Annotated in this window: 52 protein-coding genes and 1 pseudogene (1 of these 53 only partly in view); 5 read left to right on the top strand and 48 right to left on the bottom strand. The window is 36.6% G+C overall.

Annotated elements, in window-relative coordinates; translation table 11 throughout:
* Positions 1-92: 92 nt before the first annotated feature.
* The 4 genes from UtA1_RS08595 to UtA1_RS08580 all read right to left on the bottom strand — a co-directional run bounded on the left by UtA1_RS08595 (position 93) and on the right by UtA1_RS08580 (position 4,278).
* A complete protein-coding gene (locus tag UtA1_RS08595) occupies positions 93-797 on the bottom strand; it encodes a CpsD/CapB family tyrosine-protein kinase (protein ID WP_096550710.1) in 705 nt (234 codons plus the stop codon).
* On the bottom strand, positions 790-1,536 hold the full coding sequence (locus tag UtA1_RS08590) for a YveK family protein (RefSeq protein ID WP_096550709.1): 747 nt from the start codon (positions 1,534-1,536) through the stop codon (positions 790-792). Before UtA1_RS08590 ends, UtA1_RS08595 begins: the two co-directional genes overlap by 8 nt.
* Before the next feature lie 114 nt (positions 1,537-1,650).
* On the bottom strand, positions 1,651-2,340 hold the full coding sequence (locus UtA1_RS08585) for a hypothetical protein (RefSeq protein ID WP_096550708.1): 690 nt from the start codon (positions 2,338-2,340) through the stop codon (positions 1,651-1,653).
* A 132-nt stretch (positions 2,341-2,472) separates the two neighbouring features.
* Positions 2,473-4,278: an S-layer homology domain-containing protein gene (locus tag UtA1_RS08580; RefSeq protein WP_096550707.1), complete on the bottom strand. Its 1,806-nt coding sequence runs from the start codon at positions 4,276-4,278 to the stop codon at positions 2,473-2,475.
* A gap of 227 nt (positions 4,279-4,505) precedes the next feature.
* Between UtA1_RS08580 and UtA1_RS08575 the strand changes: the two are divergent.
* Positions 4,506-5,626, top strand: a pseudogene (locus UtA1_RS08575) (IS4 family transposase).
* A gap of 486 nt (positions 5,627-6,112) precedes the next feature.
* Here the strand turns inward: UtA1_RS08575 and rny are convergent.
* The 12 genes from rny to pdxR all read right to left on the bottom strand — a co-directional run bounded on the left by rny (position 6,113) and on the right by pdxR (position 19,853).
* Positions 6,113-7,666 (bottom strand): ribonuclease Y, encoded by a 1,554-nt coding sequence (gene rny, locus UtA1_RS08570; protein WP_016836829.1) that lies wholly within the window; start codon positions 7,664-7,666, stop codon positions 6,113-6,115.
* A 395-nt stretch (positions 7,667-8,061) separates the two neighbouring features.
* Positions 8,062-9,177: an IS4 family transposase gene (locus tag UtA1_RS08565; protein WP_096549683.1), complete on the bottom strand. Its 1,116-nt coding sequence runs from the start codon at positions 9,175-9,177 to the stop codon at positions 8,062-8,064.
* A gap of 426 nt (positions 9,178-9,603) precedes the next feature.
* A complete protein-coding gene (recA, locus tag UtA1_RS08560) occupies positions 9,604-10,665 on the bottom strand; it encodes a recombinase RecA (protein WP_016836828.1) in 1,062 nt (353 codons plus the stop codon).
* 137 nt (positions 10,666-10,802) lie between these two features.
* The gene (locus UtA1_RS08555) at positions 10,803-12,056 is read right to left on the bottom strand and encodes a competence/damage-inducible protein A (RefSeq protein WP_096550706.1); all 1,254 of its coding nucleotides are present in this window, start codon (positions 12,054-12,056) and stop codon (positions 10,803-10,805) included.
* Between the two features lie 13 nt (positions 12,057-12,069).
* Positions 12,070-12,648 carry a CDP-diacylglycerol--glycerol-3-phosphate 3-phosphatidyltransferase gene (pgsA, locus tag UtA1_RS08550; protein ID WP_016836826.1) on the bottom strand — a complete coding sequence of 193 codons (579 nt, stop codon included), beginning with the start codon at positions 12,646-12,648 and terminating at the stop codon, positions 12,070-12,072.
* Positions 12,649-12,699: 51 nt separating this feature from the next.
* A complete protein-coding gene (locus UtA1_RS08545) occupies positions 12,700-13,596 on the bottom strand; it encodes a helix-turn-helix domain-containing protein (protein ID WP_232019823.1) in 897 nt (298 codons plus the stop codon).
* A gap of 18 nt (positions 13,597-13,614) precedes the next feature.
* Positions 13,615-14,394 carry a DUF3388 domain-containing protein gene (locus UtA1_RS08540; protein WP_096550704.1) on the bottom strand — a complete coding sequence of 260 codons (780 nt, stop codon included), beginning with the start codon at positions 14,392-14,394 and terminating at the stop codon, positions 13,615-13,617.
* A 282-nt stretch (positions 14,395-14,676) separates the two neighbouring features.
* Positions 14,677-14,934 (bottom strand): DUF3243 domain-containing protein, encoded by a 258-nt coding sequence (locus UtA1_RS08535; protein ID WP_096550703.1) that lies wholly within the window; start codon positions 14,932-14,934, stop codon positions 14,677-14,679.
* Positions 14,935-14,978: 44 nt separating this feature from the next.
* Complete coding sequence (gene ymfI, locus UtA1_RS08530; RefSeq protein ID WP_096550702.1) at positions 14,979-15,707, bottom strand: elongation factor P 5-aminopentanone reductase; 729 nt, start codon at positions 15,705-15,707, stop codon at positions 14,979-14,981.
* Positions 15,704-16,996 (bottom strand): EF-P 5-aminopentanol modification-associated protein YfmH, encoded by a 1,293-nt coding sequence (yfmH, locus tag UtA1_RS08525; protein WP_096550701.1) that lies wholly within the window; start codon positions 16,994-16,996, stop codon positions 15,704-15,706. Before yfmH ends, ymfI begins: the two co-directional genes overlap by 4 nt.
* On the bottom strand, positions 16,996-18,258 hold the full coding sequence (gene yfmF / locus UtA1_RS08520; RefSeq protein WP_096550700.1) for an EF-P 5-aminopentanol modification-associated protein YfmF: 1,263 nt from the start codon (positions 18,256-18,258) through the stop codon (positions 16,996-16,998). Before yfmF ends, yfmH begins: the two co-directional genes overlap by 1 nt.
* 230 nt (positions 18,259-18,488) lie before the next feature.
* Entirely contained in the window at positions 18,489-19,853 is a 1,365-nt protein-coding gene (gene pdxR / locus UtA1_RS08515; RefSeq protein ID WP_016836819.1) for a MocR-like pyridoxine biosynthesis transcription factor PdxR, read from the bottom strand.
* 91 nt (positions 19,854-19,944) lie between these two features.
* On the opposite strand from pdxR, the gene UtA1_RS08510 reads away from it, so the two are divergent.
* Complete coding sequence (locus UtA1_RS08510; protein WP_096550699.1) at positions 19,945-20,523, top strand: GNAT family N-acetyltransferase; 579 nt, start codon at positions 19,945-19,947, stop codon at positions 20,521-20,523.
* Between the two features lie 105 nt (positions 20,524-20,628).
* On the opposite strand, the gene UtA1_RS08505 is transcribed toward UtA1_RS08510, so the two are convergent.
* From UtA1_RS08505 to UtA1_RS08475, 7 genes are all read right to left on the bottom strand, one after another.
* Complete coding sequence (locus UtA1_RS08505) at positions 20,629-22,926, bottom strand: FtsK/SpoIIIE family DNA translocase (RefSeq protein ID WP_096550698.1); 2,298 nt, start codon at positions 22,924-22,926, stop codon at positions 20,629-20,631.
* Between the two features lie 98 nt (positions 22,927-23,024).
* Entirely contained in the window at positions 23,025-24,692 is a 1,668-nt protein-coding gene (locus UtA1_RS08500; protein WP_096550697.1) for a ribonuclease J, read from the bottom strand.
* A gap of 167 nt (positions 24,693-24,859) precedes the next feature.
* Positions 24,860-25,741, bottom strand: a complete 882-nt coding sequence (dapA, locus tag UtA1_RS08495) for a 4-hydroxy-tetrahydrodipicolinate synthase (protein ID WP_096550696.1) — start codon at positions 25,739-25,741, stop codon at positions 24,860-24,862.
* A 12-nt stretch (positions 25,742-25,753) separates the two neighbouring features.
* Positions 25,754-26,791, bottom strand: a complete 1,038-nt coding sequence (locus UtA1_RS08490) for an aspartate-semialdehyde dehydrogenase (RefSeq protein WP_096550695.1) — start codon at positions 26,789-26,791, stop codon at positions 25,754-25,756.
* Positions 26,792-26,883: 92 nt separating this feature from the next.
* Entirely contained in the window at positions 26,884-27,480 is a 597-nt protein-coding gene (locus tag UtA1_RS08485; protein ID WP_096550694.1) for a dipicolinate synthase subunit B, read from the bottom strand.
* Positions 27,474-28,259 carry a dipicolinate synthase subunit A gene (locus UtA1_RS08480; protein WP_096550693.1) on the bottom strand — a complete coding sequence of 262 codons (786 nt, stop codon included), beginning with the start codon at positions 28,257-28,259 and terminating at the stop codon, positions 27,474-27,476. The genes UtA1_RS08485 and UtA1_RS08480 overlap by 7 nt, the downstream gene beginning before the upstream one ends.
* 3 nt (positions 28,260-28,262) lie before the next feature.
* On the bottom strand, positions 28,263-28,526 hold the full coding sequence (locus UtA1_RS08475; RefSeq protein ID WP_232019822.1) for a YlmC/YmxH family sporulation protein: 264 nt from the start codon (positions 28,524-28,526) through the stop codon (positions 28,263-28,265).
* 144 nt (positions 28,527-28,670) lie between these two features.
* Here UtA1_RS08475 and UtA1_RS08470 point away from each other — a divergent pair, with 144 nt between their 5' ends.
* Genes UtA1_RS08470 through UtA1_RS08460 form a run of 3 tightly spaced genes read left to right on the top strand, consistent with a single transcriptional unit; the run spans position 28,671 to position 30,516 of the window.
* Positions 28,671-29,051, top strand: coding sequence for a GntR family transcriptional regulator (locus UtA1_RS08470; protein WP_096550692.1), 381 nt, complete (start codon positions 28,671-28,673; stop codon positions 29,049-29,051).
* Positions 29,048-29,896 (top strand): ABC transporter ATP-binding protein, encoded by an 849-nt coding sequence (locus UtA1_RS08465; RefSeq protein ID WP_096550691.1) that lies wholly within the window; start codon positions 29,048-29,050, stop codon positions 29,894-29,896. Before UtA1_RS08470 ends, UtA1_RS08465 begins: the two co-directional genes overlap by 4 nt.
* Complete coding sequence (locus UtA1_RS08460) at positions 29,893-30,516, top strand: ABC-2 transporter permease (RefSeq protein WP_096550690.1); 624 nt, start codon at positions 29,893-29,895, stop codon at positions 30,514-30,516. The genes UtA1_RS08465 and UtA1_RS08460 overlap by 4 nt, the downstream gene beginning before the upstream one ends.
* Positions 30,517-30,561: 45 nt before the next feature.
* Here UtA1_RS08460 and UtA1_RS08455 read toward each other — a convergent pair whose 3' ends face one another.
* The 25 genes from UtA1_RS08455 to UtA1_RS08335 form a co-directional block, all read right to left on the bottom strand.
* Positions 30,562-31,800 carry a M16 family metallopeptidase gene (locus tag UtA1_RS08455; protein WP_096550689.1) on the bottom strand — a complete coding sequence of 413 codons (1,239 nt, stop codon included), beginning with the start codon at positions 31,798-31,800 and terminating at the stop codon, positions 30,562-30,564.
* Between the two features lie 170 nt (positions 31,801-31,970).
* Positions 31,971-34,091 carry a polyribonucleotide nucleotidyltransferase gene (gene pnp / locus UtA1_RS08450; protein ID WP_096550688.1) on the bottom strand — a complete coding sequence of 707 codons (2,121 nt, stop codon included), beginning with the start codon at positions 34,089-34,091 and terminating at the stop codon, positions 31,971-31,973.
* A 181-nt stretch (positions 34,092-34,272) separates the two neighbouring features.
* Positions 34,273-34,542: a 30S ribosomal protein S15 gene (rpsO, locus tag UtA1_RS08445; RefSeq protein WP_016836805.1), complete on the bottom strand. Its 270-nt coding sequence runs from the start codon at positions 34,540-34,542 to the stop codon at positions 34,273-34,275.
* A gap of 128 nt (positions 34,543-34,670) precedes the next feature.
* Entirely contained in the window at positions 34,671-35,618 is a 948-nt protein-coding gene (locus tag UtA1_RS08440) for a bifunctional riboflavin kinase/FAD synthetase (RefSeq protein WP_016836804.1), read from the bottom strand.
* 12 nt (positions 35,619-35,630) lie between these two features.
* The gene (truB, locus tag UtA1_RS08435) at positions 35,631-36,539 is read right to left on the bottom strand and encodes a tRNA pseudouridine(55) synthase TruB (RefSeq protein WP_096550687.1); all 909 of its coding nucleotides are present in this window, start codon (positions 36,537-36,539) and stop codon (positions 35,631-35,633) included.
* Positions 36,540-36,619: 80 nt separating this feature from the next.
* Positions 36,620-36,973, bottom strand: coding sequence for a 30S ribosome-binding factor RbfA (gene rbfA / locus UtA1_RS08430; RefSeq protein ID WP_096550686.1), 354 nt, complete (start codon positions 36,971-36,973; stop codon positions 36,620-36,622).
* A gap of 113 nt (positions 36,974-37,086) precedes the next feature.
* A complete protein-coding gene (locus tag UtA1_RS08425) occupies positions 37,087-37,365 on the bottom strand; it encodes a DUF503 domain-containing protein (protein ID WP_096550685.1) in 279 nt (92 codons plus the stop codon).
* Positions 37,362-39,563, bottom strand: a complete 2,202-nt coding sequence (gene infB, locus UtA1_RS08420) for a translation initiation factor IF-2 (RefSeq protein WP_096550684.1) — start codon at positions 39,561-39,563, stop codon at positions 37,362-37,364. Before infB ends, UtA1_RS08425 begins: the two co-directional genes overlap by 4 nt.
* Positions 39,564-39,577: 14 nt before the next feature.
* Positions 39,578-39,886 (bottom strand): YlxQ family RNA-binding protein, encoded by a 309-nt coding sequence (locus UtA1_RS08415; protein ID WP_016836799.1) that lies wholly within the window; start codon positions 39,884-39,886, stop codon positions 39,578-39,580.
* On the bottom strand, positions 39,876-40,166 hold the full coding sequence (gene rnpM, locus UtA1_RS08410; protein WP_016836798.1) for an RNase P modulator RnpM: 291 nt from the start codon (positions 40,164-40,166) through the stop codon (positions 39,876-39,878). Before rnpM ends, UtA1_RS08415 begins: the two co-directional genes overlap by 11 nt.
* Positions 40,167-40,219: 53 nt before the next feature.
* On the bottom strand, positions 40,220-41,425 hold the full coding sequence (nusA, locus tag UtA1_RS08405; RefSeq protein WP_096550683.1) for a transcription termination factor NusA: 1,206 nt from the start codon (positions 41,423-41,425) through the stop codon (positions 40,220-40,222).
* Positions 41,426-41,444: 19 nt separating this feature from the next.
* Complete coding sequence (gene rimP / locus UtA1_RS08400) at positions 41,445-41,924, bottom strand: ribosome maturation factor RimP (RefSeq protein ID WP_096550682.1); 480 nt, start codon at positions 41,922-41,924, stop codon at positions 41,445-41,447.
* Between the two features lie 290 nt (positions 41,925-42,214).
* Positions 42,215-46,531 (bottom strand): PolC-type DNA polymerase III, encoded by a 4,317-nt coding sequence (locus UtA1_RS08395; protein ID WP_096550681.1) that lies wholly within the window; start codon positions 46,529-46,531, stop codon positions 42,215-42,217.
* A gap of 170 nt (positions 46,532-46,701) precedes the next feature.
* Positions 46,702-48,402, bottom strand: coding sequence for a proline--tRNA ligase (locus UtA1_RS08390; protein WP_096552464.1), 1,701 nt, complete (start codon positions 48,400-48,402; stop codon positions 46,702-46,704).
* 257 nt (positions 48,403-48,659) lie between these two features.
* Positions 48,660-49,925, bottom strand: coding sequence for an RIP metalloprotease RseP (rseP, locus tag UtA1_RS08385; RefSeq protein ID WP_016836793.1), 1,266 nt, complete (start codon positions 49,923-49,925; stop codon positions 48,660-48,662).
* A 30-nt stretch (positions 49,926-49,955) separates the two neighbouring features.
* Positions 49,956-51,101, bottom strand: a complete 1,146-nt coding sequence (locus UtA1_RS08380) for a 1-deoxy-D-xylulose-5-phosphate reductoisomerase (RefSeq protein WP_096550680.1) — start codon at positions 51,099-51,101, stop codon at positions 49,956-49,958.
* A gap of 18 nt (positions 51,102-51,119) precedes the next feature.
* Positions 51,120-51,914: a phosphatidate cytidylyltransferase gene (locus tag UtA1_RS08375; protein WP_096550679.1), complete on the bottom strand. Its 795-nt coding sequence runs from the start codon at positions 51,912-51,914 to the stop codon at positions 51,120-51,122.
* Positions 51,911-52,696 (bottom strand): isoprenyl transferase, encoded by a 786-nt coding sequence (locus UtA1_RS08370; RefSeq protein WP_096550678.1) that lies wholly within the window; start codon positions 52,694-52,696, stop codon positions 51,911-51,913. Before UtA1_RS08370 ends, UtA1_RS08375 begins: the two co-directional genes overlap by 4 nt.
* A gap of 246 nt (positions 52,697-52,942) precedes the next feature.
* Positions 52,943-53,500, bottom strand: a complete 558-nt coding sequence (frr, locus tag UtA1_RS08365) for a ribosome recycling factor (RefSeq protein WP_096550677.1) — start codon at positions 53,498-53,500, stop codon at positions 52,943-52,945.
* A complete protein-coding gene (gene pyrH, locus UtA1_RS08360) occupies positions 53,500-54,225 on the bottom strand; it encodes a UMP kinase (protein ID WP_096550676.1) in 726 nt (241 codons plus the stop codon). Before pyrH ends, frr begins: the two co-directional genes overlap by 1 nt.
* 95 nt (positions 54,226-54,320) lie before the next feature.
* Positions 54,321-55,205, bottom strand: a complete 885-nt coding sequence (tsf, locus tag UtA1_RS08355; RefSeq protein WP_096550675.1) for a translation elongation factor Ts — start codon at positions 55,203-55,205, stop codon at positions 54,321-54,323.
* 127 nt (positions 55,206-55,332) lie between these two features.
* A complete protein-coding gene (gene rpsB / locus UtA1_RS08350; protein ID WP_016836786.1) occupies positions 55,333-56,052 on the bottom strand; it encodes a 30S ribosomal protein S2 in 720 nt (239 codons plus the stop codon).
* Between the two features lie 162 nt (positions 56,053-56,214).
* Positions 56,215-56,820 (bottom strand): hypothetical protein, encoded by a 606-nt coding sequence (locus tag UtA1_RS08345; protein WP_096550674.1) that lies wholly within the window; start codon positions 56,818-56,820, stop codon positions 56,215-56,217.
* An 8-nt stretch (positions 56,821-56,828) separates the two neighbouring features.
* Entirely contained in the window at positions 56,829-57,143 is a 315-nt protein-coding gene (locus tag UtA1_RS08340; RefSeq protein WP_096550673.1) for an RNA polymerase subunit sigma, read from the bottom strand.
* A 14-nt stretch (positions 57,144-57,157) separates the two neighbouring features.
* Positions 57,158-57,671, bottom strand: the 3' portion of a protein-coding gene (locus UtA1_RS08335; RefSeq protein ID WP_096550672.1) for a FliA/WhiG family RNA polymerase sigma factor. Its footprint extends 251 nt past the window's final position; the window shows 514 of its 765 coding nt (coding positions 252-765); the start codon falls outside the window, past its right edge; its stop codon occupies positions 57,158-57,160.

Raw genomic sequence — 57,671 nt, 5'->3', positions numbered from 1 at the left:
CAATATGGCGATCTTTGATTTGTTATGCTGGTCGATTGTACATATCCCTATTTTAAAAGGTTAATAAAAAAGAGTAAAGGCGATTTTAGCCGTTACTCTGCTGTACCATAATAATAATAGTAATAATGACCTTTTTCTATAACTGCGTTATTGACTACTACCCCAATGATATTAGCTTTTGACAAATCCAACAATTCTTTTGCTTTTACGATGCTCGCTTTTTGTGTATCTCCGGAACTGACAACGAGTATTGTCGCATCGCATTTGTTCGATAGAATTTGTGCATCGGTCACCGATAATACCGGTGGTGCATCAATAATAATTAAGTCATATTCTTCTTGCAAAATATCTATTATTAATTCCATTTGTTTAGAAGCAAGCAATTCCGCAGGATTGGGAGGTATCGGACCACTTGGAATAACATAAAGATTTTCAACGTCAGTTTCCTGAATGGCTTCATTAAGTTGACATTGTTTTGTCAATATACTTGATAAACCAAATGCATTTTTAAGGACAAAAGTATAGTGGACGGTCGGTTTACGCATATCACCATCTATCAGCAATACTTTTTTGCCCTCCTGTGAAAAAACTGCCGCGATATTTGCTGAAACTGTTGATTTTCCCTCTCCCGCACCTGCAGATGTAATTACGATCGTTTTCAAGTCTTTATCCGGCATGGAAAATTTTATATTTGTCCGAATGGTACGAAACTGCTCAGAAATAAATGATTTCGGATCAGTTTCAACAATTAATTTCCTTGCCATTGATTTATTTTTTTTCTTTTTCTTTTTAAACATTTACTTTTTCTCTCCTAACTGTTTGTTTAGATTTCACAGTTGTAGGAACTTCACGGTTAGAATCCGGAATTTTACTTATAAAACCTATAATCGGTAAATTCAACAGTTCTTCAACATCTTTTTCTGTTTTAATCGTTGTATCCAAATATTCAAGTAAGAAGGCCAGTCCAACGCCTATCATCAAACCAATTACCAAAGCAATCGCCATATTCAACATTTTATTCGGCTTAACAGGAGAAGGATTCTCAGGCAACTCTGCCGGCGATAATATATTTACGTTATCAACGTTCATTAATTGTTTAATTTCCTCTTCAAACACTTTAGCAACAGTGTTTGCAATATCAACAGCAAGATATGCTTGTTCATCCTGTACGCTAATATTGACAACTTGGGAATTATTTGCATTGGATACAGTAATTTGATTTGAAAGTACCACAGGTGTTGTATTTAAGTCCAGGATCTCAATCACTTTATTTAAAATTACAGGGCTTTTAATAATGACATTATATGTATTGATTAGTTGTAAATTTGCTTGAATGTCTTGGCTTTGAATTTGGTTTTGATGTTCATTTGGTTTTTGGTTGACTAATATTTGTGTCGATGCCTGATAAATTGGTGTTAATATATAGAAACTGATAATTGCAGCCGTTAATGTTGCAACAATAGCGATACTGAGTATTAACACTATTCTTTTTCTTAATACTTTGAATATATCATATAAACTAATCGTCTCTTCCACAGTTGTTCAACCCCCCTTGTTATTATAACGAAAATATTTCCATATGAGTGTGTTTTCTAATATTTTTAACTATTTATTTAAGATACTTATTCACGTTATTGTAGAATTATCTGGTTATAAGAACTCTTTTGCCTTTTTTAACAAACTATTGCGCCGTTCTTCTTTAGCCGCTTCGTATTCATCCCGAATGCTTTGTGCATGGGCTTTGTCAAAGCCATTTGCTTCTAGTTCATTTTCAATTATGGTGATTAGACTATTAAAAGCAGCGTCCGTATTAACTTCCAATGCTTTTGCAGCACTCACATATTTGTTGTAAAAATATCCAACGTCAATTTTTTCACCGTTTGCTTTCTTTGTTGAATATTCATTGATTGCTCGGCCAATGAGTGCATTGATATTATTGTTAGCTTGCGCTTCCAATTCTCTCAACGTTGGCATATATTTTGCTTTGATTGATGAAACGGTAGGTTTATCATTTTGAACAGTACCTTCTCTTGGGCTATTAGAGTCATTTATAGAAGGGGTTGATCCATTCGCTCCTGTGCTCGTATTTTCATCAACACCATTTGCATCGCTTTGTTCGTATGGCGAATTTTTGACTTCTTCAATGATATTCCCGTCTTTATCTACTACCACTTGTGTTCCATCCGGCAATTTTAAAATATATGTTTCTCCAATAATCTCTTCAATTTCCGGATCAGCTACGTCATATTCTTTAAACTTAAATATGTATAATCCATAGCCTCCGATACTAACGACTAACAGCACAATGACAAGTAAAAGGTACTTCCATATCCTTTTCATAAAAAACTCCTTTTCCCATCAACATTCCGCAAATAAATAGAAATTTTCATCGAATCAAATTCCCCAGAACACCCTTGTTCTGGGGAATTTGATACATAATAGTCTATCATGAAAATTAAGAGATTTATATAATTATTGTTCTAATTTTAAATCTACTTTATAGATTAGTTCAGAACCATCATCAAATGTAATTTTGATTTCAGACTTAGATTTTTTTCCTTCTTCAAAATATCTTCCAACTGTGTAATACTTTGCTTCATCATGAGTTAAATCTGTTAAATCAATTAATAGATTTGCAACATATGAAGTATTTAAAACTGAACTTAATTCATCAATATAATTATCTTTTGTAATTGCATTTTTATTTATTTTTTTCTCATCAATATAAATGTCTTTAATGTTATCGGCTTTAGACTGTAATTCAGAAAGAGCTTTTATTGCACTAATTACATCCTCTTTTAGTAAAGAACGATTTTCTATACTATTTTTAATGTCCGCAAGTTTTGTATCTCCATTTTTAAAGACAAACTCATATGGTTTACCTTCTGAAATTACTTTACCCTTTGAATCTTTTACTTTTGGTTCTCCTAATGTGAATTCACCATATTCTTCATAATATTTATTCGCAACTTTTTCTAGTTCTTTAATAAGAGTTGTAGCAGCAGCTTTTGAATCTTCTGCAAGATTAGTAGGTGTTGGAGTAGGTTTACTACTTCCGCCTCCTCCACCGCCGGTAGATTTGGATACAGTTTTACCTGTTGTATCTACAATTTCTTTGATTGAATTTTTCACTTCATTGTAGTTTGCAATGACATCACTAGGTTTTTTGCCTTCAGGAACTACCAATTTTTCAATTGTTGCAGTAGGGTCTAAAGTGATTTTTGTTCCTTCAGCTACTTTCAATTCTTTTACTTCAACAGATTTTAACGTTACTTGAAGATTTTTTTCAATAACTAATTGATCTGCTTTTAATCCAGAAATTTCAACATTATTTGCATTGATTGTTACGGATGGAATTGGGTATCCATCTGCATCAAATGAAGTATTTGAAGATACTAATGTTAAACCATTAATACCTACGATGTATGCTGTTTTTTCAGCTGCAAAATTGTTTAAAGAAGCAACTTTTGCAGTTTGTACGTATTCAACAACGATTTCAACTTTTGCATCTTTTAAAGCTGCTGCATTTTTTGCATTAAATACTTTTTTCAGCTCTTCACTAATCTCAAATGTACCATTTGCAGTAACGACTTTGCCGTCTTTAATTTCAGCAACTGTACTTTCGATGTTTACTTTTTCCTCACCAGGTGTTGCAGATTTAGCTTCCTCTGCACGAACTACAAATGAAGCTAACTGGCCGCGAGTTACCGGAGATAAAGGAGCAAACGTTGTTGGAGTTGTACCAGTTGTTACTTTATTTTCATAAAGCGCTGCAATATATTCTTTATATTCAGAATTGACAGTATCTGTGAATGGAGCAGCACCATTTTCTGCTTTTAATTCAAAAGCTCTTGCAATAATTTTCGCCATTTGTCCACGTGTTAACGTTCCATCCGGCTTAAATGTGCCGTCCGGGAAACCATTAATGATTCCTGCATTTGCTAAAGCGGCGATTTCCTTATAATATGGATAATTTGTTGGAATATCTTTAAAGCCTGGGTTTGTTACATTTTGCGTATCTAACCCTAGAGCTTTAGCAATAATTTTTGCTGCATGTGCACGGCTAATTGAATTATTTGGCTTGAAAGTACCATCCGGATAACCTGAAATTACACCGCGTTCCACCAATTTCATTACATTCGTATAATGAGGGCTGTCCGGAGTTAAATCTGAAAACGATTTTGCTGCTTCTGCATCAGCTGGAGCTATAGCGACTACTGCAGCTGTAGCGACTGTTGCAGCTAGAGCCATATGATAGATTTTGCTATTTTTATACATCCACTTTTTCCTCCTACTTACATATTTATGAAATCATATTGTAATTATATCATTATAATAGGATATTTAGTAGTCTTTTTTTATTATTTTTATCACTAGTGTCGCATTAAAAATATCAATAGACATAATAAATCTGAATTTTCTGTAACTATATTTTTCCATAAAAAAGACCTTTATAATGGTTTGGTGGTAGTAAACCATCCAAATCCAATACAAAGGACAAAACCATGGATAAGTTTACACGAAAAACATCATTTGAACAATGGTTTTCACCGATTAATCGTCCATTATTTGACGACCTAGTGAAAACACATCAATTAAATCACTATACCAAGAAGCTTTATATGGCTTCATTTATGAAACTGCTTTTGTATGCCCAACTCCATGAAACCGAGAGTTTACGGGCGTTGAGTGACGCTGTCTTTTTAGAAGAATTACAACGAGCAACGGGATTGGAATCGATCAGTTTTTCACAGTTAGGGAGACGAATCAATACCATCCCAACTGAGTTCTTTCAAACGATTTTTCTCGATTTAGTGGCACAAATTCATCGGAAAACCAATTTCCAAACAAGAAGAAAAGTGACAACGCCTTTGAAAATCATTGATTCGAGTACATTACCGCTTAATTTGACCAATCATAAGTGGGCAGAGTTTCGAAAAACAAAATCAGGAGTAAAGCTTCACTTACGACTTGTTTTTATGGAAAAAGGACTCTCCTATCCAGATAAAGCCGTACTCACGCCAACGAACATGATCGTGGTCAACTAGAAGTATTCGTGGATGACAAAGAATGCATGTACGTGTTTGATCGTGGTTACTTGGATTATGGGCGCTTTGATCAAATGACGGAAGATGGCTATTTCTTTGTGACCCGTTTGCGTAAAAACGCTGTTGTCCGAGTGTTAGAATCCTTTTCGTTACCAGAAGATTCACCCGTATTCTCTGATGAAATGGTTGTCATTGGAACACCACAAAATCGTTCTGAAAACGTGTTTCGCTTACTCAAATTGCATGATACAAAAGGAAATGAGCTTCATTTACTGACAAATCGGTTTGACATTGACGCAGATGAAATTGCAGAAATCTACCAATCACGTTGGGCAATCGAACTTTTTTTCAAATGGATGAAACAACATCTGAACATTAAAAAGTTTTTTGGTCACAGTGAACAAGCTGTACATCATCAAGTGTACGTAGCCATGATAGTGTACTGTCTGAATGTTTTAGCTCAGCTGAACACGAATAGCGAACGCAGTTACTTACAAATTAGTCGCTATTTGAAGGCTTCTTTGTGGAAATCCGCTCACATTTGGTTACGAAAAATCGAAGGAAACGGCGTCCCATAAAGGTTTGCCAGTCGTTGTTGCACAAGTCATAGGTTATAGTAAAAAAATGGATGTCTACTACCCTCGCTTAGGTGTTTTCGTTTTTTCTCTAAAGTCCAGAAAAAATAAAACTGAAAATTTAGACATTATTTATGCGACGGTAGTGAATTTTATTATCAAAATTCTAGTTTAATAGATTTATGCAAATAATTGAGGCTGGGACATAACTAATAAAGCGAACTAGCTACAAAAAGATTTTTTGTAAAAAATTGATTGGAGTGACGGGGCGAGTGCTCCTGTCGCGCACGCTTAGTCGCAAAGCAAAGCTTTCCTGCGACGGGCCCTCTCGAGACCCCGCAGGAGCGAAGGATTGAGCTTCGAGGAGGCTCGAGCCGGTCCCGCGGAAAGCGTCCTCGGAACGGAAATCAATTTTCTTCAATTATCAAAAAACACCATTTTCTCCCGTGAGAAAATGGTGTTTTTTATCTTTTGTCCCAGCCTCTTTGTTTATTTCGCATATTCAACTGCACGAGTTTCACGGATGACTGTCACTTTGATGTGACCAGGATAATTGAGTTCTTCCTCAATTTGTTTTCGAATATCCCGCGCAAGTCGATGTGCTTGTAAGTCATCAATTTTTTCAGGTTGCACAATGATTCGGATTTCACGGCCTGCTTGGATTGCGTAGGATTTTTCTACCCCTTCATAGGATTCTGAAATTTCCTCCAATTTTTCCAATCGGCGGATGTAGTTTTCGAGTGTTTCACTACGAGCACCAGGACGGGCAGCTGAAAGAGCATCTGCTGCAGCTACAATCACTGCAATAACGCTTGTAGGTTCCACATCGCCATGGTGAGAAGCTATACTGTTGATGACAACAGGGTGTTCCTTATACTTCGTAGCAAGTTCAACACCGATTTCCACGTGGCTTCCTTCTACTTCATGGTCAATTGCTTTACCAATATCATGAAGTAATCCTGCCCGTTTCGCGAGCGCTACGTCTTCACCTAATTCAGCAGCCATGAGTCCTGCCAAATGGGCAACCTCAATGGAATGTTTCAATACATTTTGGCCATAGCTTGTCCGATATTTCATGCGGCCTAAAATTTTAATTAAGTCTGGATGTAAATTATGAACGCCGACTTCAAACGTAGTATGTTCTCCCGTTTCACGAATATGTTCGTCCATTTCTCGGCGTGATTTTTCAACCATTTCTTCAATTCGAGCTGGATGAATTCGTCCATCTTGCACGAGTTTCTCTAATGCAAGACGAGCAGTTTCACGACGGATTGGGTCAAAACCAGATAAAATAACCGCTTCTGGAGTATCATCAATAATTAAATCGATACCAGTAAGCGTTTCAAGGGTACGAATATTACGTCCTTCACGACCGATAATTCGGCCTTTCATTTCGTCATTCGGCAAGTTTACAACCGACACTGTTGTTTCTGCCACATGGTCAGCAGCATATCGTTGCAGAGCCAACGATAAAATTTCTTTTGCTTTTTTGTCAGACTCTTCTTTAGCACGCGTTTCAGCTTCTTTAATCATCATAGCGATATCCGTTGAAAGTTCTTGTTCAACTTGTTTTAAAATGATATCTCTCGCTTCTTCTTTCGTTAAAGAAGCAATGCGTTCTAATTCTGACTGTTGTTGTTCTACTAGCTCTTCCACTTTACTTTCCATCTGTTCAATATGCTGTTGTCTTTCGGCTAGAGCCTCTTCTTTTCTCTCTAGACTTGCTTCTCTCTTATTTAGAGCATCATCCTTACGATCGAGATTTTCTTCTTTTTGCAATAACCGGTTTTCTTGTCTCTGAAGCTCAGCGCGTCGTTCGCGGATTTCTTTCTCAGCCTCAGTTCGAAGTTTGTGAGTTTCATCTTTCGCTTCCAATAGTGCTTCTTTCTTTAGCGCTTCCGCTTCTCGCTTAGCTTCATCTATGATGAGCAAGCTCTGTTGTTTCGCACCATTCACTTTCGATTCATTCACTTTTTTCATATAGAAATAGATAACAGCGGCACCGACGATGAGTCCAAGCAAAGCGGAGATCATGTATTCCATACGAACACCTCCTCTTGCTATAATCACATGCATTTTCAGTCGGCTCATATATTGACAATTTTTCTCAACATACTGCCTATTTCATTTTATCATTAAAAAAAATTATACAGTCTAATTGTATAGTTCACAATTGGCTCTGTCAAGGATTGCCACCACTAATGACGGCTGATTTTGATTCTCAATACTTCGTTATTTGATGATAATTTTAAGGAAATTTTTCTGTTTTTTTGATATAAATTCGTGGAAAATCATTAGCATTGCATAAATATAGTTAGAATTTTCTGTTAATTAATTTTTGTGAATTTGTGCCAAAAAGACAAAACCTAAAGAAAGGTGGCACTGCCCATTTGGTAAATATATACAGTTAAACCAGAGCGACAACGACAAAAGGGAGATTATGGACTGGCTCGCCCATCAAATTTTCGCAACCAAACATAAGCTGGTTTCCACAGAGCTCTCTTTAACCAACGAGTAATTCGAAGTAGAGATTTCTTACTTTTCATCTCCAATTGAATGAGAACATGTAAGCAATACGTGATAAGGGCTAAGAAAATTTGATTTTGAATAGCTGTTTCACTCATTCCATAAAAGTGCTTAATTTCTACGTGTTGCTTGAGCCATTTGAAAAAGAGTTCAATAGCCCAGCGAGATCGGTAAATATCACTTATCTCTTCTGGTTTTAAATCAAATCGGTTGGTGATGAAACGAAGTAAGTTCCCTTTTGTGTCCATAACTTCTAGTAGACGAAAGACATTTTCAGTACGATTTTGTGTGGTACCAATGTAGACCATTTTATCGGATAGAACGTGACAATCATCAGGAAGTGAAAATGTATAGACTTCACGAATGACTGCGTTTTTCTTCAGTCTTGAAACGAAGAAATAGCCATCATCTGTCATCCGATCAAAACGTTCATAGTCCACATAACCGCGGTCAAACACATACATGGCTTCTTTATCATCCACTAGGACTTCGAGTTGATTTCGGTCATGTTCTTTTGCTGTCGTAATCACTGCTTTTTCAGGATAGACGGTGTCTTTATCCATGAAAACGAGCCGTAAGTGTAGCTTTACACCAGCTTTTGTTTTACGGAATTTTGCCCATTTATAATTGGTCAAATTCAACGGGAGTGTACTTGAATCAATGATTTTCAGTGGCATATTCTTTCCGGTTTTATAATGGTACCGTTGAATTTTCCAAACAAGATCCAAGAACAAATTTGCAAGAATTAGTGGGTTGATCTGATTGTTTTTTCGGGATAGCTGAGAGGCACTTATCGATTCAAATCCGAGTGCTTTTTGAAGATCTTCGTCTACAAGTGCATCACTCATTTCCTCTAAGCTCTTAAATTCGAGCAGCTGGGCTACCAATAAAAGTTTAATATAGGCTTCTGTTGTCAGCTTTTTTGTGTAATAGTCCTGTTTCAATTCTTTGACTTGTTCGCTAAGTTTTTGAATATTTATGGGTGAAACCCATTTACCAAATGATGAAATTAGTGTATTCTTGTCCATAACGTTTATCCTTTACGATTGGATTTGGACAGGAACCACCTGTACTTCCATTGTAAAGGATTTTTTTGTTTCGAAATCAATAAAAAATTGAACATTCTTAGTATTTTGAATCATCAGATTTAATTAGTGCAATGCTAGTGGTGGAAAATATATTAATTATAGGAAATATTAAGTTTCTATTTTCAAAAAATATTTCCTTCACTTATTTTCCCAATTTTCATTTGATTTTATTCATCTATAAATGAAATTTTGTATTTTCAAAGATGCAAATATAACCAAAACTCCACCAAGAATAATTACTGCTCTTTCTAGAGAAAGAAAAAGAGCAAAAGAGAATCAAAAAATTCTCATTCGCTCTTTTAATGAAGTCTTTGGGCAAACCTTCTATTTACTTTTTTATAATGCTATTTAGAACATCACCGTTTATTATTCTTCATCAAATAACGGTAATTCTTCTGCGAGCTCTTCGTCATCGTCATGAGCTGCAATCATGTAGGAATTCGATGTCATGCCAAAGGATTCACGAATTTTTTGTGCAATTTCATCGCGAATTTCTGGATTTGCTTTCAAGAATTGTTTCACGTTTTCTCGACCTTGTCCAATTCTCTCATCGTTGTATGAATACCAGGAACCGCTCTTCTGAATAATGTCTAGCTCTGCACCAATATCGACAATTTCGCCTTCTTTCGAAATTCCTTCACCGAACATAATATCCACTTCTGCAGTGCGGAATGGTGGAGCTACTTTATTTTTCACTACTTTAATTTTTGTTTTACTTCCTACCATTTCGCTACCTTGTTTAATTGTTTCCGCACGGCGAACTTCTAAACGGATGGAAGAATAGAATTTTAAAGCACGGCCACCAGGTGTCGTTTCTGGATTGCCAAACATGACGCCGATTTTATCACGAACTTGGTTAATGAAAATGCAGATTGTATTTGATTTATTGATGACCCCAGATAATTTTCGTAAAGCTTGAGACATTAGGCGAGCTTGTAACCCCATGTGTGAGTCGCCCATTTCTCCTTCAATCTCCGCTTTTGGCACTAATGCCGCTACAGAGTCGATGACAATAATATCAATTGCACCGCTTCGCACTAATGCCTCAGCAATTTCCAACGCTTGCTCTCCAGTATCAGGTTGGGAAAGAATTAATTCATCGATATTAACGCCTAATTTTTGAGCGTAAATTGGGTCTAATGCGTGTTCTGCATCAATAAATGCCGCTTGTCCACCTTGTGCCTGAACTTCCGCAATTGCATGTAATGCCACTGTAGTTTTACCGGATGACTCTGGACCATAAATTTCAATAATACGTCCTCTCGGATATCCCCCTACACCAAGGGCTGCATCAAGAGCTAGTGAACCACTTGGCACAGTCGAAATTTGCAAATCCGTTTTTTCACCGAGTTTCATAATGGAGCCTTTACCGAATTGCTTTTCAATTTGTTTTAACGCCATATCTAAGGCGGCTTTACGATCACTCAAAATGTTTCCTCCTTAAAAAGCGAATCTGTATTGTTCTGTTTCTACTATACTTCTTTTTTGAGAAATAATCAATAAAAAACCGAACGTATTTTCGCAAAAATAAAATTTGAGCCATTTTTTTGGCTCAAATTTTATTTTTAGACCTTTTGATATCTTTTTTCCTCAAGCAATCGGATTAAATAACTCAACGTATATTTGACGGTACGTAAACGGTTGGTATTTCGAAGTCCAGACAATTGAAGTTTCCTCGTCACTACATCCTCGCCAATCGCGATGCCAATCCAAATTGTTCCTGCCGGCTCTCCGTCATGTGGTTCTGGGCCAGCAGCTCCTGTCAAACCAATGCCAATGTCCGTACCAAACTTTTCACGAACATTTCTTGCCATACTCGCAGCACACTCGCTACTCACGATACCATATTGATTGAGCAATTCTTTTGGAATTCCCAGCTGTTGGATTTTTGCCTCTTCTGTATAAGTCACCATTCCACCAACAAGCGTGCCGCTAACGCCAGGGATTTCCGCTAGTTCTGATTGAAATAATCCCGCTGTTAAACTTTCAGCAGCTGAAATCGTTAACTTATTTTGAAGGAGCATTTCAACCGCTTTTGATGCGAGCGTATCATCGTCAACACCATAGTTATATTTGCCAACAATCGATAAAATTTCCCTTTTCTTTTCATTTATTAATTCCCAAGCTTCTGCTTTCGAATCCGCTTTCGCTGTAATGCGCAACGTCACTTCACCATCAGAAGCCAGCGGGGCAATCGTTGGATTTGATTGGGCATCTAAAATATGTTGAATCTTCGTTTCCAATTCTGCTTCTCCTATGCCATAAAAGCGAAGAACGTGAGATAGAATAATTCCTCCTTTGCTGATAAGAGAAGCTAACTTTGGTTTGGCTTCAAATTGAAACATCGGCTCTAATTCTTTTGGCGGACCTGGCAATAATATGTATGTCCGTCCTCCCTTTTGAAGCAGCATGCCTGGAGCTAGACCGTGATGATTGACTAATACCTCACTACCCTGTAGAACTAGAGCTTGTTTTCGATTATTTTCTGTAAGCGGTCTACCTTGGTTAGTGAAAAATTTTTCAATTGCTTCTAGTGCTTTTTCATCGAAAACGAGAGGCACATTTAAATGCTCTGCAATCGTTTCTTTTGTTAAATCGTCCTTCGTTGGTCCTAATCCGCCGGAAAAAATAATTAAATCTGCACGGGATTCAGCAATTTCAATCGCTTTTTTGAGCCTACCTCCGTTGTCGCCAATCACCGAATGATAATATACGTTAATACCAAGCTCTGATAATTGGCTGGAAATAAATTTTGCATTCGTATTGGCAATTTGACCTAAAAGCAACTCAGAGCCAACTGCAATAATTTCGGCATTCATCTTTTCCCCTCACTTATTTGGAATTAACAAAAACTTGTCGGTTTAAATAAAAATAATCCCAACCAGACCAAATTGTAAAGAATAATGCAACGTAAAGCATCAACTTATCAAATGGTATGCCGAACATAATAAAAATAGTATTGTGCAATAACAGTGCAGTAATGGCAACAATTTGCGTCCATGTTTTTATTTTTCCTAAGTTGCTGGCAGCAACAATTTTTCCTTCACCGGCCAAAATGGAACGCAAACCAGTAACAGCAAATTCACGGCTTAATATGATGATAATGACCCACGCAGGAGCAAGCCCTAATTCCACTAACAGTAAAAATGCAGAAGTGACTAATAATTTATCAGCAAGGGGATCTAAAAATTTTCCTAAGTTTGTTACAAGATTATATTTGCGGGCAAAATACCCATCGATCCAGTCAGTACACGATGCAACAATAAATATCAATGCACCTACAAAATGATGGACAGGCATTTCAGCGCCGAACAATTCCATTGTTCCCCAATTAAAATCATACATCATCACAATGACAAAAATAGGAATTAGTAAAATGCGGGAAACAGTAATTTTATTCGGTAAATTCATTATCTACTACAACCTTTCATGCGAAAGAAAATAGTCATCTATAATAGATGACTACTGTTCCTCGCTAAATTTAATAATAATATTTTGAGCGCTCAAGTGTTGAACGTATTGAATTTCTTCATCGTTCACAAACACTTTTGCATTTTCAGAGAAACCAAGTCTTATGCGGGCATATCCGTTCGCAGATGAATCGTGTTCTACTACTTCTCCTTGTTTATAGACACGATCATCCACTTGTTCATTACCATTTGCATCGCGAATGCTTACCCAAGTATCACCAGAAACTTCAACCCGGATTTGCATTTTGTCTGTTCCTGATAATTCGTAAACAGTCGAAACCCCATCCGGTTGCACTTGTCCCTCTGAAATGACTTGCGTTTGTTGTTCATCATCTTCTTGCTCATCTACAATTGGTTGATCATTAGGCTCTTCCTCATTTCCAGCCTTATTTTCGTCCTTTGCTGGAGGATTATCAACATTTGTTTGCTCATATTCAATTGGCTCAGTATTATTTTCTGTTACTTGTTCTTCTGGAGCTGATGGCCTTTGAGAGAAAAAGAACCAAAGGACAGCAATGATGATGATAATAAATAAGGCAACAACATATTTAGGCAAAGATTCCATTAATTTATTTGTGGATGTTGTTTTTAATTTTTTACGAGTTGGACTTTGGGAGAATGATTGTGCTACTTCCTCCGTTTGATGACTAGGAATTTCGTTTTTAAATTCCTCAAAAATTTCATCCGGATCGAGTCCAACTGCTTCAGCATATTGCTTGATAAATGCTCGTACGTAAAAGGTACCCGGCATAATAGAATAATTTCCTTCTTCAATGCCGACTAAATACCTTTTTTGTATTTTCGTAATCTCTTGTAAATCATCTAAACTATATCCTTTAGACAATCTCGCTTCTTTTAGGCGAGTACCGAGCTCTGTCAACCATAACACCTACTTTATTTAATATTATTAAAATGAGAAAAAGTCCCCATTGGCAAAAGTGTCATTCTTCCCAATGGCATCATAAACGATTTCTTCATCTGGATGATGGCGCAATTCGATAATATAATCAAAATCTTCAATGTTATATTCGGAGTGTTTTACAAAAATATCTGGATGTTCTATTACTTTTACACTAGGCATTTTCATTACTTCACGCACAAGTTGCAAATGCCTTTCATCTGTCGTCATTCTAGAAACGACTCCGTCGAGAATAAAAATATTATTTGTATTAAATTCATCTCCCATTAATTGTTTTCGAATCGTTTGTTTAATCATAGTAGAGGATAAAAATATCCATTTTTTATTAGCACAGACACTCGCTGCAACAATTGATTCTGTCTTGCCTACTCGAGGCATTCCACGAATTCCGATTAACTTATGTCCCTCGGTTTTAAATAATTCAGCCATGAAGTCAACTAAAATTCCTAGTTCATCTCGAACAAAACGAAAAGTATTTTTTTCATCTGCGTCTCTTTCAATATATTGACCATGTCGAACAGCTAAACGATCTCGAACTTTTGGCTCACGCAATTTTGTGACGCGGATATCATCAATTGTGTTGACAATCGATTGAAAACGTCTAATGGATTCCTCATTTTCGGATTTTAACAACAAACCTCGACGGCCTTCGTCTACACCATTAATCGTTACAATGTTCACTTTAAGCATACCAAGTAGAGAGGCAATATCACCTAACAATCCTGGACGATTTACTTGAATTTCATATTCAAAATACCATTCACCCATTTACAACCGTCCCCTTATTTTTAACGAAAATAATGACCTACAAGTTTCATCATATCTGATTTTATATGTATTGAAAAGTTAGAATGCGACAAAATTATGCTAAATTGGACAAAATTATTCATCTTTTTACGACTCATTCATATTTGATGAATTGGAATGAAGAAAAAGGAGGAAATTTCCCCCTTTTTCCTTTTAAATACACATACGGAAAGGAAACTAAATACTATTCAAGATGATATGAATAGTTTAGTTAAAAAGTAACAACCAAAAAAGTTTCCATCATTAGTTAATGTTGTTGTTTTGGACTAATTTCATAACACAGCTTGCTAGTGCATGTTTTTCTTTTTCACTAGCTACTGACCATAAATCGGCGAGCACTCTCTCTTGTTCATTTTTTGGGTCAACATTTTTCGCTAAATATTCGCCGATTTGGACCGCTGTTTTTTCGATTGTGTTATCAGACAAGCCCATATTTTTTGCATTTTCTACTTGTTGTCCAAGAAATGATTTCCATCGTTCCCAGTTTTGTAATATTTCCATATTATCTCCTCCTTTTCATCATTAGTATGGACAAGCAACGTTCATTATATGTACCAACCACCATTTAAACGTATAATTTGGCCTGTGACATAATCTGCCTGTCCACTAATGTAAAAGGAGACCATATTCGCAACTTCCTCAGGTTCCCCCATGCGATGAAGTGGAATCTCATTATAAATTTCCTGTTTTTCTTCTTCCGACAAATGGTCATTCATTTCCGTATTGATGATACCAGGTGCAATCGCATTTACTAAAATCCCTTGATAGGCTGCTTCTTTTGCATATGCTTTCACGAAAGCATGTTGGGCACCTTTTACTGTAGCATACACAGTTTCATAAGCAGCTCCAGCTTCTCCCCAAATAGAACTGATAAACATAATATAACTAATATCATGTTGACGCAATTTTTTTGATAAAAGTGCAACAAGCCGAATGGGGTTTTGTACATGCTCTTTCCATAGTTGATCAATAACGCTTGATGGGGTATCTTCAAGTAGACCATAATATGCGGTACCACCGGCAAAAATGACCGCTTGAATAGAATAAATTTGATTGACCAATTGTTCTGCCCCACCATCAACGGAGAAATCCGCTTGTACCGGGATGAATTCCAAGTGAGGATAAGCAGTATTCAAATCATCTACTAAATGCTCCACTTTTTCACGATTTTTAAAATAATGCAAATAAAGCGACCAGCCATCTTTAGCTAGACGCTTTACAATCGCACTACCGATTGCACCGGAAGCTCCAATCACAAGTGCAAATTTTTTCATTGCGGGCTCCTTGTCGGTAAAATTTTGAATGTCGTTTGTTGAGATTCGCCTTGAATGGATTGAAAAGCTTCTTTCACATCTTCCAATGTGATTTTTTCAATTACAGGAACTGCATCAAACAAATTCATATCATTAAATTTATATCTTGTAAATTGGTTTGCAATATATTCTAATGAATTTAACGCTCTTAAGAAGAAGCCGATTTTTTTTCGTTTTATACGTTCAATCGCCTCTTCATTGAAAATTTTGTTTGCATGATTAACGGTATGCAATATTTTTTCGACGAGTGCATCAGGATCCGGTGAATCTGAGCCGACTAAAGCGAATCCAAATCCCTTCTCTAAAGTAAAATCGTAAGCAAAGGACTCATCAATTAATCCGTTTTCGTAAACATCTGTATAAAATTCGGATGCGCGGCCAAATAAACATTCTAAACCAATTTGTACAGCGAGTTCATGTTTGAGCATTTCTTCCCCACTCAAATTTGTCTCCTTCGCTTTCAGTCCGACATACACTTTCGGCTGTTGAACATCCATTTTGATTTCTCGCTCTTTTACTGCAACATCAAGTGGTTCTTCTTCAAAATAGCGATCAATTTCAGGTGCTTCTTTAAAGGACTTTTTATTTTGGTTTTCTTCAATAAAATTCATCATTTCTTTTGGATCCACATTTCCAACAATAAATAACAACATGTTGGAAGGATGATAAAACGTATTATAGCAAGTATATAAATGTTCAGCTGTAATTTGATCAATGGATTCAATCGTTCCAGCGATATCAATTTTTACAGGATGATTGTGATACATATTTTCAATTGTCCCAAAATACAGTCGCCAATCCGGCTGGTCATCATACATTGTGATTTCTTGCCCGATAATTCCTTTTTCTTTTTCTACCGTTTTTTCAGTAAAATACGGTTGTTGCACGAAGTCTAACAATGTTTCCGTATTTTCGAAAATATTATCCGTTGCAGAAAATAAATAAGCTGTTCTTGTAAAAGAAGTAAATGCGTTTGCAGACGCTCCTCTTTCACTGAACTTTTGGAATACATCGCCTTCTTCTTTTTCAAACATTTTATGTTCAAGGAAATGGGCGATGCCATCTGGAACTGTGATACGCTCCGATTCTCCGATTGGCGTAAAGGTACGATCAATGGATCCATATTTTGTAGTAAAAGTTACGAAAGTTTTAGAGAATCCCTTTTTTGGCAATATATATACATCAAGTCCATTGGATAATTTTTTATAATATAACGTTTCATCTAATTGTTGAAATTCAATCGTTTCCATTATTTCGCCTCCTTTCCGCATAAGAAATATGTTGCTTCATGTTGAATTAGAGATGCCATTTGTTTTAAATCAACTTTTGTCACTTTATTCCAACGTTCCTTCCACAATTCTACAGAAAATTCTTCATCTAAATCTTTATATTGATCAAATATGTCAATTTGACCACGAGCTAAATCCAACGCTTCTCTCAATTGATTTGTCAACATCGCCCGCGTTTGATTCAATTCTAAATCGGAAATATTTCCTTTTTTCATGTCTTCTAACTGTTCAAAAATAATATCAATTGCCTTTTTCTCGTTGCTTGGTTCAATTCCTGAAACAACGAAAAGTAGACCGTAATGAGGCGAATAGGAACTGGAAGCGTAATATGCTAAACTTTCACGCTCACGGACATTCATAAATAGTTTCGAGTGGGCATATCCGCCAAATACGCCGTTGAAAATTTGCATTTTAGGAAAATCTGGATCGCCAAATTTCACCGGTGTGCTAAAGCCAATATGCAGCTTACCTTGCTTCATATCTTGAAACTCTTTTACATAATCTTTCTCAGGCTTTGATTCCTCATTGTAATTTAGTTGTTGAGGAGTTCGATCTTTAAACTGGAAAGCTTTTTTCATTTTTTCTTGAATTTCTTCCGTGTCGATATCTCCTGCTACGTATATGTCAATTTTGTCGTTATGAATCATGGAATAATAAGCCTCTGTCAGCGACTCCGGAGTTACTTCCTTTACCGCTTCAATTGAGCCGCTTGCTGGAATAGATGCAGGATGATTCGGACGTAAAATTTGTGTTAACCGTTGTTGAGCATAGCGAGTTTTATCGTCAAAAATTGATTCAATTCGTTGGATAACAATTTGTTTCTCCCGTTCGACGATTGATGGAACAAATTGTCCGTTTTCCATATTTGGATGGAAAATAACTGTTTGTAATAAGCCAATCACATCATTTAAAACAGGATGATTCGATAAATATTGATCATTTACCGTTTCTACGTTCAACACTACAGTATGTTCCACACCGCGTTTCGATACGTCGAAATAAAGCATCGTACCATATAAATCATCTAAATAACTGCGAAACTCTGCTGATTTTTTAAACCGCTCATTGCTATGTTGTAATACGTTTGAAAGAACAGCTCGCTCCGCTGCCACTTTTGTCGTTAAAGGTGTCCTAAACTTAAAAGAGAAATTCACCGTCTTAAATTGTGTCGTTTTTCTTATATGTAGCGAAACGCCCTCCGCTAATTTCGTCGTTTGAAACAAAAAAATTCCTCCTGACTTCCCATATATTGTGTATATGCCTCATAAACATAATTTTCTCAAGAGGCTCGTTTATTATTCAGAAATATACCCAATTAACTGCTATTACTACTATACATGCAAAGGAACAGTTTATGTACAACATTTTCATTTTAATAGAAAATTTTCCTTTTAGCATTACATATGGCTTAATGAAGAATTTTTTGAAGATTGTAGTATAGTAGATTCTTCCATTACCGCGATTGTAACCAACCATCAGCTAATGTTTGTATGACAGGATGAATCTTTTCTAAAGGGATGGCACCAAATCCTATCATGACTAGGTTTTGAGGTGTAGTTGTTTGATAATATTTTGAGACCGGATCAATATCAATTCCTTTTTCAAGAGCAATTTGTACAGCACGTTTCTCAGATAACCATGGAGGTAATTGTATGACGATATGCAGTCCTGCTGTATCGCCGAAAATTTTATATTCATCCGTTAAATAAACTTGTAATGCTTCTATTAATGTTTTCCATTTTTTTCTATACAGTGTGCGCATTTTTTCAATATGTTTTACAAAATAACCAGATTCCATAAATTCAGCCACAACAAGTTGATCAATTCTCGACACAGTTGATTTTTGATGCTGATAAAAGTTTTGGAAATCAACAGCAAGGGAAATTGGCAGCACCATATAGCTCATGCGAATCGATGGTAAAAGGGTTTTTGAAAAAGTACCGAAATAAATGACGCGCTGTAGCTGATCCATATTAGCTAGTGGAGGAATGGGCAACCCTTTATAACGAAATTCTGCATCGTAATCATCCTCAATAATATAGGCATTTGTTGCCTGTGCCCATTGAAGTAATTGAGCTTTTCGCTCAATTGGCATAACGGCCCCTAACGGAAACTGATGAGCAGGAGTCACATAGTATAATTTTACTCTGTTCGTTGGGATGGTGGCACCGTAATGATCAGTTCTTACATATTCAATGTTATATTTCATTTGTTGAAAAATAATATTTGCTCTATAAAATCCAGGCTCTTCAATTGCAACTGGAATGTTGCCAAAAAAGATGCATAATGCTTGTAACTGTTGCTGTGTACCACTAAAAACAAAGATTTGTTCAGGTTCACATTCAATTCCTTTAGCGATGTGTAAATAATTTGCAATATTTTTACGCAACGTTCTTTCACCTTGCCAAGGACTAGCGTGTGCAGGGAATTTTTGTAATTGAGTTTTATATAGTTTTTGCCATACCTTGTATGGAAAAGCCTCTGCATCTACTTGCCCATTTTTTAAATTATAGATTGAGTTCTCCTCAATCAATTCAATCGAAGGTTTATCTTTTACAACTATGTGACACCAATCACCATTATATTCTGAAATAAAATAGCCTGAGCGTTCTACACTATAAATGTATCCTTCACTTAGCAATTGTTCATACGCGTTTTGTACAGTTTGAATGCTAATGTTCAATTGCTCTGCAAGCTTTCTTTTTGAAGGTAATTTTTCATTAGCCCTAAGTTGTTTCGTAATGATTTTTTCTTTTAGCTGTTCATATATCGCAATATATTTTGGCGTCGTCTCGGGAAACTGAAATTGTAACTCCATTTCAACCTCCTGGTATGATAAAAAATTCAGAATTTGGTTATTTCAAAAGTATCAAATGAAGCTTTTAATAGCAATAAAGGAGGTTGTTCAAATGAAAAATATAATACTAGAAAACGATATTGTCTTACTTCGTCCAGTTGAATTAACCGATATTGAATCTATTGCGGAAGCTGGAAGAGATGAGCGTATTTGGGAACATATGCAAGTATCTTTAACGACGAAAAAAGCAGTTGAACAATATGTTAAAAACGCAATTGCTGAACGCAATTTAAAAGTTTCCTATATGTTTGTCATCATCGATAAAAAAACAAACAAAATTGTGGGTTGCACTTCCTTTTTAGATATATCGCTGGAGCATAAAAGATTAGAAATTGGTAACACATGGATCAATCCTTCTGTATGGCGTACGCCGATTAATACAAATTGCAAGTTTTTGTTACTTACGTATTGCTTTGAACAATTAAAGTTAAATCGGGTTCAACTAAAGACAGGTCATCAAAATATACGATCCCAAAAAGCAATTGAACGAATTGGAGCAGTAAAAGAAGGAGTTTTTCGAAATCATATGATTCGAAGAGATGGAAGCATTCGACATACGGTCATGTATAGTATTACAAAGGAAGAATGGTTAAACGTAAAAGAACAATTTCTTCAGCATTTGTTGTCGTAATGTATCCTACTAGTTTTCACAATGAAGAATAAGATAAAAAACGCTCTCGATTAGGTCAACGATTGAATCCGTCATCCTAATAGAGAGCATTGAATGAATCGCTTATTATTCCTGTATACTCGAGATTAATACTTGTCTTGGACGACTGCCATCAGGTGGGCCGACTACACCGCGAGCTTCCATTTGGTCAACAATTCTTGCTGCGCGGGAATAACCAATTCGAAAACGACGTTGCAGCATAGAAATGGATGCAGATTGCATTTCCACCACTAATTTCACCGCTTCATCATAAAGCTCGTCTGTTTCTTCTTCAAAAGATTGATCATCTGGTTCATCAGTTGGAATCATCGTTTCATCATATTGGGCTTTTTGTTGAGCAATGACATAATCTACTACCGCTTGTACTTCCTCATCAGAAACAAATGCCCCTTGAACACGTATTGGTTTGGAAGTACCTGCTGGCATAAACAACATATCCCCTCGACCTAAGAGGCGCTCTGCTCCGCCTGTATCAAGAATAGTTCTTGAATCGACAGTACTTGATACAGCGAAGGCAATTCGAGATGGGATATTTGCTTTGATGACTCCAGTAATGACATCAACAGAAGGCCGTTGAGTTGCGATAATTAAGTGAATTCCTGCTGCACGAGCCATTTGTGCAAGTCTCGTAATGGCATCTTCCACATCGTGGGAAGCTACCATCATTAAATCTGCTAACTCGTCAATAATGACAACGATATAAGGTAATTTTGATAATTGCTCTTCATGCTCTTTGTTGTAGCGCTCTACGTAGCTGTTGTACCCTTTTATATTTCTCGTTCCAGTATGAGAGAATAAATCGTAACGTCTTTCCATTTCACTCACAACCTTTTGCAAGGCTTGTGAGGCTTTTTTCGGGTTCGTAACAACAGGCGCTAACAAATGTGGAATTCCATTATAAACATTGAGCTCAACCATTTTCGGGTCAATTAACATCATTTTCACTTCATGTGGTTTTGCTCGCATTAAAATCGAGATGATGATGCCGTTAATACATACACTTTTCCCACTTCCGGTTGAACCTGCAACAAGCAAGTGAGGCATTTTATTTAATTCAGCTAAGATTGCTTGTCCAGCAATATCTCGACCAAATCCAATCAACAGTTTAGCATCCGGTTTGTTATTTTCTTTTGACTCTAAAACTTCTCTCAGCGTTACAACTGCCACTTCACTATTTGGCACTTCGATACCGATGGCTGATTTTCCTGGAATCGGCGCTTCCATTCGAATATCTTTTGCTGCAAGTGCAAGAGCTAAGTCATCTTGTAAATTGACAATTCGACTAACTTTTACTCCAACGTCTGGCATCACTTCATATTTTGTTACGGCTGGACCTAAATGAACTTGCACTACTTTTGCCTTTACGCCAAAACTTAAAAGCGTTTGCTCAAGTTTTTTTGCGTTCGCTTGAATGATAGAATATTCGCCGCTTTGATCATGCTCTGGAGGGACATTTAATAAAGTCATAGGCGGCAACCGGTAATCTTGATTTTCCACGTTGTTTTCAACGGATTGTTGAATTGTATCTTCAATTGTATCCTGTTTATCGTCTTCTTGTACTTCTTGCGCTAGTTTCTGCTCTTTTTGAATATTTTGAGTAAAATCAGAAATGATTGGTTCATCATCTTCATCATCTTCCACTAACAATAATGGAACCGATTCTTCACTTGTTGCCGCCATCTCTTTTAATGCTGTTTGCTCTTCAGATTTCGTTCGTTTTCGCTTATTCTCGTCTTTATTTAATGAACGGCGTTTACGTTTTTTCTTTTTCGGCAATTTTAATTTGAAGTTTGGAATTTTTTCAGCAATCATCGGTACAAAAGCTTTTCCTGTGACTAAAACAATTCCAATGAAAAATAATAGAATTGCTACTACTTTCGCTCCAGTTGCACCAAATAAAATGTGAAACATACTAAACAAAAACGCACCAATCATTCCACCGCCAAGCACATTGCTTCTATTTTGAATGCCCTCATCACTAATCATTATTCGCCAAGTTTCTTTCAATACTGATTGAGATTCCAACGCATCCCGCTTATATAATTCATCAAACAAAACACTATGACTAAAAATGGATAAACTGAAAATCATCATCATCGCACCGAGTAAAACGCGATCGGTAAATGGGATTTTTTCTCGCTTAACCATCAATAATATTGCGAATAAAAAGAGGAATGTTGGGACTGCGAAGTAAAGATTACCGAAAAAAAACATCGAAATACTTTGCACCATTCGGCCTACAAAACCATATTCAAAAAAGATGATGATGGCAAAGCCAATTAAAATTAATCCGATGATTTCAAAATAAAGGGGAGAAATGCCAGCCTTTGCTTTCGTTTTTGCTTTCGTTTTCTTCCTCGCCATATTGTTCACCTACTCTACAAGAAACAATCATCAGTATGAGAAACAGGATTTCCTTAACCGCTGTACGGTGAAGAAAATCCTGTCTTATCTAGTCTAGCTTAATATTCCATAATAATCGGGATTATCATTGGTCGTCGTTTTGTTTTTTGGAATAAATAAGCATTTAACGTTTCTCGGATTTCTTGTTTAATATTTGTCCATTCGAACGTGTCTTTGCTTACATATTTTTCTATACATTCACGGGCAATTTCCGTCGCTTCTGAAATTAGTTCTTCAGATTCACGAACGTAAACAAATCCGCGAGAAATAATTTCTGGTCCTGAAGCAATTCGATTTTGGGCACGGTTTAAGGTTACGACAACGATGAATATACCGTCTTGGGAGAGCAGTTTTCTGTCGCGCAAAACGATATTTCCAACGTCACCGATACCGCTTCCGTCAATAAGGACATTTCCTGCTTGTACGCGGCCGCTTATGCGCATTTTACCATTTCGATATTCCACAACATCGCCTTTATCCGCAATAAAAATGCGCGATTTATCAATTCCAACTTGCTGTGCTAATTTGGAATGTGCAATTAACATTCGGTATTCGCCTTGGATCGGGATAAAATATTTTGGTTTCATTAAGTTTAACATTAGTTTTAAATCTTCTTGGCTACCGTGCCCAGATACATGGACTTTTTTATCGGCTGCCAATACCGTTGCACCAGCTTTCGCAAGATTGTTCATGGCATTTGACATCTGCACTTCCATTCCTGGTGACGGCGTGAAAGTAATTAATACAGTATCTGTTTCTTTTATTCGAATATCGCGATGTTGTTTTCGTACAATTTTATCAAGGGCATCTAAAGGTTCTCCTTGATTGCTTGTCACAATAATAATCAATTCATCATCTTCATATTGATTAATTTCTGAAACAGGAATTAATGTGTTTTCGTCTATGGATAAATATCCAAGTTTTACTCCAATATCGATGACTTTTTCGAGGCTTTTCCCAACGATAGCTACTTTACGATTTGATTTTTGTGCCTGGTTAAATACTTGTTGAATGCGGATAAAATTTGAAGCATATACTGCAACAATGATACGGGCAGGTGCAGAATGGAAGAATTTCGCTAACCTTTCCTCAATTACCGTTTCACTCGTCGTATACCCTGGTCGCTCTGCTTCTGTTGATTCTGAAAGTAAAATAAATACTCCTTCTACACCTAATTGAGCCATTTTGGCAAGATCTGGTTTAAATTTTCCTTTTGCAGATTGGTCAAATTTAAATTCTCCTGTGTGCACAATTGCCCCTTCAGAAGTATGGAAAACAATTCCTAAAGAGTCAGGAATGCTATGTGTTGTATGGAAGAAGGTTACATAAGTCGATTGAAAGTTCATGCGACTTTTGTTTGTTACTTCGAAGAATTTCACTTGATGTGGAGCAGGTAATTCTTTCAAATGTTCCTTAGCAAGAGCAATTGTTAATTTCGATCCGTACACAGGTGCATTAATTTTTTGCAATACATAGGCAATAGAACCAATTGCATCTTCATGACCATGAGTAAGAAATATTCCTTTAATCCGATCTTTGTTTTCTTCCAAATAAGTAAAGTCAGGGATGACGATGTCAATACCAAGCATTTCATCTTCTGGAAACATTAAACCGCTATCGACAATAAAGACTTCGTCATCGATTTCAATAACGTACATGGATTTCCCGATTTCTCCCACGCCTCCAAGTGGGATGATTCGGATTACTTCATTTTTTGTTTTTATCACAATCTTTCCTCCTAATATTATCCCGAACGCACAACCACTTATTTATCATTATACGGTGAGAGGGGAGGAAGTACAAATAAAAAATGGTATTTCGATATTGTAAATTTTAAAAATAAAAAAAGCCTATCACCCAAACAACTCAAAAAGAATTGTTTGGAGAGCAGGCTTCAAATATTTTGCTTCACTTGTTCCCAAACATGATCAAATTCTTGTTTTGCTTCATCGGTCATCTCGACTAAAGGCAATCGAACTTTTTCAATATGGAAACCAACTTTACTCATTGCGTATTTTATCGGAACCGGATTTGGGTTTTTAAAGAGTTGCTTAAACAAAGGTAATAGCGTTTGATGCATTTTCGCTGCAAATGCGTGTCTTCCTTCTTCAAAAGCTTGAATCATCGCTTGCATTTTGTTTCCTACGATATGCGAAGCAACGGAAATGACACCTCGTCCTCCAATTGCCAACAGCGGTAGTGTTAACGCATCGTCTCCGCTATAAACGAGAAATTTATCATGAGTATTTGCTAGTATTTCAGATATTTGATCTAAATTACCGCTCGCTTCTTTTACGACTTGGATATTAGGTATTTTACTTAATGCAATTGTTGTGGCTGCTTCAATATTCGAACTCGTGCGCCCTGGCACATTGTACACAACAATTGGTAATGTTGTTTCTTCTGCTACTGCCTCAAAATGTGCATAAAGTCCTTTTTGATTAGGTTTATTGTAGTAGGGAGCCACCAACATAACCCCGTCAACTCCGAGGCTCTCTATTTTTTTAGTTAGCTCAATTGTTTGTTTCGTATTATTGGAGCCTGTTCCTGCAATGACAGGCACCCGTTTGTTCACCTTTTCAACCGTAAACCGAATCAACTGAAGTTTTTCTTCAGTTGATAGAGTAGGTGATTCTCCAGTTGTTCCACAAACGACAATCGAATCGGTTCCATTCGCAAGAAGATATTCAATGAGTCTCTCCACCGCCTCAAAGTCAATATCACCATTTTCTTGAAACGGTGTAACCATGGCAGTAGCGATTCTACCTAAATCCAAATCTAACCCTCCTTATAGTAAGTTATCCTCTAGCATTGCTTCAGCGATTTGGATTGAGTTTAAGGCAGCTCCTTTCAACAGGTTATCTGCGACAACCCATAGGTGGAAACCGTTTGGATGATATAAATCTTTTCGAATTCTTCCTACATACACTGGGTCTTCCCCTTCAGTATAAAGAGGCATTGGATAAACTTGATTATTTAAATCGTCTTGCAACACAACGCCAGGTGCGTCTTTTAAAATATTATAGATATCTTGTACACTTGCCTCTTTTTCAACTTCGATATACACAGATTCAGAGTGACCGTTCACAACCGGTACACGTACACATGTGGCTGCCACATGTAAATCTGGTAAATGCATAATCTTTTTTGTTTCGTTAATCATTTTCATTTCTTCTTTAGTAAATCCATTTTCTGTGAACACATCGATTTGAGGGAGAACATTATATGCAATTGGATAATGTTTAGTTTCAGATTTTACTGGTAATACCTTCGCTTCTACATCTTTTCTGTCATCCCAATGCTTGCTCTGTTCGCGAAGCTCTTCGATGGCAGACATCCCTGAACCAGAAACTGCTTGATAAGTGGAAACGATAATTCTCTTTAAACCTAATTTTTGTCGAATAGGTTGCAATGCTACAACCATTTGAATTGTTGAACAGTTTGGATTAGCGATGATTCCGTTATGTTTCTTTAAGTCTTCGCGATTGACTTCGGGCACCACTAAAGGCACATCCGGATCCATACGGAAATGACTTGTATTATCAATTACAACCGCTCCACGTTTTACCGCCTCAGGAGCAAGTTTTGCGGAAACAGACCCTCCTGCAGAAAATAGCGCCACATCTACCCCTTCGAAAGCTTCAGGAGTAGCTTCCTCAATTTTGTACATTTTTCCTCCAAATTCTATTTCTTTTCCTGCAGATTTGGCAGAGGCTAAAAACTTTATTTCTTTAATTGGAAAATTTCTTTTTAGTAATTGTTCTTTCATTTTTGTACCGACTGCACCTGTTGCACCTACAATCGCTACTGTTAATAGCTTCGACATTCTATAAATCTCCTCCTAATACATTTAAACCATATAATCCTTATATAATGATGAAAATTTTATCATAATTTTACTGAATTGTGTGATAAAAATTAATTTTCTTTATGGTACTGAATAAATAACGGTTGAAGCTGCTTTTTGTAGTAAATTGCATGCACAACCGTATCTACCATTTTTGTGAAATCTGCAATTAATGAAGTTGGTTTATTAAATGGATCATCTTGGCCGAAAGGAATAAAGTAAATGTTTTTTGAGTTTAATAGTTTCATAATGTTGACACCATTTAAACCTAGCGCATCATTTGTAGAAATTCCTAATACTACAGGATTTCCGTTTCTTAAAGTTGCTTTTGCAGCCATTAGCACTGGGCTGTCAGTCGCCGCATTGGCAAATTTGCTGATGGAGTTGCCTGTCATCGGTGCAATGACCATGCAATCAAGCGGATTTTTAGGCCCGAAAGGTTCAGCTTCGACGATTGTAGAAACAACTTTATTTCCAGATAATTCCTCTATTTTTTTCACCCATTCCTCTCCTGTTCCGAAGCGAGTAACAGCTGTTAATACCGAATGGGTTGCAATCGGAATGACTGTCGCACCTGCATCGCGAAGATTTTTTATTTTTGGTACGACATCCTCATATGTGCAATGGGATGCGGTAATGCCAAGCCCAATTCTTTTACCTTTCAGCAAGATTTTCTCCTCCTTAATTGGCCAACAATCGAATTATACAAAATTTTCGCCGCATCATGCGGGAAATATTTCCCAGGTAATGCTGGTAATAATTCATAATGATCACGTCGTTCTACATCATCTTTTAAGCAACCTGGGTAGGAAGCTAAATCATAAATCGGCATGTTAATTTTTTCTTTCACACTTGCATCTAGCCATCTAGCAGGAATTGTATTAATAAAATAATCCGCTTCTATTTCTCCCACATCAGCTAAATATACAGATTCGAAACGGAAAGCTTTCGCTTCATTCAATTGAACATCCGACCTTACAGCAATAACCACATCAGCCCCAATACTTCTCAATAAATGTCCAAGCGTTTTTGCTACACGACCAAATCCAGTAATAATAAATCTTTTTCCAGAAATCGCATGTTTCGTATTATAGAAAGTTGCTACAAAAGCTTCTGCCGTAAGAAGAGCATTTTGCCAAATAAACTCTTCATCCTCTAAATAATAGTAAATTTGATTTTCCTTTAAGATTTCTTTCCATTCTTCATTTGTCTTCCCACTAAAAATAGTCGCATTCGTTATACCTAAAACAGCAGGTACTTCCACTTTTAGTGGCTGGATTGGTAATACGACATAGTCCGGTTGTATAGATAACGAAAGATGGTTTAGTTCATGATCCCAATTTGTTTTGCTTTTGTAGTAAATAGTCCTCTCTGGATTTGATAACTTTTTTGCAAGAATTTTCAATCGCTCATCCGTTCCAATTACAAGCCATTTTTCGTTCGTCATCGGTCATAATGCCTTCTTGTACTCGTTGTTTTTCGAAATAAAATACGGTCTTCCCCTATGAGATGTATTTCTTCCCAAGGAATAAATATTGCCGTCGTTGATTTTTTTTTTCTGGAACGGTAAACGGGAAGGTTCTATTAATTCAAACCCTAAAATTTTTCCTGTTTTAGGATCAAAGATGCATTCCGTCTCAGATAGATAGCCGTAACGAACTCCATTTTCCATTTCGATTAATTCCTTTTCAGCAAGCTCTGATAATAGCATCATTTCCCTCCTCCATGAGCTTATTAGTACTATATGCATGAAAAATCCGTTAGGTGCCCATCAAGTTTAAAAGTTTTATTGTTGACAATCCGTTACAACTGTATATACTGTATATATACAGTTGTAAATCAGAATGGTGGTGACTCCGTGGATATTAAACTTAGTAATGCAAGCGATAAACCAATTTATGAACAAATTACAGAACAAATTAAACAAGCAATTATTACAGGAAAATTAACACCTGGTGATCCATTGCCTTCCATTCGCAATCTAGCGAGAGAATTAAAAATTAGCGTTATGACGACAAAGAGGGCGTATTCCGATTTAGAACGGGATGGATTTATCGTTACTTTTGCTGGGAAGGGAAGTTTTGTTGCGGAACGAAATCAGGAGTTTTTGCGAGAAGAATTGCTTCGGCAAGTGGAAGACCACTTAAATAAAGCCGTTCAAATCGCGAAGCTTGCAGGAATTCATGGAAAAGAATTATTGGATTTACTTTCATTGTTAGTAGAGGAGGAATTGGAATGACGTATGCAATTGAAGTCGCAAATTTAAGAAAAAAGTTTCCTCAATTTCAATTAGTCGATGTTTCTTTCCAGTTACCAACCGGTACAATTATGGGCTTTGTTGGAGAAAATGGTGCCGGAAAAACAACGACCATTAAATGTCTTTTAAACTTGCTTCAAAAGGATAGAGGAGAAGTTAAATTACTTGGATTGGATTATGTTGAACACGATACAGCCATCAAAGAGCAAATCGGTGTCGTATTTGATGATTTATATGTACCTGAAACATTAAATGCAACTCAAATCAATCACATATTAGAAAAAATTTTTGCTAATTGGGATGAAGCTTACTACGTTGAACTATTAAAGCGCTTCAAAATACCTATTAAAAAGCCAATTAAACAGCTTTCCCGTGGAATGCGGATGAAACTGTCCATTGCCATGGCTCTTGCCCATCATCCAAAATTATTAATTTTAGATGAACCGACGAGCGGATTAGATCCGATTGTGCGGGATGAAATTCTCGATCTTTTTATGGAATTTATGCAGGACGAGGACAACAGCATTTTATTCTCCACCCACATTACATCTGACTTAGAAAAGATTGCTGACTATATTACGTTTATTCATGAAGGGGAAATCGTCTTTAGCAAAAATAAAGATGAACTGTTGTATGACTACGGAATATGGAAAGGAACGGTGGAGCAATCGAAGGAATTGCCTGAACATGCAAAAGTGCGCATGAGAAAAAATGCATTCGGAATAGAAATTTTAGTGAATCGAAAAGAAGTGAACAAAGCTTTCCATCTCGATAAACCGTCCATAGAAGACATCATGTTATTTTTTGTGAAAGGAGCTTATGTATGAAAGCACTGATTTTAAAAGATTTGTACGTCATACTTAACCAAAAAAACTCTTTGTTAATGCTCATAACGCTTTTTGTCATCGCTTCTTTCTTTTTGGGTGATACGGGAATGTTACTTATTTTTCTTACGGTTTTATCCATGACTTTAATCAATATCACCCTTTCCAACGACGAAACAAGTCATTGGAATCGATTTGTCAATACACTGCCAATCGAAAAGTCCGATATCGTAAAAAGTAAGTATATTTTAAGTCTGTTCTTAATACTTTGTATGGTTGTCATTGTTTTTCCAATTTTTTTATTAACAAATACGATTACTAAAACATTTACAATGGTTAATTTTATTTCAATTTTATCCATCTTCATATCAGGAGTCCTCATGATGTTGTCATTCGTGATACCAGTGACCATTAAATATGGTGCCCAAAAAGCTCGCATTTTCATTTTGGCTCTAATTTTTATACCTGTCATTGTAATAAATGTCATTTCAAATGGTTCATTCTTTCATCAATTACTTGAATTTCTTCTTTTATTTGGATACATTGCTTTGATCATTGCGGTTGTCATGTTTTATTTATCCTATCAACTCTCCGTTAAGTTTTTTGAGAAAAAAGAATACTAAAAAAATGAGCAAGGGAACCTTACCTTGCTCGTTTTTATCAATTCATTATTTTGATGAATCTTTTATACCCTGACCAATAATTGCCACTGCTGGTTTAACGGAGAAAATCTTATCGATCAGCTCCTGAATAGAATCCAAAGAAATCGCATCAATTTTTTGAAGGATTTCATCCACCGTCAAATGACGACCAAAAATCAATTCGTTTTTCCCGTTACGGCTCATGCGATTCGTCATGCTCTCCATATTCAGTAGAAAACTTGCTTTTAACTGTTCTTTTCCGTTATAAAGCTCTTGTAGCGTCACGCCATCTTTTTTTATTTTTTCAATGGATTTAATAATTGTCTCATGTAGTAAAGGCAATTGTTGATTGTTCGTACTTCCGTAAATGGTTAATGCACCGACATCCATATAACAGGATGGATAGGAGAAAATTGTGTAAGCTAATCCCTTTTCTTCCCTTACTTCTTGGAAGAGGCGGGAAGACATATTGCCACCTATAATATTATTTAAAGTGATAAAGCTATAGTAATTTGGATCTTTTACACTGATGGCGGGATAACTCATCGCCAAATGGGACTGTTCTACATCCCGTTCCTTTACGAAACGTCCTGAATGAAATGTTGGATTTGATAAGTTTAGTGGGACAGCTTTTTCAGATGGTTCGAAGTTCCCGAACAACGATTCAATATGTAAAAGCAAATCTTTTGATATATTCCCTGCCAAAGAAATAACAACATTCTTTGGAAAATAATGTTTATCCATATAGTTCAAAATAAAATCACGATCAAATTTTTGAAGGGTTTCATTCGTTCCTAAAATCGGAAGGCCCAATGGATCGTTTGGATACATCGCTCTCCATAAACGTTCGTGTACATCATCATCAGGAGCATCTTCGCTCATTAAGATTTCCTCTAATACAACTTGCCGTTCTTTCTCCAATTCATTTTTTTCAAACACTGAATGGAAAAACATATCAGCTAATATACTGATTGCCAACTTTCCATGATGCTCCAACACCTTTGCATAGTAGCAAGTATTTTCCTTTGATGTAAATGCATTTAGCTCTCCGCCAATGCGATCAAACTCTTCTGCAATTTGTCTAGCAGTTCGAGTATTTGTTCCTTTAAAGAGCATATGTTCAATAAAATGGGTAATTCCGTTTTCTTCTGGCAGTTCAAATCTAGATCCTGCTCCAACCCATATTCCTACAGAAATTGAACGCACGTATGGAATATGTTCATATACAATCCTTACGCCATTTTGACAAGTATAAACGTTAACCAATTTACAACCTCTTTCTACTGACATTTCCTATCTGTTCGATCTTTATAATCGAAACTACTTCTTACTTTACAAAATATTTTATAGGAATAAAAGTTTTTTGATGTCCTATGTACTTTCATTTCAAACAAATAAAAAGAGGTTGTTCTCCTTTTCTACAACCTCTCAACATATTACTGTTTTAAATTTTGTTTTGCTCGCTCTTTATCTTCTTTAATGACTACTTTTCGCGATAAATTAATGCGACCTTGATCGTCAATATCGATTACTTTCACCAGTACTTTATCGCCAATTTTGAGTACATCTTCTACTTTATTTGTACGTTCTTCTTGAATTTCAGAAATGTGGAGTAATCCATCTTTGCCAGGGAAAATTTCACAGAATGCACCGAATTTTTCAATGCGTTTTACAGTTGCTAAATAGTATTCTCCCACTTTTGCTTCGCGAACAATTTCTTCGATAATTTCTTTCGCGCGTAAGTTCATTTCTTCATTCACAGAAGAAATATAAATTGTACCGTCTTGTTCAGTATCGATTTTTACACCTGTTTCATCGATAATTTTGTTGATTGTTTTTCCCCCTGACCCAATAACATCACGAATTTTTTCAGGGTTAATTTTAATGGAAATAATTTTTGGAGCATATTTTGAAAGTTGTTCACGCGGTTTTGCAATCGTTTGTTTCATATGTTCTAAGATTTTCAAACGACCTTCTCTTGCTTGCATTAACGCTTCTTCTAAAATTTCACGTGATAATCCGTCAATTTTAATATCCATTTGAAGCGCTGTAACACCTTTTTCTGTTCCAGCTACTTTAAAATCCATATCTCCAAGATGGTCTTCCATTCCTTGAATATCTGTTAAAATTGTATAGTGTTCGCCTTTTTTCACTAATCCCATCGCAATTCCTGCAACAGGCGCTTTGATTGGAACACCTGCATCCATCATAGCGAGTGTACTAGCACAAATTGACGCTTGAGAAGTTGAACCGTTGGACTCTAATACTTCTGATACACAACGAATCGCATATGGGAACTCTTTTTCATCCGGAATGACTGCAAGCAATGCACGTTCACCTAATGCACCGTGTCCGATTTCACGTCGACCAGGACCGCGCATAGGACCTGTTTCCCCTACTGAGAATGGAGGGAAGTTGTAATGATGCATGAAACGTTTTGATTCTTCTAAACCTAATCCATCAATGATTTGCACGTCTCCTAATGGACCTAAAGTACAGATGGAAAGGGCTTGTGTTTGACCTCGAGTGAAAAGACCTGAACCATGGGCGCGTTGCAATAAGCCGACTTCAGATGATAGCGGGCGAATTTCATCTACTTTTCGTCCGTCTGGGCGTACTTTTTCCTCTGTAATTAAACGTCGAACTTCCTCTTTCACCATTTTATCTAAAACAGTGTTTACTTGTTTCAACGTTTCTTCTTCAGCTTCTTGTTCTTCATAATAAGTAATTACTCGCTCTTTAACAGCTGCAATTGCTTCTTCCCGAGCTAATTTTTCCACAGTTTGAATGGCAGCAATCATATCTTGCTCGCACATTGCTCTAACTGCATTTTCAATTTCTTCATCAATTTCAAACAATTCTACTTCAATTTTTTCTTTGCCGACTTCTGCAACTATTTGTTCCTGGAATTCAATTAATTTTTTAATTTCTTCATGCCCAAACATAATGGCTTCAAGCATGATTTCTTCCGGAACTTCTAAAGCACCTGCTTCAACCATGTTGATAGCGTCTTTATTGCCTGCTACAGATAAGTGGATTGTACTTTTCTCTGATTGTTCTATATCTGGATTAATAACAAATTTTCCATCTACATAACCTACATGCACACCCGCGATTGGTCCGTTAAATGGAATATCTGAGATGGAAAGAGCTAACGATGAACCAAGCATTGCAGCCACATCTGTTGGACAATCCGGGTCTGAAGACATGACAATTGAAACGACTTGTACTTCGTTACGGAATCCTTCTGGGAACATCGGACGAATCGGACGGTCAATTAAGCGCGAAACCAAAATTGCATGTTCAGATGGACGGCCTTCTCGCTTGATAAACCCTCCAGGTATTTTTCCTGCTGCATATAAACGTTCTTCGTAGTTTACAGTAAGAGGGAAGAAATCTAATGCTTTTGCCTCTTTAGACATCGTTGCAGTGGAAAGTACTGCCGAATCGCCGTAGCGAACAAGCACAGCCCCATTAGCTTGTTTTGCTAATTGGCCAACTTCAATTACTAATGGGCGTCCAGCCCAATCATATCGATAGACTTTTTTTTCGGTCATTCATTAATCCCCTTTCTCTTTGAGAACACTCGTCAGGAGTATTTATATACCATTAGTAAGTGTATCAAAAAAGAATATTCTATGCTAAACATTTTCAATTAAAATATGGTAATTTTACTTTTATTGTTACCCAGTTAATTGTTTTTTGAATAAATAAAAAGCGGGAAAATCCCGCTTTGAATTAACGACGTAAGCCTAATTTTTCGATTAATGTACGGTAACGTTGAACGTCTTTTTCACGTAAATATTTTAATAAATGACGACGACGACCTACTTTTTTAAGAAGACCGCGTTGAGAGTGGAAGTCTTTCTTATGAACAGCTAAGTGATCGTTTAATACGTTAATTTCTTCTGTTAAAATAGCGATTTGTACTTCTGGAGAACCAGTATCTCCTTCATGAGTTTGGAATTCTTTAATGATTTCGTTTTTACGTTCTTTTGAAATTGCCATGTTTAGTTCCTCCTAATATTTATTTACTCCTATAGCACAGTCAACCGTTGGAGAATCGGTAAGCCGAGCTAAGGAATGTACGATTAGTACACTAGGAAATAATATCATAGTTCAAATGGATAAGCAACTTATTTATCGGCAAAATACTCAATTGTTCGTTCCTTATCTCGAGAGATTTGAGCTTTTAATGATTCAATGCCGTCAAATTTTTGTTCGTCACGTAAACGTTTATACCAAAGGACTTTTACTTCTTCACCGTAAATATTTTTTTCAAAATCTAATATGTGCACCTCAATTGTTAATTGTTTTTCATCCGGGTTTTTAAATGTTGGTTTAAAGCCGACATTGCAAACACCATCATATAATCGATTTTGCACGAACACCCTCACTGCATAAACGCCATTTTTTGGAATAAAACAGCCTTCCATTGATTGAATATTGGCTGTTGGAAATCCGATGGTACGTCCTCTTTTATCTCCTTGAACAACAATTCCAGGAACTTGGAAGGGGCGTCCTAATAAATGATGGACGGTTTCCATATCTCCATCTTGTAAACATTTTCGAATGCGAGTTGATGAAATTTTTTCCCCATCGTCCACCTGTTTTTCCACTACTGTTACACCAAAATTACCAAGGGACAGTTCCTTCATTAAATCCATATTTCCCTTCCCAAATGCACCAAAAGAAAAATCAAAGCCGGCAGTTACATGTTTAACATTCAAATCTCGAATAAAATATTGAATGAAATCCTCTGGTGAAAGCCTAGCAAAATCAGATGTGAATTGTACGACAAATGTTGTATCTACGCCCATTTCTTCTAATATTTCTAATTTTTGTGGAAGAGGTGTAATATAAAAAATTTTTTCATTGCTTTTACCTAATACAATAGAAGGATGGGGATCAAAAGTCATAACAGCACTTTTAATATTCAATTCCTCTGCTTTTTCCATTGCTGCACTGATAACAGCTTGGTGTCCTCTATGTACTCCATCAAAAAAGCCAACTGCTAGGGAATAGGAAGTGGAAGGATCAACTTTATTTAATTGATATGGATATTTTAAATGAATAACCTTCATTCGATTGGCCTCCTAGAAATTATTTGGAAACATCTTATCTGGTTTCATGAGTCCAGGTTTCGTTGGATGTTTTTTATATACTGCAATCGCCTTCCCATTTCGACTAAAAACGATTTTTTCTTCCTGTTTTAATAATGAATGGACTTTTAAAATTTGTCCATTACAAATTTTCTTTTCGTTTGATTCATCGACCTCGATAAATGGATAAGTTAACGCATCTTCAATGGGAAGCAGCAGTTGTTCAAATGTTCCTTCCTCCACAGCCTTTTCAATATCACGAAGAGTATAACAATCCGCTTTCGTAAAATTCCCTGAGGCAGTTCTAACAAGAGAAGCCATATGACTAGGATAGCCTAATAATTGTCCTATTTGTACAGCAAGAGTTCGTATATATGTGCCTTTGCTGCACTTGATTCTTATATGAAAAGTAATTTCCTCGCCTTCAAAAATGGCTTGATCATCAAGCAGTTGCAATTCATGAATCGTTACTTTTCTTGAAGGTCGATCTACTTCAATTCCTTTTCGTGCATATTCATAAAGTTTTATTCCGTTTACTTTTACCGCTGAATACATTGGGGGAATTTGTTCAATTTCACCAGTAAGTTGTGAAAGCACTTTTTGCAATTGCTCACGGGTAATAACTTTATAAGATAGATCTTCTTCTACCGTTTCTCCTTCAGCATCTTCAGTTGTTGTTGAGCGACCAATAGCTACAGTGGCTTCATAAGTTTTACCCATATCCGTTATATACTCGGCAATTCTAGTTGCTTGTCCAATGCAAATCGGTAAAACTCCTTCAACCGCTGGATCGAGCGTTCCTGTATGTCCTATTTTTTTGTATTTTAAAATTTTTCTCAGTTGAAATACACAATCGTGACTCGTTAAACCTCGTTCTTTCCATAGTGGTAAAATCCCGTTCACTCTATCCCCCCTAAAATTTTCAATAAAAAAAGCCTACCTGCATTATGATGCAGTCGCAGGCTTTTTTAAACTATTTAGAATTACGCCTCATCATGATCTTCTTTAATAGAGCGTAATAATTGTTCGATTTTGTTGCCGTATTCGATCGATGAATCAAACTTAAATAAAAGTTCAGGTGTTCTTCTAAGACGAATACGTTGGCCGATTTCTGTGCGAATGAAACCTTTCGCCTTTTCCAAGGCTTTTAACGTTTCATTCTTTTCTTCTTCATCGCCTAATGTGGTGATATAAATCGTAGCTTGTTGAAGGTCGCCTGTCAGTTCGACAGCCGTTACCGTAACAAATCCTACGCGAGGATCTTTTAATTTTCGGCCAATGATGTCGCCTAATTCTTTCTTCATTTGTTCAGCAACACGATTTGCACGTAGAGACATGTTGTCACCTCTTTTAAAAGCAGAATAAAAGCGAAACGAACTGGCTTTTATCTACTTTACTTCATAGTGTTATTGTTAGTTTAATGGGAAACCGGAAAATTATCCTCTTGTTTTTATAAATATTCCCGAGAAAATTCTAGCAATTCCCATAATGGATTTGATTGTAAAAAGTGAAGTACATGATCGATTTCACGGTCAGCTGCAGCACTCGATGAAGCAACTGTTACAACAGCTATCTTTGTTCGCTGCCACACGTTTTGATGATCGATTTCTGCAACTGATACATTAAATTTTTGTTTTGTACGTGTAATCATCCGTTGGAGAACTGCACGCTTTTCCTTTAAAGAATGGGCATCCGGAATCATAAATTCTGCTACAAGATAGACAATCATTTCCGCACAATTTCTTCCATAATGAAGGCTTCGATGACGTCGCCTTCTTTAATGTCGTTAAAGTTTTTAATTTGCATACCGCACTCAAAGCCTTTAACGACTTCTTTTACGTCATCTTTAAAGCGTTTTAGCGACTCAAGTTCTCCCTCATAAATAACGATTCCATCACGGATGACGCGTACGCCTGCATCGCGAGTTACTTTACCATCTGTCACATATGAACCTGCAATTGTACCCACTTTGGAAATTTTAATTGTTTGACGTACTTCCGCTTGCCCGATAATTTTCTCTTCATATTCCGGATCAAGCATTCCTTTCATTGCAGCTTCAATTTCTTCAATTGCTTTATAAATGACGCGGTGTAGGCGAATTTCTACGCCTTCTTGTTCCGCTGCACGTTTTGCATTGACGTCTGGACGAACGTTAAATCCTATTACAATGGCATTGGAAGCCGCTGCAAGACTAATATCGGATTCAGTAATTGCCCCTACACCTGTGTGGATAATTTTCACATTTACACCTTCCACATCAATTTTCATAAATGAGGAAGATAGAGCTTCTACTGAACCTTGTACGTCTGCTTTGATGATTAAATTCAATTCTTTCATATCCCCTTGGGACATTTGTTCAAACAAGTTATCTAACGTAACTCGTGATTTTTGTGCACGGCTTGCTTGTATTGCCATTTGTGCACGAGCTTCACCAATTTCGCGAGCCGTTTTTTCATCTTCAAAGACTACGAATCTGTCACCTGCTTGAGGTACTTCGTGTAAACCAGTAATTTCGACAGGTGTTGCCGGCAACGCTTCTTTAACTCGACGTCCTAAGTCATTGACCATAGCACGAACACGACCGAACGTATTTCCTACAACGATTGGATCTCCAACGCGCAACGTACCATTTTGCACTAATAATGTGGCCACAGAACCGCGCCCTTTATCTAATTGTGCTTCGATAACTGTACCGATTGCTCTGCGGTTTGGATTCGCCTTTAATTCAGAAACTTCTGCAACTAGTAGGATCATTTCTAATAGTTGGTCAATTCCTTCACCTTTTAACGCTGAGATTGGTACGAAGATTGTATCGCCACCCCAGTCTTCTGGAATAAGACCATATTCAGTTAATTCTTGCATAACGCGATCAGGATTTGCTGTTGGTTTATCCATTTTGTTTACAGCAACAATGATTGGTACGTTAGCTGCTTTCGCGTGGTTAATGGCTTCCACAGTTTGTGGCATGACACCGTCATCAGCAGCAACAACGATAACAACAATATCGGTAATCTGTGCACCTCTAGCACGCATTGTTGTGAAGGCTTCGTGCCCTGGTGTATCAAGGAAAGTAATTTTCTTTCCGTTAATATCCACTTGATATGCACCGATATGCTGCGTAATACCGCCAGCTTCTCCTTCTGTTACTCTCGAATTGCGGATGGAGTCTAAAGTTGTAGTTTTCCCATGGTCAACGTGGCCCATAATTGTTACAACAGGTGGACGTTCTTCTAAATCCTCTTCTGCATCCGCTTGTTCAAAGTAAATTTCTAAGTCCGTTTTATCGATGCGAACTTCTTCTTCCACTTCTACGCCATAGTCCGCACAAATTAATTCTATCGCATCTTTGTCTAAATCTTGGTTAATTGTAGCCATTACACCTAGCATGAAGAGCTTTTTAATGATTTCAGAAGGTTCGCGATTTAATTTCTTCGCAAGTTCTGCTACCGTTAGCGATTCGTAGAAAGTAATTTTTTTAGGAAGTTCCTTTTGAACTTGCTGTTGAAGTTGTTGTTTTGGCTGACGGCGTTTACCACCATGAATACCAGGCTTTTTACGTTGATTACCTTTATTTTTTGGTTGATGTTGAAGAACATCTTGATCTTTTGGAGATTTGTTTCTTTTAATTTTTTCAAAAGCAACGTCTGACCCATTATCATTATTATCGGTTTTCTTTAGCTGTTGCTCATGTCTTTTTACTTCTTTGTTTTGCACTGGCTTTGACTTTTGTTGTTCTGCATTTTTTTGCTTAACTGGTGCTTCATTCGTATTTTTGTTAAAGACTGCGTCCAATTTAGCAACCTCTTCTCCGTTAAGCGTAGACATATGATTAGTTACATTTATATTTAATTTTTTCAATTCTTCAATGATTTCTTTACTAGGTCTATTAACTTTTTTGGCATATTCATGAACTCTGATTTTGGTCATCTGCTCACCCCCGATTAATTTTCGTTGAGTAGACTAGACAATTTTTTGGCGAAACCTTGATCGGTGATTGCAATAACCACCCGGGCTTCTTTCCCAATCGCATGTCCTAGTTCATAGCGATTGCCAAATATATGATACTCAACGTTATAAAACGTACATTTATCTTGAATTTTTTTTCTTGAATTGTAGGCTGCATCCGAAGCAAGAATGACTAACTTCGCATTGCCTTTTTGAATTTCTTTGACAACTAATTCTTCACCAGTAATGATTTTTCGAGCTCGAGTCGCCAAGCCTAGCATTTGAAATATCTTTTCATGATTCATTTTTAAATAGCGACTCCCTGCGAATTAATCTAATTAATTCATCATAAATTTCATCTGGTATTTTTACTTCTAGATGGCGTTCTAAAATCTTTTTGTTACGAGCTTTTTCAACTACCTCTTCCGACTTAGAAACATATGCACCGCGACCTGACTTTTTTCCAGTCGGATCTACCGATACTTCTCCATCTTTCGAGCGAACAACACGAAGCAACTCTTTTTTTGGGAAACTCTCACCTGTTACAACACAGCGGCGTAATGGAACTTTTCTTTTCGTTGGCACGTAATATCACCTTCCCTATAAGCTCATCATACGCATTCCTTGTTCGATGTCATTTATTTTTCATCATCTTGTTCTTCATAGATTGTGTCTTCATCGATTGTAACTTCTTGATGTTCATCATCGTTGATATCTTGATATAAGTCATATTCAAAATCGTCGAAGGAAGACTCTTCATCATTTTGAATGTCGATGATTGGACTGTTCTCATTAGGATAAATTCCTAATTCACGAGCATCAGATTCGCTTTTTATATCAATTTTCCAACCTGTTAATTTTGCTGCAAGTCTCGCATTTTGTCCCCGTTTACCAATTGCTAATGACAGTTGATAATCTGGAACGATGACTGTCGTTGATTTTTCTTCTTCATTCACAATGACATCTAACACTTTTGAAGGGCTAAGAGCATTTGCAACAAATACAACAGGATCTTCTGACCATTCAACAATGTCAATTTTTTCGCCATTTAACTCATTGACGATTGCTTGTACACGGGCTCCTTTCGTACCAACACAAGCACCTACTGCATCCACTTCTGGATCGTGAGTATAAACGGAGATTTTTGAACGATCTCCTGCTTCGCGAGCGATTGATTTAATTTCTACAATACCATCATAAATTTCTGGTACTTCCATTTCAAATAGTCTACGTAGTAAACCTGGATGTGTACGGGAAACGATAATTTGTGGTCCGCGAGTCGTTTTTTCGACTTTTGTAATGTACACTCGAATGCGTTGTTGAGGCTTATATTCTTCACCTTGAATTTGTTCATTTAATGGTAATGCAGCTTCTACTTTTCCAAGATTAATATAAATATTGCGAGCGTCTCTTCGTTCAATAATTCCATTCACGATATCATCAGTGCGATCAACAAATTCTTCATATATAATGCTTCTTTCTGCTTCACGTACGCGTTGAGTAACAACTTGTTTTGCAGTTTGTGCAGCAATTCGACCAAAGTTGCGAGGTGTCACTTCTTGTTCAACAATATCTCCTGGTTCATAAACGCTATTCATTTTTCTAGCTTCTTCTAGCGAAATTTCTAATCGTGGATCTTCCACTTCCTCCACAACTTCTTTTCTTGAGAAGACTTTTATTTCACCTGTTTCTTGATTAAAATCAACACGTACATTTTGTGCTTGATTAAAATTGCGCTTATATGCAGTCACTAATGCGGCTTCGATCGCTTCCACTAATATTTCCCTTGAAATGCCTTTCTGCTCTTCTAGAGCAATTAAAGCATCTAGTAATTCACTGCTCATTGTTTAAATTCACTCCTAATTAATTTGATGAAAAATCGATTGCTAGCCTAGCTTTTGCAATCTTTTCTTTTGCAATTTTTATTACAACATTCCGTGTTTTGATACGTATTTCAATTTCCAGGTTCTCTTCATCGTTGGATTTTAAGTATCCATAGAACTCTTTCATTCCTTCTATTGGTTCATACGTTTTGATGTAAACGTATTTTCCAACAGCTTTCTCAAAATCCGATTCTTTCTTCAATGGGCGTTCCGCACCAGGAGAAGAAACTTCTAGATAGTAGTTTTGTTCAATCGGATCCTTTTCATCCAACACGGCACTTAATCGCTCGCTAACAAGTGCACATTGGTCGATATCAATTCCACCTTGAGGAGTATCGATGTATACACGGAGGAACCAAGCGCGTCCCTCTTTTACAAACTCAATATCCACTAATTCAAGATTTAAATCCTGTAAAATCGGTGTCACCAGCTGTTCTACTATTGTAGTAATTTTGCTCATAATATCCTCCCAACGTCTTGTTTCGTTGACTAAAAACAGAAATTCCACCAATATTGGTGAAATTCGCATTCCGTGTACTTTTTCAATCGCCCCCTTGGTGGAGAGCAGAACTCAAGACACAATGTAAACAATAGAAAAGAGCGGGAAAACCCACTCTTTTGCTGCAAAAACTATCAACAAATTATTGATATTACAATAGCACAATTTCTTAATAAATGCAAATTTACAAAACGATTCCACCGTATTGACAAATTTGCAATGCACGGCTTAACTCGACATCTTTTCGAAAATTAGAATAGTGATAATTGGTCTTCATCTGGAAGGCCTTCTAATACACCTAATTGTTCCATGTATTCAATCAATGATTTTGATACACGACCGCGAGTTTGTAAATCTTCTTTTGATAAAAATTGTCGTTCTTCTCTTGCTGCTACAATTTGTTTCGCAACGCTTTCCCCTAATCCTGGAATTGCATTGAACGGGGGGATAAGGGAATTTCCTTCGATTACAAATTCTGTTGCCTTTGATTTGTATAAATCGACATTTTTAAAGCTCATTCCTCTTTCGCACATTTCAAGAGCAATTTCAAGAACCGTTAACAAGTCCTTTTCTTTTTTCGTTGCATCTAATCCTTTTGCATTGATTTCTTCCACTCTTGTACGAATGGCTCTTGCCCCTTTAATCATCGCTGGTAAATCAAAATCTTCAGCACGAACTGAAAAATAGGCACAATAATATGCTAGAGGAAAATGTACTTTAAAGTATGCCACCCGCACAGCCATTAATACATAAGCGGCAGCGTGAGCTTTCGGGAACATGTATTTGATCTTTTTACATGATTCAATATACCAGTCTGGCACACCGTTTTCTCTCATCGCTTTCTCCATATCTTCTGTCAAACCTTTTCCTTTACGAACGGATTCCATCGTTTTGAAAGCAAGAGAAGGTTCTAGCCCTTTGTATATTAAATATACCATGATATCGTCACGACACCCGATCACTTCTGAGAAAGAACATACGTTATTTGCTATCAATTCGCTGGCATTTCCTAACCAAACATCAGTACCGTGGGAAAGCCCAGAGATTTTTAATAACTCTGAGAACGTTTTTGGCTTTGTATCTTCCAACATTTGACGAACAAATTTTGTTCCGAATTCTGGTATGCCAAGAGTTCCTGTCTTACAAAAAATTTGCTCCGGAGTTACCCCTAAAGATTCTGTTCCAGTAAAGATCGCCATCACTTCTGGATCATCGGGTGGAATTGTTTTAGGATCGATGCCTGTTAAATCTTGCAACATGCGAATCATTGTCGGATCATCGTGCCCAAGTATATCAAGTTTTAAAATGTTATCGTGAATCGAATGGAAATCAAAGTGCGTTGTACGCCATTCAGCATCTTGGGCATCTGCAGGATATTGCACAGGTGTAAAATCGTAAATATCCATATAATCAGGAACAACGAGAATCCCTCCTGGATGTTGTCCAGTCGTTCGTTTAACGCCCGTACAACCTTGTACTAAACGATCGATTTCCGCTGCTCGGAAATTTATATTATTATCATTTGCATAACCTTTTACAAATCCGTACGCTGTTTTTTCAGCAACGGTGCCGATTGTTCCTGCACGATATACTTTATCTTCCCCGAACAATACTTTCGTATAGTTATGGGCGCGAGGCTGGTATTCCCCTGAGAAGTTCAAGTCGATATCAGGAACTTTATCTCCATTAAATCCAAGGAACGTTTCAAACGGGATATCTTGTCCGTCTTTATTTAAAGGTGTTCCGCATTTTGGACAATCTTTATTTGGTAAATCAAATCCTGAACCGACGGAGCCATCTGTAAAGAATTCAGAATAGTAACAGTTCGGACATACATAATGAGGTGGCAACGGATTCACTTCCGTTATTTCCATCATTGTTGCAACTAGGGAAGATCCAACAGAACCACGCGAACCTACTAAATAACCATCTTCTAAAGACTTCTTCACGAGTTTTGCAGAAATTAAATAAACAACCCCGAAACCATGGCCTAAAATAGAGTTCAACTCTTTTTCAAGACGTTTCTCTACGATTTCCGGAAGATTTTCACCGTAGATTTTATGAGCCATTTCATACGTCATTCGTGTAATTTCTTCATCTGAACCTTCAATTATAGGTGTATAAAGTTTATCTTTAATCGGCTTCACATCGCCAATCATGTCTGCAATTTTTTGAGAGTTTGTGACAACGATTTCCTTTGCAGTTTCTGGACCTAGAAATGCAAATTCTTCAAGCATTTCATTTGTTGTGCGGAAATGCACTTTTGGAAGAGGATAACGATTTAAAGGATTCGCTCCACCTTGAGAAGATACTAAAATTTTACGGTAGATGGCATCATGTTCGTCTAAATAGTGAACGTTACCAGTTGCAACAACCGGTTTATCCATTTTCTTGCCAAGTTTCACTAATTTACGAATGATATCCTCTAAATGCCACTCATCATGAATCGTGCCACTGTCAAGCAGTTGAGAATAAACTGATTTTGGATGCACTTCAATATAATCATAAAATTCCGCTACTTCTTCTGCTTCTTCAGGGGATTTATTCATCATTGTTTCAAATAATTCGCCGTTGCTACAGCCAGAACCAATGATTAATCCTTCCCGATGTTTCATTAAATCTGAGCGTCGAATGCGCGGCACTCGATAAAATGTTTGCGTATGAGAAATGGACACTAATTTGAATAAATTTTTCAAACCGTTATTATTAACTACTAAAATTGTGCAATGATACGGTCTAGATTGTTTATATGCTTCTTCTCCACCCATGAATTTATTAAAATCATCATGGTATTTTATGCCTTTTTCTCTTGCCTCTTTTAATAGATGCAATAATAAATAACCCGTCGCTTCAGTATCATAAATAGCTCGGTGATGTTGCGTCAATTCAATACCGTATTTTTTACAAAGCGTGTTTAAACGGTGATTTTTAAGAGTTGGATTAATTAGTCTTGATAACTCTAACGTATCAATTACCGGATGTTTAACTCCTTCAATTCCCGCTTTTTCATATGCTGCATAAAGGAACCCCATATCAAAGGAAGCGTTGTGAGCAACAACAATTGCATCACCAATAAATTCGTGAAACTCTCGTATCACATCGTCAACTTCTGGAGCATCTTTCAACATATCATCGGTAATATGAGTCAATTCAATGATTTTTTCCGATAACGGTCTATGTGGATTAGCAAATCGTTCGAATTTATCAATGACTTTGCCTTCCTTTATTTTAACTGCTGCTAATTCAATAATCGTATCGTAAGCAGTAGATAACCCGGTTGTTTCCACATCAAACACGACGAACGTCGCATCATCTAAGAGAATATGCTGTTCTTCGTAAGCAATCGGTACACCATCATCCACCAAATTTGCTTCCAAACCGTAAATAATTTTAATACCGTGCTTTTTCCCCGCAGCGTAAGCTTCCGGATATGCTTGGACGACAGCGTGATCTGTAATCGCTACTGCTGGATGCCCCCACTTTGCAGCTTGTCCTACAATTCGGTCAACTGGCGTGACAGCGTCCATTTGACTCATCGGCGTATGTAGATGCAATTCAACTCGTTTTTCGCCATCAGGTGCTGTATCTTTTCTTGTCTCTTTATGAATTTCATTGATATCATTCGCCATTACCACTAAATCACGAACGAACGTATCGTTTTGAACGGATCCTCTAACTTTTACCCACATCCCTTTTTTAATACGGGACATAGTTTCAGCATCATCATTGTTGCGAGAAAACATTTTCACAAGAATGGAATCTGTATAGTCCGTCAATTTTATTTCCAACAATGAACGTCCGCTTTTTAATTCTTTCACTTCCACATTGAAAATGTAACCTTCAATCACGATGCGGCGCTCTTCCTCAACAATCGATTTGATATCAACAATTTCTGTGTCATTAATAATAGATCCGAGTTGCACAGGACCACTTTCAACTTGCGGCGTTTCCTTCTTCTCTTTTTCCCGTTTTTGGAAGTCTTCAATGGCTTGTCTTGCCAGTTCAGCTTCTTCTAGCATTCGCTGTTCCAATAATCTTTCTTGCTCGGCCTTTTCCTCTTCTGATGCTTCAACTAATTTGAAATCGACAGGAAACAGTGGAAATCCAAAGCAAGCATAAGATTCTGAAATGATTGCGCCATATTTTGATTTTAATGTCAATTGTTCCATTTCTGATATACATGTAAGAACTAATTTGTTTCCTGCCCATGTTGGCATCTGACAAGTGAGTCGTTTTTTTACTGGTGGAGATGCATCAATGCGTTCTACAACAGACAACCAGTAGTCTGTAATTAGTTCTTCCGTTATTTGTGGATTGATTGCTTCAATTGTTAACGTTGTTTGGGCAATATGATGAAATTCTTCTTTTAATCGAGAAGAAAATAATTGATAGATTTGATAGGGCAAGATATTTTGAAGCTTTACTGAGAAATTCCAAATCCGTTTTTTCTTATGAACTGTTAAGCGAGTGAGTTCACCTTGTTCAAAAAAAGACATGTAAATATCATCTGTTAAGTTAATTTGTGAAAGGAGCGTATTAAAGCGCTCTCTTGCATCTAAGTTTGCCAATCAACTCACCACCTTCTATATTAAGAAGCCCTCAAAAGGAAAGTAAAAAATGAAAAGAATTCGCATATCTCTGTAGATAAGGCGAATAAACGCCTCATCTATAGAACGAGCGAATTCTATTTTCTATCCAACTATTAAGTATACACTATTTTTCAACGGATTGTTTGAAATTATTGAGTTCGATAAAATTCATTTAATCGGTCAATAAGCTCTTCCTTCGCGCATTCAAAAGTCTCTCCTGTTTTTCGAATTTTAACTTCCACGATTCCCTCCATCGCCTTATTACCGATTGTAACGCGAATTGGTAAACCGATTAAATCGCTGTCAGCAAATTTGATGCCTGCCCGATCATCCCGATCGTCATATAACACATCATAGCGATAAGTTGTTAAGATATTGTAAAGCTGATCTGCAAGATTTCGTTGAGCTTCATCTGCTACGTTAACTGCCATCAGATGTAAATCGTATGGAGCTAAATGTTTTGGCCAAGTAAATCCTTTTTCATCATGGTATTGTTCTGCTAATATGCCAAATAGTCTAGTCAAATCTAGTTCGTAACTCGCTACATGCATCGGTATTTTTTTACCTTCTTGATTTGTAACATATGCTTTCATTTTCTCTGCGATAAGCGTGTTCAGTTTAGTTACTCGTCCAATTCCAATTCCCTTTTCTAAACGAATAATGCCTTTTCCGTCTGGTGAAGGGTCACCTTCTTCAATATACCGAATATCTCCATATAAATTGATAGCAAAATCTCGATTTGGATTCACATTAATGTAATGATAGCCGTTTTCGTTAGCCCCGCTCACACCGTTTACAATGGACTTAATTCCATAGTCAGCAACCACTTTTATATCAAGAGGAAGTTTAATTGGACCAATCGATCCAATAGAACATCCGAGCGTTTTTTCAATTTCCTCTCCACTTGCAAACTGTACTTTTGATGCATTTAATAATTTCATGATTTTTATCATATTCAACTGGTGGTCTCCGCGAACTAATGCGACGATGATTTCGCCATCAACATTTAAAACTAGGGATTTAATGCATTTCGTCGATTCAACTTGTAAAAAATCACATAATTCGTGAATCGTTTGAACATTTGGTGTTGCAACTTTTTCTATCGGTTTCAATTCCTCATTGGGTTGTTCATATTCAATGGCCACTTCTGCAATTTGTGCATTTGCTACATAATGTGATTGATTTGAAAAAGCGATCATTTCTTGTCCATTATTGTTTAGAATAACAAATTCAAACGATTGATCACCAAATGCTCCTGAATCCGCTTTCACAATATGCACGTTTAATCCAAGACGAGAAAAAATTCGTTCATAAGTACTAATCATCTGTTCAAAGCTTCCATTTAAACTTTCTTCATTATCGTGAAATGAATAAGCATCTTTCATCAGAAACTCCCGCGCTTGAAATAAATCATGGCGGTACTCCTTTTCGTCACAGAACCTCCTTTGAATTTGAAATAGCGTTAAAGGTAATTTTTTATACGTTTTGATTTCATCCCGAACAATAGAAGTAATCAATTCAATGCTTGGTCCCATGACTAATTCACGTTGGTTACGATCTTTTAGATAAATCCATTCTTCGTTGAAAAACTGCAATCTACCTGACTGCTTCCATAAATCAATCGATTGAATCGACGGCAATTCCAATTCAATGGCTTGACGTTCCTCAAGTTCCTCCCGTACGATTTGCTCAATTTTATGTAATACCCGTTTCGCTAAAGGCAAATACGTATATGTTCCATTTGCATGTTGACGAATATATCCAGCACGCAGCAACATTTGACAAGATTTTGTATTGGCAGTTTGAGGCACTTCCCGCATTGTTGGTATAAACGTTAAACTTTGTCTCATCAGTGCTCCACCTTTATGATTTTCTATCTTTCTTAATAGAATAGCATATCCTTGAAGAGAATGAGTATATACATTTTTTTTATAAATAATGACTAAAATCAAAGACTTTCTGTCATTTTTGTAATAAATGATAAGAAACGCACTTATTCCAATGTCTGCATACAACATCCTGTCACAATTGCATCATTTTCCTCAAAATAAAAATCGCCTCCGATATAATAATCGGATGGCGATTTATTAAGGTCGTACTATATTATTTATTGGAAAAACAACCGCTGAATATCGTTCCATGTTACAGCAATCATTAAAATCATTAATAACACGATTCCTACAAAATGAACCATGCCTTCCTTTTGACGATCGACAGGTTTTCCTCTAAGTGCTTCAATACCAAAGAACATTAATCGGCCGCCGTCTAAAGCTGGAAGTGGAAGTAAATTCATGATTCCTAAATTAATGCTTAATGCTGCTGTCCAGTACATCAGCGTAAAGAAACCATGTTTTGCTACTTCTCCAGTTACTTGATAAATACCAACTGGACCAGCCAAGTCATCAAGAGTGAAATGTCCAGCGATTAAATGAACTAACGCCTGAAGAATTAAAATAGTGTATTCCCAAGTTTGTTGGAAGCCATACACAACAGCTTTAAATGGATTTTTTACAAATGGACTTTTGTACATAACGCCAATTTGTCCAACTTCTTCGCCATTTTCCAGCTTGACTGTATCTGGAACAATATTTAACTCGACAAGTTCTTCATTTCGCTCTACAATGACGGATAACTCTTTGCCGGCACTATTTTGAACATAACTTGTTAAATCAGCCCACTCATTAATAGGCTTTCCGTTTATAGATTTCACATAGTCTCCGGCTTGCATACCAGCTACAGCTGCAGGACTGTTGTCTACTACTTCCGTAACAATCGGTTCATTTGTTGGTACTCCTTGGAAAATACCAAGAAGTAAAAAGATTGCAAAGGCTAAAAGAAAGTTAAATAAAGGACCAGCAAAAATTGTTAAAGTTCGGTTCCATAACGATTTCGCTTCGAATGTTCGGTCATAAGGAGCAATTAACGTTTCTTCGCCATTTTCAACAATTATTGCATTGCGAGAAACATCAAAACGAACTAAACGCTCTTCTTCATCGTATCCTTCGATCCATAATTTTTTAGTTAAATCCGCTCGTTCCACTTCCATAAATAATACGTTCGGATTTTGAACATTTTGATTTAAATAAATCTTTTCGACCTTTTCTTCATTATTCAATATGAGCCCAACACGATAGCCAGGTTGAAGTTCAATCCGATCAAAATCATCTCCGGCCATTCGTACATATCCGCCTAAAGGTAATAGACGAATGGTATATATTGTTTCCCCCTTCGTCATACCAAAAATTTTTGGTCCCATACCAATAGCAAATTCGCGCACTAAAATACCTGCTCTTTTTGCAAAAATAAAGTGTCCTAATTCATGAAAGAATACGATTAATCCGAATACGAGGATAAATGCTAAAATAGTTTGCATAAAATACCACCTTTAGAGCCAAGCTCGTGTTTATTGTACCATATGAAGCACTTTTTTTCTTGTTTCACTGTCAACATGCAAAATCGTTTCCAAATCTGGATTCAGTACATTGTGATGGTCATTCATGATGCGTTCGATAATCTCTTCAATCTGTAAAAATGCAATTTTTTCTTCTAAAAACAACTGTACTGCTGCTTCATTAGCTGCATTCATGGCCGTTAAAATGGTTCCGCCAATTCTTCCTGCTTCATAAGCCAGTTTTAATGCTCTGAATCGCTCAAAATCAACTTCTTTAAAATGTAGTTGTCCAATTTCAGCTAAATTTAATGACTTTCCACCAACAAGTGGCAATCGGTCTGGGTAACTTAATGCATATTGAATTGGTACACGCATATCTGGAGTTCCTAATTGAGCGATGACACTTGTATCATGGTATTCCACCATCGAGTGGATAATGCTTTCTTTATGAAGCAAGACATCAATTTGGTCAAAAGGCATGTCAAATAGTACATGGGCTTCAATCACTTCTAATCCTTTGTTCATCAACGTTGCAGAATCAATTGTAATTTTTGCACCCATTGACCAGTTCGGATGATTCAAGGCATCCTTGACTGTAACATTTTTTAATTCATCTCGAGTTTTATCACGAAATGCACCGCCAGAAGCTGTCAAAATTAACCGCTTAATTTGTTTTGGATTTTCCCCATTCATCGCCTGGAATATCGCTGAATGCTCACTGTCAACTGGTAATATCGGTGCATGATGTTTTTTTGCTTCTTTCATTACTAGATGACCAGCGGTAACAAGGGTCTCTTTATTAGCGATTGCAATCGTTTTTCCCATGCGAATGGCAGCTAATGTAGATGGCAAACCAACACTTCCTAAAACTGCATTCAATAAAACGCTCGTCTCAGGATGTGTTGCAACTTCTACTAAACCTTGTTCGCCGTATGTAAAATGTATATGAGGAAACTCTTTTTTTAATGCAAGTGCATCTTTTTCCTCTTGCACAGAAACTAACTCAGGTTGTAATGTTTTAATAATTTCTCTAGTTTTTTCTATATTTTTTCCTGCAGAAAAAGCAACAAGTTGGAACTCTTCTGGATGGGATTTTAATATATCATAAGTTTGCCATCCAATTGAGCCTGTTGCCCCTAACAAACTAATTTTTTTCAATTTGGGTCCTTCCCTTCATTAACTAACAAAATGCAACAAGTTGAATAATGGTAATACAAACAATAAACTATCGAATCGATCTAGTATTCCACCATGTCCAGGAAGAAGTTTTCCTGAATCTTTTACATCATAATGTCTTTTAATAGCAGATTCTACTAAATCACCTAATTGTCCAAAAATAGAGCTTACAATCGTTACAAGTATTAGTATAAACCAAGGTTTTTCAAAGGGGTAAATAAATTGCATAACACAGGCAGATACAACCGCTATCAAAATCCCTCCGAAAAATCCTTCAACCGTCTTATTAGGTGAAATTTCTGGCCATAGCTTGTTTTTCCCAAATTTTCTACCAGTAAAATATGCCCCTGAATCAGTAGACCAAACTACAAGTAAAGCAAAAATAATAAACTGTAACCCTGCATCTCTCGTTTCAATTAAATAATAAAATCCGATTCCTATATACAAAGCTGACAGTAGGACAAATCCAATTTCATCGAATGTAAAATGATTTTTTACAATGACAGAATGAATTAATAATAACAGTGCAGCAATGACAAGAAATTCTAATTTCGAATAAGATGTGATATCTTGGATTTTTGCCGCAAAATGATCAGGCATTAATAGCATATATACGGTAAGTAATCCAATTAAGCCTGGAACTGAGAAAATAGCCATCTTTTTCATGCGTAGTAGTTCGAACATTCCAACTGTAGCCATTGCGTAAACTAATAGAGTAAACGGGAGATTACCATATAATACAAACGGGATGAAAAAAGCTGCTGCTACTACACCCGTTATAATACGTTGCTTCAATACATTTCTTCTCCTTTCAATCCACCATAGCGACGATTTCTTTTTTGATAGGCTTGAATTGCTTCTAAGAAAGTTTCCTCATTAAAATCTGGCCATAGCGTATCCGTAAACCAAAACTCAGTATAGGCTAATTGCCAAAGCATAAAATTACTTAATCGTACTTCTCCGCTTGTACGAATTAATAAATCTGGTTCCGGTAGATGTGATGTCATTAGATATTGGTTCATTGTTTCTTCAGTAATCGAATCAAAATTTAATGTTCCTTCTTGTACATCTATCATCATCTTTTTTATAGCATTCACAATTTCGGCACGGCTGCCATAATTCATCGCAAAATTCAAAATAAGCCCTGTATTATTTTTTGTTTTTTCTAACGCTTTATTTAAAGCTTTTTTTGTATGTTCTGGTAAACCTTCCTTTTCACCAATCATTTGCACGCGAATATTTCGTTCCATGATTTCAGGTAAAAAATCATTAAGAAATTTTTCTGGTAAGCTCATTAAAAATTCTACTTCCGATTTGGGACGCTTCCAGTTTTCTGTTGAAAAGGCATATAGTGTTAACACTTTCACACCTAAATCATCTGCCACACGTGCTATTTTTCTAACAGTTTTCATCCCCTCATGATGTCCAGCGATTCGTGGCATTGCCCGCTTTTTTGCCCAACGTCCATTACCGTCCATGATGATTGCAATATGGGAAGGGATTACTTCAAGATTGATGCTTTCTTCGGCTATTTTTTTCTCATATTTAGTTTTATTAAAAAAATTTTTTAATACCATTTATTCCCCCACCTAACAACGTTTTGGACGTATTCTTATTAATAATATCAAAAACAAATATACGTGTCTTTTATTTCCTTGATAATTATTCGTATTTTTTGTAATGTTTTACTATCATATGTATTTTTTGTTCAATCATATCAATAATAATTGATGGATAAAACATAGATGAGATAAATGAAAATGACGTCCTAGATGAAAGGACGTCACATTCCTACAGAAAGTTCTGTTATAACTGAGTAAGCATTAAATTGCAAGGATTTCTTCTTCTTTTTCTTTTGCCAAATTTTCTACTTTTGCAATAAAATCATCAGTTAATTTTTGAATATCATTTACTTGACCACGTAGTTCGTCTTCCGTAATCTCACCATTTTTCTCCATTTTCTTCAAATCATCATTCGCATCACGACGAACGTTACGAATTGCAACTTTTGTGTCTTCCGCTTCTTTTTTCACGATTTTCACTAATTCTTTGCGACGTTCTTCTGTTAAAGGTGGAATTGTTAAACGGATTACATTTCCATCGTTTGTAGGCGTAATACCAATATCAGATTTTAAAATCGCTTTTTCAATTTCACTTAAAATTGATTTATCATAAGGTGTAATGACAAGGAGTCGTGCTTCTGGAACCGAAATACCAGCAAGTTGGTTAACCGGTGTTGGTACCCCATAATAATCAACAGTGATTCGATCGAGTAATGAAGCGTTTGCTCGACCAGCACGAATTGAAGCAAGTTCGCGGGTAAAGGCAGCAATGGATTTGTTCATTTTTTCCTTCGCTTGTTCATATACATTATTTGACATTATGCATTCCTCCTAACAACTGTCCCAATTTTATCACCTAAAACGGCACGTTTAATATTACCTTTTTCCATAATAGAGAATACTATTAATGGGATGTCGTTGTCCATACATAAAGTGGAAGCAGTGGAATCCATCACTTGTAAACCTTGTTGAATGACATCTAAATAAGTGAGTGTATCATATTTCACTGCATCTTCGTGAGTTTTTGGATCCGCAGAATAAACACCATCGACATTATTTTTCGCCATTAAAATGGCTTCTGCTTCTATTTCTGCAGCTCTTAATGCAGCTGTTGTATCTGTAGAGAAAAATGGATTTCCAGTACCAGCAGCGAAGATTACTACACGTCCTTTTTCAAGATGACGCACTGCTTTTCTACGTATGTAAGGTTCCGCCACTTGGGTCATTACGATTGAAGATTGCACTCGAGTTTCCACGTTGAATTTTTCTAATGCATCTTGAAGTGCAAGAGAGTTCATCACAGTCGCAAGCATTCCCATATAGTCGGCAGAAGCACGATCCATTCCCATTTCACTTCCTATTTTACCACGCCAGATGTTTCCTCCGCCAACTACAACTGCAACTTCAACACCAAGATCTACAACTTCTTTAATATCTTCAGCAACTGACTTAATGATTTTTGGCGAGATGCCGAATCCTGCTTCTCCTGCCAATGCCTCACCACTAATTTTGATTACAACTCGTTTATACTGCGGCACACTCATAGTAAACCTCCGTTATGTGAATAATGTATTTTCATTTCTGAAAAATAGGGAACACTTAGAGTGCTCCCCATAAAGTTTGTGTATTTATCCTACAATTATTTACCTTTCACTTGGCTCATAACTTCTTCTGCAAAGTTGTCTGCACGTTTTTCAATACCTTCTCCAACTTCATAACGCACGAATGAAGTTACGTTACCGCCAGTAGATTTCACGAAATCGCGTACTTTTTTATCAGAATCTTTAACAAATGCTTGATCAAGTAAGCAAACTTGTTCGAAGAATTTTCCAAGACGACCTTCAACCATTTTTGCCACAATATTTTCTGGTTTACCTTCGTTTAATGCTTGTTCAGTTAACACTTTGCGTTCACGTTCAACTTCTTCCGCAGGTACTTCTTCGCGAGTAATGTATTTTGGATTGATCGCAGCGATATGCATAGCGATATCTTTTGCAGCATCGCTGTCTGTTGAACCTTCAAGTACAACTAAAACTCCGATACGTCCACCCATGTGTAAGTAAGAACCGAATGTATCAGCATCTGTTTTAGTTTTCACTTCGAAACGACGAAGAGTGATTTTTTCACCAATTGTTGCAACAGCAGAAGAAATTTGTTCTGCGATGCTAACACCTTCTTCATTTTTTACTTCTAAAGCAGCTTCTAAAGATTCAGGTTTAGCTTTTAATAATTGTGCCGCTAAGTTTTTTACTAATTCTTGGAATTGGCTGTTTTTCGCAACGAAGTCAGTTTCAGCGTTTACTTCTAAAATTACAGCATCGTTACCTTCAGTTAAAATGTAAGTTGTACCTTCCGCAGCAATACGATCAGCTTTTTTACTTGCAGATGATAAACCTTTTTCACGTAGGTAATCGATTGCAGCATCGATATCACCGTTTGTTTCTACAAGGGCTTTTTTACAATCCATCATACCTGCGCCCGTTTTTTCACGAAGTTCTTTTACTAATTGAGCAGTAATTGCCATTGAAAGTTCCTCCTTGGATAATTTATGTTTACTATAAGTTTTAGCCTTTTTATATAATAAGAAACCGTAGTTTCTTAAAAAAAGGTGATAAGTGAAACATCCACTTATCACCCTTTGTAGTAGTGAATTACTCAGCAACTACTTCTTCAGCTGGAGCTTCTGATTCACCTTGTTTAGACTCGATAAGAGCATCTGCCATTTTAGCAGTTAATAATTTTACAGCACGAATCGCATCATCGTTTGCAGGAATTACGTAGTCAATTTCATCTGGATCGCAGTTTGTATCTACAATTCCTACAATCGGAATATTTAATTTACGAGCTTCAGCTACAGCGATACGTTCTTTACGTGGGTCTACTACGAACATTACGTCAGGTAATTCAGTCATTTCACGAATACCGCCAAGGAATTTCACTAAACGTTCATGTTCTTTTTTCAATTTCGTCACTTCTTTTTTAGGAAGAACGTCAAAAATTCCTTCTTCTTCCATTTTCTCAATTTCTTTCATACGAGCAACACGTTTTTTAATTGTGTCGAAGTTTGTTAATGTTCCACCTAACCAACGTTGGTTAATGTAGAAGTTGCCTGAACGTTCAGCTTCCTCTTTAATAGCGTCTTGTGCTTGTTTTTTTGTACCAACAAAAAGAACTTTTCCGCCATTAGCGCCAACTTCACGCATGAACTCGTAAGCTTCTTCTAATTTTTTTACAGTTTTTTGTAAGTCGATAATGTAAATGCCGTTACGTTCAACAAAAATGTATTTTTTCATTTTTGGATTCCAACGGCGAGTTTGGTGTCCGAAATGTACACCAGCTTCAAGTAATTGTTTCATTGAAATTACTGACATGAATTTTCCTCCTAATTATATTGGTTTTGTTCCTCCGCATTTCTCATCTGAATAAGCAACTTAAAAGATTACTTTTAAGCACCACTTATTCATCGAAAATGCGTGTGTAATAATCACACCACTTGGTAATATAACACAATCCCTTTTACTGTGCAAGAAATTTTATGAATTGAACTTTAATAAAAGTTCAATTTCCGTTTTTCCTTTTTGCGTGATTTTTGCGATTTCCTCAATCGATTTACCTTCTTGATGAAGAGCAACGATTTTTTCTTTGAGTGTTGGTGATGTCATTTGTAAATTAGTTTCAGTGAGTTTTTGCTGTTTTTCTTCATTTACCGCCTCTTCATTCAACTTCTCTCTATTTGACGTATGGGATTTTTGTTGTTGAATATAGGCATTTTTTGCAACAGCTTTCGGAATCACTTGCAACTTTTCTATTTTTTGATTCCCATTGTTTTCTTCATTTTTTAATTGAACACTGTCTTTATTAATATGATCAGAAATTCGTTTATTTATTTGTTCATTTGCCATGTTATAGCTTTCATTTGGTTGAGGTTTTGATAGCTTTGTTAATTCATCAATAAAACGTTCATTTTCTTCCTTCATTTCCAACAAATAGACGCTAATTGCATTTTCCATTTCTTCCATTAATTTATCTTGCCGCAATTCCAAATCTTTAAATTTAGCGATTTTCGCATTTAGAATGAAAATGAGGAAAAAGCTAATCAATTGAGAAATAATCAATAGAATGATGATTATGGTAGTCATAAAATCTCCTATCCGCTAAAATCTATATACTTTCCTTTATATGGATGTTGTACTCTCTGCTGTTCTTGTTGTTGTTTCTTTTGTCCATTGTAATTGTTGGATGATTGTTTTCCTTTTCGTTTTTTTTCTTTTTCTTCTTCAGAAACTTCTGAGATTTTTTCGGTGTCATTCACGCTAAGCTGCTTTCTTTCAATCTCTCTTTTTAACGACTCGTTAGCATTATATTGTTGCTGAACGACGTGCTGTTGATGCTCCCCAACCATTTTCCCAGCGTCAACAGTTTTCGGAATAGCAATTTGTAATTCAACACCTTTTAAACTCATTAGCTCCTCCTAATTTAAGCATTAGCCTCGCTTGATAGCAGTTTTCTCAATTTCAATAACGCTTTTGAGTGAATCTGCGAAATACGAGATGTGGATAAATCTAACATTTCTCCAATTTCCGTCAAAGTCATTTCTTCAGAATAAAATAGACTTAATACAAGTTGTTCCTTCTCACTTAACTTTTTAATATTTTCAGCAAGTTCGTCCACTAGTTCTTTATGAAGCGCCTCTTGTTCAGGTGTTCGTGTATTTTCATCTCGAATGACACAAGCTTTCCCATCAGTATCTTCAGAATCTTGCTGCGTTTCGTTTAGAGATAATATATTTGAAAAGAAATGTTCTTGTACTGTTTGATATACTTCTTCTACAGGCATATTCATATGTTCTGCCAGTTCTTCAGGTGTTGCATGGCGCATTAATTTTTGTTCTAATTGTTCAATTGTAGCTTCCATTTTTTTCGCTTTTTCCCTTGCAGTACGAGGTAGCCAATCCTCTTTTCTTAGGCCATCAATAATGGCTCCCCGTACA

It is taken from the genome of Ureibacillus thermosphaericus (assembly GCF_002370195.2).
Taxonomy (GTDB): Bacteria; Bacillota; Bacilli; order Bacillales_A; family Planococcaceae; genus Ureibacillus; species Ureibacillus thermosphaericus.
The sequence above is the reverse complement of the archived record's forward strand: the minus strand, read 5'-3'. Positions and strand labels throughout refer to the sequence as shown.

Coding starts and splice junctions, on each gene's coding strand:
- pdxR (WP_016836819.1), bottom strand. CDS start 19,853: ATGGAGTTACAATTTCAGTTTCCCGAGACGACGCCAAAATATATTGCG.
- UtA1_RS08535 (WP_096550703.1), bottom strand. CDS start 14,934: ATGGAAATATTACAAAACTGGGAACGATGGAAATCATTTCTTGGACAA.
- UtA1_RS08390 (WP_096552464.1), bottom strand. CDS start 48,402: ATGAGACAAAGTTTAACGTTTATACCAACAATGCGGGAAGTGCCTCAA.
- UtA1_RS08490 (WP_096550695.1), bottom strand. CDS start 26,791: ATGTCGAAGCTATTAACAGTAGCGATTGTAGGTGCAACAGGTGCAGTC.
- UtA1_RS08555 (WP_096550706.1), bottom strand. CDS start 12,056: ATGAATGCCGAAATTATTGCAGTTGGCTCTGAGTTGCTTTTAGGTCAA.
- nusA (WP_096550683.1), bottom strand. CDS start 41,425: ATGAGCAGTGAATTACTAGATGCTTTAATTGCTCTAGAAGAGCAGAAA.
- yfmH (WP_096550701.1), bottom strand. CDS start 16,996: ATGGAAACGATTGAATTTCAACAATTAGATGAAACGTTATATTATAAA.
- ymfI (WP_096550702.1), bottom strand. CDS start 15,707: ATGAAAAAATTTGCACTTGTGATTGGAGCTTCCGGTGCAATCGGTAGT.
- rseP (WP_016836793.1), bottom strand. CDS start 49,925: ATGCAAACTATTTTAGCATTTATCCTCGTATTCGGATTAATCGTATTC.
- rpsB (WP_016836786.1), bottom strand. CDS start 56,052: ATGTCAGTAATTTCAATGAAACAATTACTTGAAGCTGGTGTACATTTC.
- UtA1_RS08510 (WP_096550699.1), top strand. CDS start 19,945: ATGAAAAATATAATACTAGAAAACGATATTGTCTTACTTCGTCCAGTT.
- rimP (WP_096550682.1), bottom strand. CDS start 41,924: ATGAGCAAAATTACTACAATAGTAGAACAGCTGGTGACACCGATTTTA.
- UtA1_RS08475 (WP_232019822.1), bottom strand. CDS start 28,526: ATGATGCTATTATCAGAGCTTGCTGAAAAGGAATTAATCGAAATGGAA.
- UtA1_RS08465 (WP_096550691.1), top strand. CDS start 29,048: ATGACGTATGCAATTGAAGTCGCAAATTTAAGAAAAAAGTTTCCTCAA.
- UtA1_RS08345 (WP_096550674.1), bottom strand. CDS start 56,820: ATGACTACCATAATCATCATTCTATTGATTATTTCTCAATTGATTAGC.
- UtA1_RS08440 (WP_016836804.1), bottom strand. CDS start 35,618: ATGAAGGTTATTCATTTAAAATATCCATATCAATTAAATAAAGTTGAT.
- UtA1_RS08460 (WP_096550690.1), top strand. CDS start 29,893: ATGAAAGCACTGATTTTAAAAGATTTGTACGTCATACTTAACCAAAAA.
- infB (WP_096550684.1), bottom strand. CDS start 39,563: ATGACCAAAATCAGAGTTCATGAATATGCCAAAAAAGTTAATAGACCT.
- pyrH (WP_096550676.1), bottom strand. CDS start 54,225: ATGAGTGTGCCGCAGTATAAACGAGTTGTAATCAAAATTAGTGGTGAG.
- UtA1_RS08370 (WP_096550678.1), bottom strand. CDS start 52,696: ATGGTATTAAAAAATTTTTTTAATAAAACTAAATATGAGAAAAAAATA.
- UtA1_RS08425 (WP_096550685.1), bottom strand. CDS start 37,365: ATGATTGTCTATCTTGTAGCAGAATTTATGATTCCGGATGCCCATTCT.
- UtA1_RS08540 (WP_096550704.1), bottom strand. CDS start 14,394: ATGGGTGAATGGTATTTTGAATATGAAATTCAAGTAAATCGTCCAGGA.
- pgsA (WP_016836826.1), bottom strand. CDS start 12,648: ATGAATTTACCGAATAAAATTACTGTTTCCCGCATTTTACTAATTCCT.
- UtA1_RS08565 (WP_096549683.1), bottom strand. CDS start 9,177: ATGGACAAGAATACACTAATTTCATCATTTGGTAAATGGGTTTCACCC.
- UtA1_RS08480 (WP_096550693.1), bottom strand. CDS start 28,259: ATGACGAACGAAAAATGGCTTGTAATTGGAACGGATGAGCGATTGAAA.
- UtA1_RS08580 (WP_096550707.1), bottom strand. CDS start 4,278: ATGTATAAAAATAGCAAAATCTATCATATGGCTCTAGCTGCAACAGTC.
- UtA1_RS08505 (WP_096550698.1), bottom strand. CDS start 22,926: ATGGCGAGGAAGAAAACGAAAGCAAAAACGAAAGCAAAGGCTGGCATT.
- UtA1_RS08415 (WP_016836799.1), bottom strand. CDS start 39,886: ATGAATCATGAAAAGATATTTCAAATGCTAGGCTTGGCGACTCGAGCT.
- UtA1_RS08585 (WP_096550708.1), bottom strand. CDS start 2,340: ATGAAAAGGATATGGAAGTACCTTTTACTTGTCATTGTGCTGTTAGTC.
- rbfA (WP_096550686.1), bottom strand. CDS start 36,973: ATGTCTCTACGTGCAAATCGTGTTGCTGAACAAATGAAGAAAGAATTA.
- pnp (WP_096550688.1), bottom strand. CDS start 34,091: ATGACCGAAAAAAAAGTCTATCGATATGATTGGGCTGGACGCCCATTA.
- UtA1_RS08595 (WP_096550710.1), bottom strand. CDS start 797: ATGTTTAAAAAGAAAAAGAAAAAAAATAAATCAATGGCAAGGAAATTA.
- UtA1_RS08340 (WP_096550673.1), bottom strand. CDS start 57,143: ATGAGTTTAAAAGGTGTTGAATTACAAATTGCTATTCCGAAAACTGTT.
- frr (WP_096550677.1), bottom strand. CDS start 53,500: ATGTCAAATAATGTATATGAACAAGCGAAGGAAAAAATGAACAAATCC.
- rpsO (WP_016836805.1), bottom strand. CDS start 34,542: ATGGCAATTTCAAAAGAACGTAAAAACGAAATCATTAAAGAATTCCAA.
- tsf (WP_096550675.1), bottom strand. CDS start 55,205: ATGGCAATTACTGCTCAATTAGTAAAAGAACTTCGTGAAAAAACGGGC.
- rny (WP_016836829.1), bottom strand. CDS start 7,666: ATGGAATACATGATCTCCGCTTTGCTTGGACTCATCGTCGGTGCCGCT.